The following is a 57,671-nucleotide window of genomic DNA, read 5'->3' as shown; positions in this document are numbered from 1 at the left end:
GGGGTCTATGTGAACTTCCTCGGCGAGGAGGGCGCCGACCGCGTCCGGGCGGCCTACGGCGACGCCAAGTACGCGCGGCTCGCGCAGCTCAAGCGCCGCTATGACCCGGAGAACGTCTTCCGGGTCAATCAGAACATCGTGCCCGCGTCAGGCGCGGGCCGGTTCGACCGGGCGCAGCTCGACCGTGGTGCGCTCGGTCGCGGGTGACGGCTGCGGGCGGCGCAGGGCCATGAACCAGCCGGCGACCCCGGTGGCGATGAGCAGCGGCATCAGCGGGACGTTGTAGCGGGCCTGGGAGACCACGATCGTGTGGATCACGGTGCTGAACGCGATGGTGATCAGCGCGGCGCCGAGCAGCGGGTCGCGGCGGCGGATCAGCCCCGCCAGCAGGCCGAGGCCGGCACCGAGGACGAGCACCACCTGCCAGATCCGCATCGCGGTCGAGATGTAGTGCACGCCGCCGCCGCGGTAGTAGAAGAACCACATCCGCTTGGCCTTCGCCCACTGCATCTTGGCGAACGCCACCGGCTGCGTCGTCGAGTAGTGGACCAGGTTCTTCTTGGCCTCCTTGTTGAGCGCGACGTCGCGCGGGAGGTCCGGGTGCTTGGCGGCGAACAGCTCGAGCGCGTCGGCCGCCGGGATCTTGTACGTCTTGATCCCGTCGTACTCCGGGTGCTTGGCCCGCAACTGCTTCTCCAGGTGCTCCTTCATGCCGATCGTCGTCCCGCCGCCGGGCAGGTAGGTGCCGACGAACAGCGCCGCCGCGCTGCCCTTCGTGACCGGGATGAAGCGGCCTTCCTCGGAGGACGCGTAGATGGTCCACGGCGCGAGGACGACCGCCGTGGCGGCGACGAGCAGCGCCGGCGCGATCAGCGACCGGAGGTCACGCGTGCGGATCAGCGCGATCAGTCCACCGACGCCGGCGATCAGGAACGGGACCGGCAACAGGTCGGTGCGGGTGAGGATCGTCAACCCGAACAGCGCCCCGGCGGCGACGTACCAGCGTCTTCGGCCGCGTTTGAGCGCCAACGCGAGCGCGGTGAAGGCCGCGAGCAGCAGGAACGCCCCGAGCGGCTCCGACAACTGGTCGCCGGTCGCGCCGATCAGCGGCGGGTAGGTGCCGACGATCGCGCCGCCGACCACGCCCGCCCACGGCCCGGCGAGCAGCCAGGCCAGCACGATCGCGAGCGCGGTCGTCCCGGTCGTGATCAGCGCCTGCTCCCAGTACGCGGACCGGATGTCGTACGTCTTGGCGTCCTGCTCGGTGCCGAACAGCTTGTACCCCACCGCGAACAGCACCGGCGCACCGGGCGGCCAGTGCAGCGGCTCCCGCATCTGCGTCCCCGGGCTGCCGTAGGCGTGATTGTCGGCGATATCGACCGCGAGCTTGCCGTAGGAACGCTCGTCCGCCGACTGGTAATCGTTACGCGGGTCCGCCGCGACCCGCGCGTTGAGGCCGAACGACAGCAGCACGACGAGTCCCGCGAGGATGAAGGGCAGACGCCGTTTCAAGCCTCCGAGGCTAGCCGACGTCACGCGCGCTGGTGCCGCGCACGAGGCCCCAGCTGACGATCCGCTCCGGGTGGACGCGGATCAGCGGCGTCGGGAGGGCGATCGCCTCGCCACGGCCGCGCACCTCGATCCCGCGGGGACGCCACTCGTCATCGCCGCCGACGTCGTCGATCACGAACGCCACCCGCCCGCTGCGCCGCACGTCGCGGAACTTCTTGGTCAGCTCGAGCTCGTAGCCGCCGACGTCGATCGTGTCCCGCGCGGCGTTGTAGATCCAGGCGACCGGCACGACGTGCGGCGTCCCGTCGCGCCCGACGGTCGCGATCCGCCCGAGCTGGCGCCCGCCGACCATGTAGGCCAGCTCGGCCTCCGTGAACACGCTCATGTGGCGCGGCGCCGCCCGCAGGTCGCTTCAATCGTCGGCATGCGCGGCCTGAGCCTACTCGCGGTCGCGGGAGCGGTCGTGCGCCACCGGCACCAGCACGGTCAGCGTCCACCACCCGAACGGCCCGCGCTGCCCGCCCGCTGCGTCGGGCTCGGCTTGACGCTGGCCCGCGCCCGGCTGCTCCCAGGGGGTGCGTGGCGAGAAGGTCCGCAGCAGCGGACGCTGTCGTTACGCACCCCGGGCGATCACGTTGCCGTAGCCCAGCGTCGCGGCCGCGGGGTCGTCGGCCGCGACTTCCACGACCGCGACCGAGTCGCGGAACGCGTCCGACCAGCGACGTCCCGGGCGCACGTGACGGCGCGGCGAGGCCGCCGTAGAGGGCGGTCGTCAACCCTGTGGCCATGGCTCACCCGATTCCCGCCCAACAGGTGTGACATGCGTCCGCTCCACCCCGCCGCACGGGGGGTTGGGATCTCCGCCGCGACCCGCGGTGCCGGGCCGGGCGGGTAGCGTCGAGGACATCGGCGCAAGCGCTTGCGCGGCCGATCCTCCCCACCGAAAGGCACTCATGATCACTCGCATCCTCGCCGCGATGGCGCGGCGACTCGACGTCTCAGGCGGCGAGCCTGGGCACTTCCATCCCGGCCCGCGCGGGCCGTATCCCTGCCACGACCCGGCCTGCACCGCCCGGCGCCGCTGACGGCGCCGGGCGGGCGACACGGCTATTCGGTGGTGACCGCGCGCAGCACGTCGACCTTCGAGGCGCGGCGGGCGGGTGGGATCGAGGCGACGACGCCCGCGATCGCGGCGAGGACGAAGAACGTGATCAGCGACCCGATCGGGAGCACGAACACGAAGCCCTCGTCGGCGAGTGGGCGGGACACGATCAGCGAGAACACGATCCCGAGGACGGTGCCGAGGATCGCGCCGATGCCCGCGGTGATCACGGACTCGATCGTGACCATGCGGCGGACCTGCCAGCGGGACATGCCGACGGCGCGGAGCATGCCGAGCTCGCGGGTGCGCTCGTGCACGGAGAGCGCGAGCGTGTTGACGATGCCCAGGAGGGCGACGATCACCGACAGGGCGAGCAGCGCGAAGACGAGCCCGAGCAGCTGGTTGACCGCCTGGGCCTGCTTGTCCTTGAACTGATCGATCGTCAGGGCGTCGGTCTGCGGGAACGCGCGCAACGCGGCGTCGGCGTTCTTGGCGAGCGTGTCGGGGTCGACGCCCTTGTCGGCCGCAGCCATCGCGAACGCCAGGTTCTTCGAGTCCCACTGGGACTCGAGGGTGCCGGAGCTGAGGATGATCGGCGCGGTCAGGCCGGCCTGGCTCTTGAACGTGCCCGCGACCTCGTACGACGGCGTCTTGCCGGCCGGGGTGGTGAACTGCACCTTGCCACCGACGTCGACGTTGTGGGACTTGGCCCAGTTCCAGTCGAGCAGGACCTGCGAGTCGGTCAGGCCGCTGAGCTTGCTCGCGTCGCCCTGATCCCACTTGAGCTTGAGCACCGAGCCCACCGTGGCGGGGTCGACGCCGGTGACGGCCTGGTTGGAGCCGTCGAAGATCCCGGTCGAGAAGCGCACCGAGGACACCTCGCTCACGCCGTCGACTTTGGCGAGCGTCTCGGCCGCCTGCTTCGGGATCGGTGAGAAGCCGTCCTGGTTCTGGACGATCAGCGCGGCGCTGACCTGCTCGTCGATCACCTTGGTCACCGACCCGCGGATGCCGGCGGCGAACACGGTCACGAGCACGACGAGCGCGAGGCCGACCATCAGCGCGGCCGCGGTCACGGCGGTGCGCTGCGGCTGGCGGATCGCGTTCTCGCGGGCGAGCTTGCCCGGCATGTTGCCCGCGAGCGGCGCGCCGAGCACCCGCGCGAGGGGACGGACGAGCAACGGCGCCAGGAACGCCACGCCGAACATCATCAGCAGCGCGCCGAGGCCGAGCAGCGAAGCCGCCGCCGAGGTCGCGTCGATGCCGCCGAAGAGCCCGACGAACAGCGCCAGCAGGCCGAGGCCCATCAGCGCGATCGAGCCGATCAGCCGGCGGCGGCGCAGATGGCCGACGCCGGGGGTGACGGCGTCGCGCATCGCGGTCACCGGCTCCACCCGCGTCGCGCGGCGGGCGGGCACGAAGCCCGAGACCATCGTCGCGACGATGCCGACGATCAGGCCGATGATCACGGTGGTGGGCGAGATCACGAGGCCCGTGGTCCCGAGGTCGATGCCGAACGCCTTGAGCATCGCCGCCAGGGCGGGCGCCAGCGCGATCCCCACCAACACGCCGAGGATGGACGCGACCACGCCGACCGCGAACGTCTCGATCAGCACCGAGCGCAGCACCTGGGCCCGCGACGCCCCGAGCACCCGCAGCAGCGCGAACTCCTTGGTCCGCTGCGCCACGGTCACCGTGAACGTGTTGAAGATCAGGAAGCCGCCCACGAGCAGCGCGACCGCCGCGAACACCAGCAGCGCGGTGCGGATGAACCCGAGCGCGTCGCTGAGGTCCTGCGCCTGCTGCTCGGCCGCCTCCTTGCCGGTGCGGACGTTGAAGTCCTTGCCGAGCGCCGAGGCGACGGCCTTCTTGACCGTCGCAGGGTCGTTGGAGCCCGTCGAGATCGAGATCGAGTCGTAGCCGTCGTGGCCGGTCATGCGCTGCGCCTCGGGCAGCGTCATCGCCACGAGCCGCGCGCCGGCGAGGTTGTCCTTGCCGCCCACGGTCGCGACCCCGGAGATCGTGTACTGCTTCGCCGGGGCGTCGGAGGTGACCGTGATCTTGTCGCCCGGCTTCCAGTCGTACTTCTTGGCCGTGCCGCGGTCGATCGCGACCTCGTCGGCGGTCGTGGGAGCGCCGCCCTCGACGTACTCGAGCACCTCGAAGGTCTTCTCGGTGGAGACCGAGACGATCAGCGTCGGCGGCCCGTTGGAGGTGATCGCCTTGCCGTTGCGGTCGACGAGCGTGCCGTCGGAGGAGACGCCGCCCTCGGCCTTCTCGACGCCCTGGACGGCCTTGACCTTCTCCAGCGTGTCGGCGGGCATCGTCGGCGGCTGCGAGAAGTCGGCCTTGACGGCCTGGTGGGCCTCGACGGACACGTCGACGCCCTTCTGCGTGCGCTCGAAGAGGTTCTTGAACGAGGCGTCGATCGTGTCGGTGAACACCAGCGTGCCGACCACGAAGGCGACGCCGATGACGACCGCGAACCCCGTCAGGACCGACCGCAGCTTGCGCGTCAGCAGGCCCTTGATCGCGAGCTTCGTCACTAGGCCACGGCCTTCATCAGGTCGAGCACGCCGTCGGCGTCCTTGCCGGCGCCGTCGTGGACGACCACGCCGTCGCTCAGCACCACCAGCCGGTCGGCGACCGCGGCGGCCGTGGCCTCGTGGGTGACCATGATCACCGTCTGGTCGAACTCGTCGACGGCCTGGCGGAGCAGCCCGAGGACCTCCTCGGAGGAGTGCGAGTCCAGGTTGCCGGTCGGCTCGTCGGCGAACAGCACGGCGGGCCGGTGGACGAGCGCGCGCGCCACCGCGACGCGCTGCTGCTGACCGCCGGAGAGCTCCGCCGGGCGGTGCGAGAGGCGGTCGCGCAGGCCGACGGTGTCGATCAGCTGGTCCAGCCACGCCTGGTCCGGCTCACGTCCCGCGAGCGTCAGCGGAAGCGTGATGTTCTCCGCGGCGGTCAGCACCGGGACGAGGTTGAACGCCTGGAAGACGAAGCCGAGGCGATCGCGCCGCAGCTTCGTCAGCCCTTTGTCGTCGAGCCCGGCCAGTTCTTGACCGTCGATCACCACGGAGCCCGACGTCGGCTTGTCGAGACCCGCGAGCAGATGCATCAGGGTCGACTTCCCGGAGCCCGACGGGCCCATGATCGCCGTGAACTGCCCCTTGGGAAAGTCCAGCGTCACACCGGCGAGCGCGTGCACCGCGGTCTCGCCTTCGCCGTAAGTACGGCGCAGGTCGGCCGTCGAAACGATGTTCATAGGCGAAGCATCGTCGCTGAAACGGCCGCGACGTGTGCGGCTGGCTCGTTAAGCCGCTTCGGGTTAGCCAGAGCGCAGGTACGCCAGAACGGCGAGCACGCGGCGATGGTCCTCGACCGTGGGCGCCAGATCGAGCTTGGAGAAGATCGACGTGACGTGCTTCTCCACGGCGCGCTCGGTCACGACCAGCGCCTCGGCGATGGCGGCGTTGGAGCGACCCTCGGCCATCAGCCCGAGCACCTCGCGCTCGCGCGCTGTGAGGCCCTCCAGCGGGTCCTCACGGCGTCGACGGCCGAGCAGCAGGGCGACGACCTCGGGGTCCAGCGCGGAGCCGCCACCGGCGACGCGGCGCACGGCGTCGGTGAACGTGTCCACGTCGGCGACGCGGTCCTTGAGCAGGTAGCCCGTGGACTCGGTCGACTCCGACAGCAGGTCGAGCGCGTACGCCTCCTCGACGTACTGCGACAGCACCAGCACGCCGGTGCCGGGATGGTCGGCGCGGATCTTGCGGGCGGCGCGCAGACCCTCGTCGGTGTGCGACGGGGGCATGCGGACGTCGATCACGGCGACGTCGGGCTTGTGGGCGCCGACCTTGCGCAGCAGGTCCTCGGCGTCGCCGGCCTGGCCCGCGACCTCGAAGCCGGAGTCCTCCAGCAGGCGGACAAGGCCCTCGCGCAGGAGCACGGAATCCTCGGCGACGACGACTTTCAATTGTGTATCTGCGGTGCTCATACGGGGATCTCCGCTCGGAGAGTAGTGCCCGACCCGGGTGGAGAGTCGAGTGCCAGGGAACCGTCCAACGCGCCGACACGATCGGCGAGGCCTCGCAGACCCGATCCGCGACCGGGATCCGCTCCGCCCACACCATCGTCTCGTACTTCGACCTCAGCATGACCGTTGAGGCGGCGGACCGCCACTGTGGCGGCGGTCGCGTTGGCGTACTTGGCGACGTTGGTGAGCGCCTCGGCGATCACGAAGTAGGCCGCGGCCTCGACCGGCTCGGGCAACCGTTCGCCGGGGACCTCGACGACCTGGACCGGCAACGGCGAGCGGACCGCGAGCGCCTCGACGGCTGGGCCGAGGCCGCGATCGGAGAGCACGGCGGGGTGGATGCCGCGGGCGAGCTCGCGCAGCTCTTCGAGCGCCAGCGTCAGCTCCTCCCCCGCGGCGCCGATCATCGCGGCCGCCTTCTCGGGCGACTTCGCGATCTGGTTCTGCGCGATCCGCAGGCTCAGGCTGAGCGCGACGAGCCGCTGCTGGGCGCCGTCGTGCAGGTTGCGCTCGAGGCGGCGGCGCTCCTGCAGGCCCGCCTCGACGATCCGGGCGCGCGAGCGGCGCAGCGCGGCCTCGAGGCGCTCCGAGCGCAGCGCGAGCCCGGCGGCCGCGGCCACCGTCTCGAGCACCTCGGGCTCCGAGCGCAGGCTGCGGTCGTGCACGATCGCGCCCACGCGCTGGCCTTCGAGCTCGACCGGCGTCCACGCGCGTCCGGGCGGGATCTCCGCCGCCTGGCCGTCGCGCTTGACCCAGCAGCCCTCGACCCAGTACAGGACCTTCAGGCTCGGGTCGCCGAGCGCCTCGGCGAGCAGGCCGCGCAGGCCGTCGATCCCCGGCGCCTCGCCGAGCCGGACCAGCAGCGCGCCGAGCGCGTCCGCGCGGGCGACGCGGTCGCGCAGCAGGCCGGCCAGGAACGTGAACGGCACGCTGGCGAAGACGATCTGGCCGAGCAGCATCAGCACGGCGCTGACGTCGCCCTGCTGGCCGGCGACCGACTGCGCGCCGATCGAGCCGACGAACAGGATCATCAGCACCACGCCGGACCACAGCAGCGGCGACAGCGACCGGCGGCGCGCCTCGCCCGCTGCGCGCCAGCGCGCCGTGAGGATGTAGACGAGGTAGCCGACGAGGCCGATCGCGATCCCGGTCGTGATGCCGTCGGCGATCGTGCCGAGCGTGGTCGAGTCCGTGACCTGGATGACCGAGGACGGGCAGTCGGTGCAGTGCGCGTCGAAGCCGAACATCAGGAACGGCGCCGGGCCGATGATCGACAGCACGTAGCCGGCGATCACGAGGCGGCGGTGCGCGGGACGCGTGATCCGGCCCTCCGGATACGCGACCAGCAGGTGCACGAACGCCGCCAGGTAGAGGTTCGCGCCGAGGACGGCGACGGTGAAGACCGCGGGCTCGTCGGCGGCGACGAACGCGTTCAGCAGCCACGCGAACCCGGTCCAGGTCATCAGCGCGCCGGTCCGGTTGGACGGGCGCCGCGCCCAGGCGTACAGGCCGGTGCCGACCCACGCCGCGCCGATCCCGACCAGGATCACCACCGTCAGCCCGCGGTGGTCGACGTGGTCGGACGCCAGGATCACGGCCGCGCCGAGCAGGCCGAGGACGAGGCCCGCCACCGCCAGCAGCGCCAGCGCCCGCGTGCGCGATGAATCAAGGTCGGATGATCGGGGTGGGGCGGCGGGGCTGCCCTGCCTTGATCTCAGACGGGGTGGGGCGGAGGGGCTGCCCTGCCTCAAACAAGCAGTTCCTGGACGCGTTCTCCCGACAGCTCGGCCTTGGGCACGAACCCGCGAGCGCCGGAGCGACTCACGAGCGGGCCGAAGTCCGAGGAATCGCGGCTGGAGACGAGGATCACGGCCGGGGAATCCGGGTTCCCGGTGATACGGGCCGCGACGTCGAAGCCGTCGATGTCGGGGAGCTGCACGTCCAGCAGCACGAGTTGGGGCTTGAGGCGGAGGGTCTCCTCCACGGCGCTGGCCCCGTCCACCGCCTCGCCGATGACGTCGAACCCCTCGCTCTCGAGGAGCACGCGGGCGCTCGCCCGAAAGGACGGGTGGTCGTCGACGATGAGGACGGTGCAGTCCACGGGTTCGATTCTCGTTACCGGGCGAACGCCTTCACATACGGCTGGCCGTACAACGCGTTGCGCGGCTTTCTACCGGGTGACGGCGGTTGAGATGGCCTTGACCGCTTGCGCGGGGTCCTGCGCGCCGAACACGGCGGTACCGGCGACGAACACGGTGGCGCCTGCGGCGGCGCATTTGGCGGCTGTTCCGGCGTCGATCCCGCCGTCGACCTGGAGGGCGGTGTCGGGGCCGATCAGGGTGCGCAGGCGTTCCAGCTTGCTCAGCGAATGTTCGAGGAACTTCTGGCCGCCCCAGCCGGGGTTGACCGTCATGCAGAGCACCATGTCGGGCTCGAGCTCGGCCACCGCCTCGGCGGGCGTGCCCGGGTTGATCGCCAGCCCGGTGAGGCAGCCGGCGGCCTCGATCGCCTGCAGCGTGTAGTGCAGGTGCGGGGTCGCCTCGGCGTGGATCGTGATCGAGTCCGCGCCCGCGGCGGCGAACGCGTCGATCTGCCGCTCGGGCCGCTCGATCATCAGGTGCACGTCGATCTTGGCGCCCGCGGAGTGCACCGCGTCCTTGATCGCGGTGACAGCCAGCGGCCCCATCGTGATCGGCGGGACGAAGTGACCGTCCATGACGTCGACGTGGATGACCGGCGCGCCGGCGTCGAGCACGAGCTGGACCTGCTCGGAGAGGCGGCCGAAGTCGGCGGCGAGGATCGAAGGCGCGACGCCTTTGAGCATGTCTAGATCGGAGTCAGCATCGAAGATTGACAGTGGCCGCACATATACAGGGCGGTGCTCGACATGCGCACGATCGTGGAGTGCTCCCCACAGTTCGGGCAGACCGAACGCAATTCGAAGCGATGGAGGCAATTCACACAGCGGTAGCGACCCGGCAGGTTGGTCGGCCGGAGCCACGGCTCATGGCAGGACGGGCAGACGTCGCCCAGGGTCTCGGCGGTCATGCGCGCCGGAGCCTTGCGACGAAGAATCCGTCGGTGCGGTCGCGGTGCGGGAACGTCTGCAGGTGCTGCGGCATGGTCGGATGCTTCCAGAGAGGCAGGTCGGCGCCCAGGTCAGTCGCTGAGAAATCCTCGTGAGCGGCCAGGAAGGCTGCCACGACGCGCTCGTTCTCGACGGGCGAGATCGTGCAGGTCGAATACACAAGGGTACCGCCGGGCTTCAGAACCGCCGCACCCGCCTCGAGGATCTCGCGCTGGAGCGCCGCCAGCGCCTCGGGGCGGCCCGCTTTGCGCCAGCGCGCGTCGGGGCGCGAGGCGAGCGTTCCGAGGTCGGAGCAGGGCGGGTCGACCAGGACGCGGTCGAACGTGCCCTCGACGCGCTGCGTGGCGTCCTGCGTGCGGACGTCGACGATCGTCGCGCCCATCCGCGCCGCGGTCTTGCGCAGCGCGTCCGCGCGGCCGGGGTGCTTCTCGACGGCGACGATCTCCCCCACGTCGCCCATCAGCGCCGCCAGGTGCGTGGTCTTGCCGCCGGGCGCCGCGCACAGGTCGAGCACGCGTTCCCCGCTCGCGGGCGCGAGCGCACGCGCGACGGCCATCGCCGCCCGCGACTGGGGCATCAGCAGGCCGCTCTCCCACTCCGGCGCCGAGAACGTGTCGAACGGGGCGTCCAGGAGCAGCGCCTCCGCGTCGACGACGTGGGCGGGGATGCGCTCGGCGAGCGCTTGGGCGGTGGTCTTGAGCGTGTTCGCCCGCAGCGACGGCTCGGCGGGCTCGTTGTCGGCGGCCATCAACGCCTTCGCGGTCTCGGCGCCGAACGTCTCCCACCACAGCCGGGCGATCCACTCCGGGTGCGAGTGCTTGAGCGCCGCCTGCTGCGGGGTCGCCTCCGGGAGGGCGGCGACGATCCGTCGCGCCTCGCGCGCCGCGCGCCTGAGCACGGCGTTGACCAGCCCGGCGCCTCTCGGGGCGTCGCGCTTGGCCAACTCGACCGACTCGCCGACCGCCGCATGCGCGGGGACGCGATCCAGAAAGGTCAGCTGAAAGACCCCGAGCCGCAACGCGGCCAGAACGGGCGGGTCGAGTTTTGCGGACGACCTGCGGGTAAGACGCTCGATCACGTGATCGAGCGTGGCCACGCGCTGGACGGTGCCGTAGCTGAGCTGCGTCGCGAGCGCGAGGTCCCGCGGATCGAGGCGCAACCGCTTGGCTTCGCCGTGCAGCGCGCGGTCGGCCCACGCCTCCTGCTCGAAGACGCGGCGCACGACCGCATAGGCGGCGCTGCGTGCCGGGGCAATGGAGCCTCGGCCTGATGGAAGGTCCAGGTTTTGCACGTCAGCCTTTACGAAGCCCTGGTCTTCTGATTGGCTCCAGCTGCCGCTGCGCGCCAGGGCTGGCGATTTGCGGCGCCCTCATACAGAGGTCCAAATTCCGGTTCTTTCCTCAAGATTGAAAACGGCTGCTATGCAGCCCTTTCTCCACATGCTCGAACGTTCGTCCAAAAACCACTCAACAGGATCAATTTGTCCCAAGAGGGCTAATGGAGCGCGTACAACTTGCCGACACCTCCCCATGGAAGGGGATGCCAGACATGTCGGACACTGACACCACGAACTCCATGAACACGCGCGCAGCGCGGCCCACGACCCTCGGCGACCTCCGTTTCGCCGGCACGGTCGCTGCCGGCCTCGTCGCGGGAACCCTCGGTCTCGGCGCGCTCGCCACGCCGCTCGTCGGCTGGAAGGACTGGCCGGCCGCGCTGACGACGCAGGCCACGAGCCAGCCCGTCGTGCTGGCCAAGGCCGAGCAGCCGAAGGCGCACAACGAGAACAAGGTCCGCAAGGGCCGTCCCGCGTCCGGTGGCGCCTCCGCCCTGGACAACCTCGGCGGCCTGCCCGGCACGGGCGCCGCCGCGGCCGCTCCCGGCGGGCTCTCGACTTTCCTCGCCAATCCGTCTCCGTCCGGTCCCTCCACCGGCCCCGCGCGTGACAACGCGGGCTCCGAGGGGCGCGCGACGACGACCACGTCCGGCCCCAAGAGCGGTGACCAGTCGTTCGCCTCGGGTCCCACGTTCGAGAAGACCGACGCCGACGACAACGGCGACGGCGTCCCGAACGCGGTCGTCCCGACGCTGGGCAAGACCAACGCTTCGACGCAGACGACCACGGGCGAGTCCTCGGGTCTGTCGGCCGCGACCGAGTTCAAGATCCGCAACACGCCGGACATGTGGCGCGACACGAACGGCGACGGCTTCATCGACGGCAACGACGACGCCGACGGCGACGGCGTGACCAACCAGCAGGAAGAGCTCAACGGCACCGATCCGACGCTGGCCGACTCGTTCGGCGACGGCACCTCGGACGGCATGCGCGACATGAACCACGACGGGTACCCGGACGGTCTGCCGGTCCCGGCCGCGCCGCCCGCGCCGACGCCGACTCCGGAGCCGCCCGCGCCGACCTCGCCCGAGACGGCTCCGGTCGACGACGGCACGCCCGCTCCGCCGGTCCCTGCCGCGCCGACCGATCCGACGACCCCGCCGATCGATCCGGCTCCCGAGACGCCCGCGCCCGCGACGCCGACCCCGGAGCCGACCGTCGACGCGCCGGCGCCGACGGACCCCACCACGCAGCCTGAGACGACCGCGCCGTCCAACGACGCTCCCGCGGCCGTCACCGAGACCCCGACCACCGACGCGCCGGCCGAGGAGGCTCCCAAGGAGGAGGCTCCCAAGGAGGACGCGCCGAAGGAAGAGGCCCCGGCTCCGAAGGAAGAGGCCCCGGCCCCGAAGGAGGAGGCGCCCGCTCCGAAGGAGGAGGCTTCGGCCCCCGCTCCGAAGGAAGAGGCTCCGGCGCCCGCCCCCGCGGCTCCGGCTCCTGCTCCTGAGGCGCCCGCCCCGGCTCCCGAGGCTCCGGCGCCCGCGCCCGCCCCGGCCGCGCCTCCGGCGGACCCGGCTCCGGCTCCCGCGCAGGAGGCCGCTCCGGCCCCCGCCCCGGCTGACCCCGCCGCCACGCCGGCCTGGTGAGCCACCCCCCAATCGTTTGACCCTCGGGCGCCGCTTCGGCGCCGGATGTCGTTATGCCTCGTCGATGTGGCTGGCCGTCTCGGCCAGCAGGTGCCGCGTCCAGACGCTCTCGACGTCCTCGTTGGCGGCGAGCAGGTCGCGGGCGGGCTCGTCCGCGCGGTGGTCGCCGCGGACGGCGAGACCGTGGACGGCCTCCAGGCGCGTCTCGGCGTCCGGGTCGTCGAGGCGGGCCGCGAGCGCGTCGCGAAGCTGCGGCGAGTTCTCGCGGGCGAGCGTGCCGAGCGCGAACGTGGCCCAGTCGCGCACGCCGCTCGACGCGTCCGAGGAGAGCTCGATCAGCGCGCCCGTGACGTCGTCGCCCTCGCGCCCGCCGAGGGCGAACGCGACCGCCTCGCGGACGTCGGGGTCCTCGTGGGCGCGCTGGGCGAGCAGCCAGGCCTCGCCGTGCGGCGCACCGAGGTGCCCGAACGCGCAGGCGATCGCCGAGAGCACCTCGGCGTCGTCCTCGCGCTCGGCCATCGCGCTCAGCGCGGCGTCCTGCGCGGCCGGCAGCGCGGGCGCGGCCGTCCCCAGCTGCCCGAGCACGTAGGCGGCGAGCTCGCGGTTGAGCGCGTCGGGGTCCCCGCCGAGCGCGACCATCGCGTCGAGCACGTCCTGGGTCCCGCGGGCGGCGAGCGCGCACACGTGCGGCTGCCATTCGTCGTCCCGGTCCGCCCACTCGGCCTTCGCCCGCTCGAGGACCTCGTCGAGGTCGCGGCCGGGCAGCGCCGGGTCCAGCCGGAAGTTCACGAGCGTCGCGTCGGGCCGGCCGCGCAGCCACTCCGCCGCGGCCATCGGGCGGCCGCCGGCGGGCCGGACCTCGGTGAGCTCCAGCGCGCCGCCGTGGCAGTCGAGCAGGAGGCGGTCCCCTTCGGCGCGGACGAGGCCGCCGGCGGGCGCGCGGGTCGCGCCGGCCACGCGGGCGGCGATGACGCCGAGGAACGTGCCGTCCGGCAGCTGCAGGCGCGAGCCGATGTGCGGCCGCAGCGCGCGGATCGTCCGCTCGACCTCCTCAGGCGTCTGCGTCGGGTCCAGCGCGCGCTCGCGCGGGCCGATCTTGTGCGCGTAGGTGACGAACGCCTCGTCCTGTTCGACGGGCGTGGGACGCTCATCGAGCACCTTGACGAGGAGGTCCGCGCCGATCGTCTCGAGGCGGGCCGACAGCGTGCCGTAGTCGTCGTCCGGCCCGATCGGCGTGCGCTCGATCGCGTACACCGCCCCGGAGTCCCACCCCGCGGTGACGCGCATGATCGCCACGCCGGTCTCGTCGTCCCCCGCCATGATCGCCCGCTCGATCGGCGCCGCGCCGCGCCAGCGCGGCAGCAGCGACGGGTGCACGTTGATCATCTCGTAGTCCGAGAGCAGCGGCTCCTTGATCAGCACGCCGTAGGCGCACGTGGTCAGGACCTCGGGCTCCACGGAGGCGATCCGCTCGAGGATCTCCGGCTCGTGCAGCTTCTCGGGCTGGATGACGTCGATCCCCAGCTCGCGGGCGAGAACGGCCACCGGCGGCGGCGCGAGCTTCTGGCCGCGACCCTGCTTGGCGTCCGGGCGGGTGATGACGAGCTGCGGGCGGTGTGCGGAGTCGGCGAGGCGCCGCAGCACGACCGCCGCGAACGCCGTCGTCCCGAGGAAGACGTTCCTCAAGCGACGGCCGGGTCGAGCTGTTCGCGCAGCGTGCGCATGGCCTGCTTGCGCTGGTCGCGCGACGTCTTGTCGATGATCAGCACGCCGTCGAGGTGGTCCATCTCGTGCTGGATGACCCGCGCCTCGAGGCCCGAGGCCTCGACGAGCACCGGCTCGCCGCGCTCGTCCTGGGCGCGCACGCGGACGTGCACCGGCCGCTCGACCTCGACGCCCACCCCCGGCAACGACAGGCAGCCCTCCTCGGAGGTCTCCTTCTCCTTGCTCGACCACTCGAGCACCGGGTTCACCAGCGCCGCCACCGAGCCCTCGAGCTCGGTCCGGTAGACGAGCAGGCGATGCATCACACCCACCTGGGTCGCCGCCAGGCCGATCCCGTACGCGTCGTGCATGAGCGCCCCCATGCGGCGGACCTCGTCCACGAGCGCGTCGTCGAAGCGATCGATCTCCAGCGCCCGTGACCGCAGCACGGGATCGCCGTACTTGCGGACGAGCCGCAGCGCCGCCTCGCGCCGCGCCCGGGTCTCGGGATCGAGCTTGTCCTGGGGCTCCGCGACCTGCCCGTGTACTTCTTCCGCCATCGCAAGGAATATAAAGGGGTCAGACCCCTTTATCTTGCGGGCGGGTCGGCGCTCGTGGCCGAGCGCGGGCAGCGCTTGCTGCTGTGGGACGCCGCCACCGGCGGCGTTCCCGTTGCGCAACGGCGCACGTGCTCGAGGCGTCGACCTTGGCGCCGCTGCGCACCATCCCGCGGCGGCGGATCAGCAAGGGCACCGACCAGGTGTTCGGCCCGGGCACGCAGTTCCTGCAGGCCTCTTGGGACGGCCTGCCGCTCGTCCGCGACGCCGAGACCGGTGACGAGGTGCTGCGCGAGACCGAGCCGGAGCGGATGATCGGCGAGGTCGCGGGCACGCAGGACGGCCGGCGCGTCGCCTACGCGAGCCTGACGCGGGACGAGCTGGTGCTGCGCGCCCGCGCCTGGCCCTTCGAGACCAACGCGCCGGTCGACGTCCTGCGCCGCGCGCCGCCTACAGCGCCGACCGCGTCGCGTTCGGCTCGTGGAACCAGGGCGTCATGTTGGATCGACGTCGACTGAGAAGTTGACGTCGCGGAAGGTCTTGTCGCGGGCGGCGGCCTCGACGGCCTCGCCCACGGCGTGGATGGCGTCTGCCCGGGCGGTCGTCTTGAGCACGAGCTGGTAGCGCTCGCGGTTGCGCAGGCGGAACAACGGAGCGGGGCCGAGGAGCTCGGTGTCGCGCAGGTCCGCCAACTCGCCCGCCAGGCGCGCGGACGCCGCGCGGGCACCCGCGGCGTCCTCCAGCGTCGAGGTGACGATCCGGATCAGGTCCGAGAACGGCGGGTAGCCCCAGCCGCGGCGGCGCTCCAGCTCATCGCGCACGAAGCCGTCGGCGTCGTGGCGGGCGGCGGCGACGATCGCGGGGGCGTCCGGCGTGGTCGTCTGGACGAGCACCCGCCCGCCCTTCGGCCCTCGCCCGGCCCGCCCGGCGAGCTGGGCGATCAGCGCGAACGTGCGCTCCTCCGCCCGGAAGTCGGGGAAGCGCAGGGTCGAGTCGGCGTCCAACACGACACCCAGCGTCACGTCGGGGAAGTCGTGGCCCTTGGCGACCATCTGCGTGCCCAGCAGCAACCCCTCGGGCGCGGCGAGGAAGCGCCCCAGCAGCTCCGGGACCGCGTCCTTGTTGACGGTCGTGTCGGCGTCGAGGCGGAAGACCGGCACGCGCAGCGCGTGGCGCAGCTCGGCCTCGACGCGCTCTGTGCCGGCGCCGTGGCGGGCGACCGCGAGCGAGCCGCAGGCGTCGCAGCGGTCCGGGACCCGCTCGCGATGGCCGCAGTGGTGGCAGGTGAGCGCGTGCTCGGCGCGGTGCAGGACGAGCGCGACGTCGCAGTTCGGGCACTCCCACGCCTTCCCGCAGGCCTTGCAGGTGAGGAAGTTCGACCACCCGCGCCGGTTGAGCAGCACGATCGACTTGCGGGCGGCGCCGAGAGCCCGCCGCGTCTCGGGGTGCAGGGCGTAGTGGGCGCCGCGCATGTCGAGCACGCGGACGGGCGGCAGGTCGTTGCCGCCCGCGACCCGCGTGGGGAGCCGCAGCCGCGACATCCGGTGCACGGTCTCCGGGCGCGGGGTCGCCGAGCCGACGAGCAGCCGCGCTCCGCTCTGCCAGGCGCGGTACGCGGCGACGTGGCGGGCGTCGTAGCGCGGGTCGCCCTCGTGCTTGTAGGAGCTGTCGTGTTCCTCGTCGACGACGATCAGCCCGAGGTTCTCGACGGGGGCGAAGACGGCGCTGCGCGGGCCGACCGCGATCCGCGCCTCGCCGGTGCGCAACCGGCGCCACTCGTCGTAGCGCTCCCCCTCGGAGAGCGCGGAGTGCAGCAGCGCGACGGTGTCGCCGAACCGCGCGGCGAAGCGCGCGACGGTCTGCGGCGTCAACGCGATCTCCGGGACGAGCGCGATCACCCCCTCCCCGCGTTCCAGCGCCGCGGCGGCGGCACGCAGGTAGACCTCGGTCTTGCCCGAGCCGGTCACGCCGTGCAGCAGGTGCGACGCGCCCGGCGCGGCCTCGATCGCCGCCAAGGCGTCCGCCTGCGCGCCGGTCAGCTCGACCGGCCGGTCCGGCGCCGGGTTCGTGCGCGGCGCGCGCCGGGCGACCCGCTCGGTGATCTCCACCAGCCCGCGCTTCTCGAGCCGGCGCAGCGCGGCCAGGTCACCGCCCGCGGGCCCCGGGAGCCGTGAGAGGAGCGCTTCCTGGTTCTCGTTCACGCGACCGCCGGCCCCGGTCGCCTCGGCCCAGAAGATCGTCTTCGCCTTGCCCGGCGGCGGCGAGACCAGCCCGAGCGCCCGCGCGGGCGTCGAGCAGTACTCCTCGGCCATCCACAGCGCCAGGTCGACCAGGTCGCGCGGGATCGAGTCCCCGCGCACCGCTGAGACGTCGACCAGCTTCTCGTCCGGCACCTCGGTGCTGTCGGCCACGCCGACCACGACCCCGTCGAGCTTCTGGTGACCGAACGGCATCCGCACCAGCGCACCCACCTCCACAGGCCCCTCGACGCGGTAGTCGAAGGGCCCGGAGAGGCGGCGCGTCGTCGTCAGCGGCTCGACCCGGGCGATCACGCGCCCAAGCCTGGCAGGGCTAGCCGACGGCGTTGAACGCGTTGATGTACTTCGGGCTCGGCGCGCCGATGCCGGTCACGTCGTCCCAGCCCGGCGTGACGACCAGGCTCGAGTCCTGGTTGAACGTGCGGACGCTGTAGAGGATCCCGCCTGACGGATCGATGCTGTTGACGTAGTCGGCGCGGACGTTCCCGGCGTCCGGGCCGGGCCCGGTGACGTCGAGGAACTGGCCGGGCTTCTTCTTGGCGGCCTGGTAGAGCGCCGGGTTGATGAAGCCCATCCGCGCGCCCGCCCGCTGCTGGGTCAGCGCCTGCACGCCCGCCATCAGCGGCGAGGCGAGGCTCGTCCCGCCGATCCGGTACTCGCCGTACGCGGCGCCGGACGGGAACTGCTGGGTCTCGCCCACGAGCATGCCGGTGGTCGGGTCGGCGTCCATCGCGACGTCCGGGTAGGCACGGCCCGCGGGCGTGGAGGCCGGCACGACCTTGCTCTGGTAGTCCGGCCGGTTGAACAGCGACGAGAACCCGCCGCCGGCGCCGTAGAGGAAGCCCTGCGGCGTCCAGGCCGTCCCGTCGGGCGTGAGCGCGTACTTCTGCGTGCCCCAGCCGGTCTGGAAGACCAGCGAGCCGTCCGCGCCGATCCCGGTCGACGTCCCGCCGACCGAGGTGATGTACGGGTCCGAGGCCGGATAGTCGGCCTGCAGCGTGCCGGTCGCGGCGACCTCGTCGCCGTCGTCGCCGGAGGAGAAGAAGAACGTGATCCCCTCGAGCGCGCCCTGCTGGAACGCCTGCTCGTTGGCGACGATGTCGTCGAGCGACTCGTTGGACTCGGTGTCGCCGTAGGAGTTGGAGACGATCGAGACCGCGTCCTCGTCGACCACCTGGTCGAGCGTGTCGGCGATGTCGGTGTTCTCGCAGCTCTGTGCGCCGTAGTAGTGCACCGTGGCGCCGGGCGCCATCGCGTGCACGGCCTCGACGTCGAGCGTCTCCTCGCCGAACCAACCGGACGGGTCGCACTCCTTGGCGTGGGTGAACTTCTTCGGCGCGCTCTGGGCGAGCTGGCCGGGCGCGAAGCCGGCGTCGCCGTGGCGGGAGGCGTATGTGTCCGCGTCGGCCTCGATCGTGGGTGCGGCGTACGCGTCGACGATGCCGACGGTCACCCCCGCCCCGGTGTACGGCGAGCCGCCCTCATAGGCGCCGCGCAGCTGCGCCGGCTGGTAGCCGCACGGCGAGTACGGCAGCGTCGCGCCGTCCAACGCCGGCAGCGGCGTCTTGAAGTCGGCCTGGTACTTGGCCGGGGTCGAGCCGTAGCCGGTCGAGCACGGGCGGGCGTTCACGAACGCGGGCGGGGGTGGAAACGACTGCTTCGGCCGCATCACCCCCTCCTTGGTCTCGAGCCCCGAGACCGCGAGGATCGCCGACGCCACCGAGTCCGGGACGCTGGGCGTCGCGGTCGGCGCCTGGAAGGTCTGACTGGCCTGCGTGAAGTCGTGCAGGGTCGTGGCGAAGGCGGCCTCGGCCGCGGCGGCGTCGCCGGTCACGGCGATGTATCGCCCTGAGGCCTCGACCGCTCCGGGCTTGAGCCCCTCGGTCTTCAGCCACTGCTTGACGCTCTTGATCGTCGCCTGGTCGGGCTGGTAGCGGGCGCGGAACTCCCCGGGCGAGACGAACTGCCCGTAGGTCGCGCTGCCGGGGGTGGACACCGCGTCGACCGCGGCCTTGAGCGCGTCCTCGCCGCCCTTCGGCGCCAGGTAGACCCGCAACGCCTGCGGCGCGGTCTTGGCCGCCGCTCCCTGATCGACGGCCCCCGCCGTGACCTTCGGCCCCGAGGCCGCTATCGGCTTGCGCCCCGCCGGCGCCGCCGAGGCGGTCGGGACGACGACGAGCCCGGCCGCGACGAGCGCGGCCACCGCCAACGAATCCTTCATCTACTACCTCCCTGCTGAATGGATCGCCAGCGAACGTAGACACGGCAGATGAGGGGACGCCGTGGGTGGCGGTAGGCTCCGGACGTGCCCGCGCCGTCGACGCTCGCTCTCTTCGCCCTCGCGGCGCTGACGCTGATCGCCATCCCCGGGCCGAACATGGTCTACGTCGCGACCCGCTCGACGAGCGAGGGCCGCCGGTCCGGTCTGGCGTCCGCGCTCGGCCTGGAGACCGGCACGATCCTGCACGTGTGCGCGGCCGCGGCCGGGCTCTCCGCGCTGATCGCCTCCAGCGCGACCGCCTTCGACGCGCTGCGCTATCTGGGCGCCGCCTACCTCGTCTTCCTCGGCGCGCTGGGCTTCGCGATGGACTGCCTGTACGCGATCGTCTCGGCGGCCGCGGTGGGCCGGCTGCCCTCCCGTGGCGGCGGGGGGAAGGTGACCGGCGGCGTCTACCTCGTGCTGGGCGCCGCCGCCGCGTTGACCGGTGGCCGCCACTGATCCTCGAGGGCGACAACCTGCCGCACCTGCGCGAGCTCGGCGACGGCGTCGCGCAGATGGTCTACGCCGACCCGCCGTTCAATACCGGCCGCACCCAGGTGCGGCGCAGCCTGGCGACGGTGGCCGCGGGCGCCGACGGCGACCGGACGGGGTTCGGCGGACGCCGCTACACGACCAAGCTGCTGGCCGAGTCGTCGTACAAGGACGACTTCGACGACTACCTCGGGTTCCTCACGCCGCGCCTGGAGGAGCTGCGCCGGGTCCTCCACCCCACCGGCACGCTGTACCTGCATCTCGACTACCGCGAGGCCCATTACGTAAAGCTCTTGCTTGACGAGCTCTTCGGGCGGGAGTGCTTCCTGAACGAGCTGATCTGGGCCTACGACTACGGCGCCAAGCCGAAGGGCCGCTGGCCGCAGAAGCACGACACGATCCTCGTCTACGTCAAGGACCCGCGCGCCTACTACTTCGATTCCGAGGGCGTCGATCGCGAGCCGTACATGGCGCCCGGACTGGTCACGCCGGAGAAGGCGAGGCGCGGAAAGCGCCCGGTGAGCGTGATGTGGCACACGATCGTCTCCCCCACGGGCCGTGAGAAGACCGGCTACCCGACGCAGAAGCCGGAAGGGTTGCTGCGGCGGTTCGTGCAGGCGTCGTCGCGCGAAGGCGATCTCTGCCTCGATCCGTTCGCCGGCTCCGGCACGCTCGGCGCCGTCGCCCGCAAGCTCGGCCGCCGCTACCTGCTGATCGACGAGAGCCCCGAAGCCGTGCGGGTGATGCGTGAACGCCTCGCGTGACAAGGTCGTCGCGTTCGGCCCGGGCCGGGTCAACCTGATCGGCGAGCACACCGACTACAACGGCGGCCTGGCGATGCCGTTCGCGATCGAGCGCGGCGTGACCGTCACCGCGACGCCGTCCGAGCGCTGGGTCGTCGACGCCATGGACTTCCACGAGCACGACGAGTTCTCCAAGGCCAAGCGGGTGCGCGGGTGGAAGAACTTCCACCGCGGGATGATCGCCGAGCTGCAGGCCGCCGGCTACGAGCTGCGGCCCGCCCACCTGGTGATGACCGGGAACGTGCCGCGGGGCAGCGGGCTCTCCTCGAGCGCCGCGCTCGAGGCCGCGCTGGCGCTCGCGCTGCTCGCGTTCTCCGGCCACACGCCGCCGGAGGACCTGCGCGACCTGGCGAAGCTCTGCTCGCGGGTGGAGAACGACTGGGTGGGCGCGGAGACCGGGCTGCTGGACCAGTTCGCGTCGCTGCTGAGCGCCGAGGCCCACGTCCTGCGGATCGACTTCACGAGCCTCGAGGTCGAGCGCTTCCCGCTCGACCTCGGTGACTGGCAGCTGGTGACCAAGGACTCCGGCGCGACCCACAATCTCGCCGCCTCCGGCTACAACCAGCGCCGCGCCGAGTGCCGCGCGGCCTGCGAGGCGCTCGGCATCGACTCGCTGCGCGACGCGGGCGACCTGGGCGCGCTCGACGGCGTCCTGCTCAAGCGCGCGCGCCACGTGGTCTCCGAGAACGCCCGCGTGGACGCGACCGCGGCGGCGCTTCAGGCGCACGACCTCGAACGCGTGGGCGAGCTGCTGGACGCCTCGCACGCCTCGCTGCGCGACGACTATGCGGCGTCCGTCCCGGAGGTCGAGCGCACGGTGGCGCAGCTCAAGGCCGCCGGAGCCGCCGGAGCCCGGATGGTCGGCGGCGGCTTCGGCGGCTCGGTCCTGGCGCTCCTACCCCCCGGAGTCGCCCGGCCCGCCGGTTCCCTCGCGGTCGCCCCGAACCCGCCGGCGCGACTGCTCTGAGGCGAGCGCGGCGGCGTCGACGCCGCGTGGAGCGGCGTGGGCCGGCGACCCGGCGCGCTCGTCCTCCTCGGCCTCGCGCAGGTCCTCGCCCAGCGGGCGGCTGAACGCCCACGCGAGGAAGATCAGCCCGACGACGAGCATCCCGATCCCCGCGAGCAGGTTGATGTTGATCCCCGCGGCCTTGTTGGCCTCGGCCTCGGAGTCCGTCAGCCCGAGGATCGTCAGCAGCACGCCCCAGGCGACGAAGACGCCGCCGATGATCCGGCGCAGGTCGAACAGGTTCGCCGCGCGCTCGGCCCTGGAAGTCGTTTCAGACACGGTCGTCTCCTCCTACCAGAACACTACGGTCAGGATCGCGGCACCGACAAGGACGAACCCGCCGAGCAGTGCCGGCGCGTGCGACTTCGCGACGCTGTCGTCGGTGTTGGCCATGCCATAGACAAGGCCTTGCAGCTCCTCCACGGGCTTGGGCTGCGTGCGCATCGTCACCGCCACCGAGACCACCGCGTCGACGATGAACGCCAGCGACGCGCCGACCATCGACTCCGCCAGGTCCGAGCCGAAGTGGATCACCTTGGCCTTGTAGAGGACGAAGGTCAAGGCCGCCGTCGCGGTGCCCGCGATCAGCCCCCACAAGCCCGCGGCGGGCGTCATCCGTTTCCAGAACATGCCGATGATGAACGTCGCGAACAGGGGCGCGTTGAAGATCGAGAACAGCGCCTGCAGGTAGTTCATGAGGTTGTCGTAGGTCGACGCGATCAGCGCGGTGAAGATGCTGATCCCGATGCCGCCGACGGTCGCGATGCGGCCGAAGCGCACGTACCACTCGTCGGGCATGTTCGGCTTGAAGTACGGCTCGACGAGGTCTGTGGTGACGACCGTGTTGAACGCCGAGACGTTCGCGGCCACGCCGGCCATGAACGAGGCCATCAGGCCCGTGAGCGCGATCCCGAGCATGCCGTTGGGCAGGTACTTGTTCATCAACAGCGGGATCGCGTTGTTGTACTGCAGCTGATCGGTCGTCCCCAGCTTGGGGATCACGACCAGGGCGATCATGCCCGGCAGGATCATGATGAACGGCAGGAAGAGTTTCGGGATCGCGCCGATCAGCGGGGTGCGCTGGGCGGCCGAGAGGTCCTTGGCCGAGAGCGCGCGCTGCACCTCGGCGAAGTTCGTCGTCCAGTAGCCGAACGCGAGCACGAAGCCCAGGCCGAACACGATCCCGACCCAGGACACCCCGATCGGGTTGACCACGTCGCCGATCCCGGTCCCCTGCAGGGCGTGCAGGCCCTTCTCGCCCACGTCGGTCTGCTTGAACTTGTCCTGCAGGCCGCTCCAGCCGCCGACGTCGTGCAGGCCGACGATCGCGATCGGGATCAGCGCCGCGAGGATCACGAAGAACTGCAGCACCTCGTTGTAGATCGCCGAGGAAAGGCCGCCCAGGGTGATGTAGGCGGCGACGATGACCGCCGCCACGATGATGCCGACGATGATCGGCCAGCCGAGCAGGAAGTTCAGGACCAGCGCGAGCGCGTACAGGTTCACGCCGGCGATCAGGATGGTCGCGAGCGCGAACGTCCACGAGTTGAACTTGTGCGAGGCCGTGTTGAAGCGCTGGAGCAGGTACTCCGGGACCGAGCGGACCTTGGAGCCGTAGTAGAACGGCATCATCACCAGGCCGAGGAAGACCATGGCCGGGATCGCGCCGATCCAGTAGTAGTTGACCGTCGCGACGCCGTACTGGGCGCCGTTGGCGGCCATGCCGAGCACCTCGGTCGCGCCCAGGTTGGCGGAGATGAACGCCAGGCCGGTGATCCAGGCGGGCAGCGAGCGTCCGCTCAGGAAGTAGTCGAGGCTCGACCGGATGTAGCGCTTGGCGGCGAAACCGACACCGAGGACGACCGCGAAGTACGTCAGGACGATCGTGTAGTCGACCCAGTTGGTGTCGAGGCGAACTTGATTCAAGGTAAGACCCCCTGTCGGACAGGGGGTCCTTACCCCGAACAGCGCGGCGTCAGCCGCGGCTCATGAAACGACTAGGCGACCGGATCGGCGGCGCCGAGGCCGGCGGCCTCACGCAGCGCCTCGGCCTTGTCCGTCTTCTCCCACGTGAAGTCCTCGTCGTCGCGGCCGAAGTGGCCGTACGCCGCCGTCTTCTGGTAGATCGGACGGTGGAGCTTCAGGTACTCGCGGAAGGCGCCCGGGCGCAGGTCGAAGAACTCGTCGACGAGGGCGGCGATGCGGCCGCGGCCGATCTTCTCCGTGCCGAACGTCTCGACCATCACCGAGACCGGGTGCGCGACGCCGATGGCGTAGGCGACCTGGACCTCGACGCGGTCGGCGAGGCCGGCGGCGACCAGGTTCTTGGCCACGTAGCGGGCGGCGTAGGCGGCCGAGCGGTCGACCTTCGACGGGTCCTTGCCGGAGAACGCGCCGCCGCCGTGGCGGGCCATGCCGCCGTAGGTGTCGACGATGATCTTGCGGCCGGTCAGGCCCGCGTCGCCCACCGGGCCGCCGATGACGAAGCGGCCGGTCGGGTTGACGAGGAAGTTCTTGCGCAGCTTCTCCGCGTCGTAGAGCTCCGTCGGCAGGATCGGCAGGACGACGTGCTCCCACAGGTCGTTCGGGATGAGCTCCTCGGCGCCCTCGCGGTGCTGGGTGGAGATCAGCAGCTTCTCGATCTCGACCGGCTTGCCGTCGCGGTAGCGGACGGAGACCTGGGTCTTGCCGTCGGGACGCAGGTAGTCCAGCGTGCCGTCCTTGCGGACCGCGGCCAGCCGCTCGGCGAGCTTGTGCGCGAGCGAGATCGGGAGCGGCATGAGCTCCTCGGTCTCGTTGGACGCGTAGCCGAACATCATGCCCTGGTCGCCGGCGCCGGCGATGTCGAGTTCATCGTCGTCGGAGGCGTCCGTGCGCTTCTCCAGCGCCTGGTCGACACCCTGGGCGATGTCCGGGGACTGCTTGTCGATCGCGTTGATGACCGCGCAGGAGTCGGCCGAGAAGCCGAGGTCGGCGTCGACGTAGCCGATCTTGCGGATCGTCTCGCGGGCGATCTCCTGGATGTCGACGTACGTCGACGTGGAGATCTCGCCCGAGACGACCACGAGGCCGGTGTTCACGAGGGTCTCGCACGCCACACGACCGGTCGGGTCCTCACGCAGGACGGCGTCCAGGACGCCGTCGGAAATCTGGTCGGCGACCTTGTCCGGGTGGCCCTCGGTGACGGACTCGGACGTGAACAGGTACTCGTTGTCGCTCAGCTGGGTCATAGGATCTCGAGGATCGCTCCGCGTCGTTGCTTGTCTTCGCGCGTGCGTGAACGCGAGGCGCAAAGCCGAAGGGTGAAAGCCTAGCGGCTTTCCGTGGTTCGCTTGTTAGGACGTTCGTTCAGTCCGCGAGCGGTTCTTGCGCTCGACGAAATCGATGATCACGGGCACGCCTTCCAGCCCGTACCGCTCGCGCAGGCGGTTCTCCACGAAATAGGCGTAATCGCGGGTCACCCGCTGGCGCGAGTTGACCTGGATCGCGAACCGCGGCGGGTTCTCGCCGATCTGGGTGATGTAGAGCATCTTCAGCCGGTGGCCCTGCTTGGCCGGGGGCTGGCGCTGCTGGATGACCTCGGCGAGGAACTTGTTCAGCTCCGGCGTCGGGATCCGGTGGCGGGCGCGCTCGGCGATGCTCAGCGCCTCGGTCAACAGCCGCGCGATGTGACGGCCGGTCTTGGCGCTCGCGGTCAGGACCTTCGGGCGCAGGCGCAGCTTGCCGTTGACGCGGGCGCGCTCGGCGTCGAGCTCCGCCGCGCCGACGCCGCCGCCCGGGCCGAGCGGGTCGCCGTCGCCGCCGGTCACGTCCCACTTGTTGAGCACGATCGCGGTCGCGCAGCCCGACTTCATCGCGAGCTCGGCGATCCGCAGGTCCTGCGCCGTGACGCCGTCCTGCGCGTCGCAGACGACGAGCGCGACGTCGGCGCGCTCGGCCGCCCGTTGCGAGCGCAGCGTCGTGTAGTACTCGACGGACTCGGTGACCTTCGCCTGGCGGCGGATGCCGGCCGTGTCGACCAGCACGAGCTTGCGGCCCTCGACCTCGATCTTGGTGTCGATCGCGTCGCGGGTCGTGCCGGCGACGTCTGAGACGATCACCCGCTCGTAACCCAGGAAAGCGTTGACGAGGCTGGACTTGCCGACGTTCGGACGCCCGATCACCGCGAGACGGACGACCTCGTCCTCGTCGTCGGGGATCTCGTCGTCCTCGGGCAGCAGCTCGACGAGGCGGTCGAGCAGGTCGCCCGTGCCCAGGCCCTGGGCGGCGGAGACCGCGATCGGCTCCCCCAGCCCGAGCTGGTGGAAGTCGTGGACGAGCATCAGGTCGTTGGGCGAGTCGATCTTGTTGGCCGCGACCACGATCGGCACGTCGCCGCGGCGCAGGATCTCGGCGATCTCCGCGTCGCCGGGGCGCATCCCGGCCCGCGCGTCGACCACGAACAGCGCGACCTGCGCGTCGGCCAGTGCGGCCCGCGCCTGGTCCTGGATCGAGACCGCCAGCGGATCCTCGTCCTCTAGGTCCACGCCGCCCGTGTCGATCAGCGTGAAGCTGCGCCCGTTCCAGTCGGTCGCGAGCTCCTTGCGGTCGCGCGTGATGCCCGGCCGCTCGTGTACGACCGCCTCGCGCGACTGCGTGAGGCGGTTGACGAGGCTCGACTTGCCGACGTTGGGATAGCCGACGACCGCGACCTTCATGCCTCGATCTCCTTGGCCTCGACGGCGAGCGTCACGACCTGGTCGATGACCTGCTCCAGCGTCAGGCCGGTGGTGTCGACGGGGGTCGAGTCCTTGGGCGCCTCGAGCGTCGAGCGATCCGCGGTCTGGTCGCGCTCGTCGCGCTCGCGCTGCGCCTTGAGCACCTCTTCGACCGCCTGGCCGAGGTCCTTCGCGCGGCGCCGCGCGCGTTCCTCGGGATCGGCGGTGAGGAAGACCTTGACCGCGGCGTCGGGCGCGACGACCGTGCCGATGTCGCGGCCCTCGGCGACCCAGTCGCCGGTGGCGACGATCTCCTGCTGCTTGCGCACGAGCGCCTTGCGCACGGCGAGGTCGGCGGCGACGCGCGACGCGGCCTCCGAGGCCTCGGCGGTGCGGATCGCGTCGGTGACGTCGCGCCCGTCGAGCAGCACTTGGTGGTCGTGCAGCTCGATCTTCACGCGCGCGGCGACGTCGCCGGGCGCGGTGGCGGTGTCGGACGCGGCGGCGAGCCCCACGCAGCGATACATCGCCCCCGTGTCCAGGTACGTGTAGCCGAGCCGCTCGGCGACGGCGCGCGCGACAGTGGACTTTCCGGCCCCGGCGGGACCGTCGATGGCGATGACCATGAGCGATCACGATAGATGAGGGCGCGTAACCTTCCGGACGGGGTAGGCGTCTAGTGGATATGAGCCGTACGTCCGCGGTGCTCCTGCGCAGCCAGTCCGACGAGCGCTTGGTCGCGCTCATCCGCGCGGGCCATGAGCGTGCCTTCGAGACGCTCGTGCGCCGCTATCGCCGCCCGCTGCTGTCCGCGTGTCGCCGCATGGTCGACGACGGCCGCGCCGAGGACGTGCTGCAGCAGGCGCTGCTCGCCGCGTGGCGTGCGCTGCGACGCGGCGACGACGTGCACGACGCGCGGGCGTGGCTGTTCCGGATCGTGCGCAACGCGGCGATCAGCCACCGCCGCCGCGCCGGCCACGCGGGGGCGGAGCTGGTCGACACGCTGAGCGTGGCCGCGAGCCCGGAGGAGGAGGCCGAGCGGCGCGAGGTCGTCCAGGAGACGCTCGAGACGATTGCCGGGCTGCCGCCACGCCAGCGCGAGGCGCTCCTGCGGATCGCGGTTCAAGGCATGAGTCAGGACGAGGTGGCCGAGGAGCTCGGCGTGTCGCGGGTGGCCGTGCGTCAGCTCGTGCACCGCGCCCGTTCCTCGCTGCGCTCTGCGGCGACCGCACTCGCGCCGCTGCCGCTGGTCACGTGGGCCGCGGGCGCGGGCGGCGGCGAGTCGATGAGCGTGCGGATCGCGGGGCTCGTCACGGGCGCGGGCGGGGCGGGCGCCGCGGCGACGTTCGCCAAGGCCGGCGCGGTCGCGGGCGTGGCGGCGACGGTGGTCAGCGCGCCGGCGCTCGTCTCGCGCGATCCGCGGCCGGCACATGCGACCGCGCCGGTGGTCCAACATCAGCAGCCGGAGCCGACGACCACGGCGATGACGCGCAGGCCGCGCCCGGCGAAGGCCACGGCCACGCCCACGTCGACCGCGCCCCCGGTGCTCGCCGCTCGCACGACGAAACCGCAGGCGCCGGCCGCCCCGCGCCGCCGGGCCGCGCCGACGCCGACACCGACACCCACCGTGACACCGCGGCCGCGCCGGACCGCTGAACCCACGCGGGCCGAGCGCGAACACGACGACGACTCCGAACGCCGGGAAGCGTCGCCGACGGCGACCGCCGACCAGGACGAGACGCTGGTGCAGATCGGCGAGGCCGAACCCGAGGACGCCCGCCAATCGGGGTCGGATGGTGGCAACGACGGCGACAAGCCCGAGGCCGAGCGTGAGAACGACGGCGAGGCGGACTGAGATCCGATCGTCACGCAGCGCGCCCTGGGGCGTCTGCATAGGTATGAGACGTATCAGGACCATTGCAGGATTGGCAGCGACGGCACTCGTGCTCGCCGGATCGCTGTTGCTCGCCGGCGCGGCTTCCGCTTCCGGTGACCGCAATCGCGACCGGATCCCCGACCGGTGGGAGCGCCAGCACCATCTGTCGCTCAAGGTCAACCAGGCCAGGCGCGATCAGGACGGCGACGGGCTGAACAACCGCGGCGAGTGGAAGGCCAAGCTCGATCCGCGCGACGACGACACCGATGACGACGGCATCGAGGACGGCGACGAGAATGCCGGGACGGTCACGTCCTTGACGGGCGATGTCCTGACGATCGCGCTCGCAAAAGGCGGAACGCTCGTGGCCAAGGTGACGGCCGACACCGAGATCGAGTGCGACGACGCGACGGCAAAGCCGTCGAGCGACGGTCCCGGAGATGACGACGAGGGCGACGACGACGGCGAGCACGGTGACGGAGACCACGAGGACCACGGCGACGACAGCTGCGGCCCTGAGGCCCTCACCGCCGGCCGCGCGGTCGAGGAGGCCGAGCTGAAGACGCGCGGCGGCGAGGCCGTGTGGGAGAAGATCGAGCTGGGCGCTCGATGACAATTGATGACCGCGCGTTGTCGGATCTGAACCCGCGTGGGACGGTGTCCACACGCGCCGCACGCCGGTCATCTTCGTCGTTCTGATGTTCCTGACGCTCGCGTCGCCCGCCCCGGGCGACGCGGCGGCTCAGCCGTGCGCGCGCTCGGCCGCAACGCCGCAGCGCGTGGCGCACGGCGACGACTTCGAATTCGTCCACGCCGCCGCGTCCGCGATGTACTGCCCCAACGACGTCTTCGTCCAGATCACGGCGTGCGTGCAGCGCCAGGACGCGACGGGCTGGACCGACGTCGGCTGCCTCACGAGCGAGAGGACGTACGTGAGCATCCACACGCCGGGAGGGCGCGGCGTGGGCTTCAGCTTCGACGTCCCGTGCGTCTCAGGAGACATGCGCACCCACGTCACCGGGGGCGAGGGGTTGGACCCCGCCGAGTGGGACTCGCCGACGGCGAGGATCGCTTGCCTCGGCACGGGGCCTCTGCCGACCCCGACCCCGTCGCCTGCGCCGACGCCCAGCCCGTCGCCTGCGCCGACACCCGTCCCCTCGCCCGACCCGACCCCCAGCCCGTCGCCTGCGCCGACACCCGTCCCCTCGCCCGACCCGACGCCTGCGCCGACCGCCGTCCCCTCGCCCGAACCGACCGCGAGCGTGACCCCCAGCGCCACGCCGGTTCCCCTCGCGCACGTGGAGGAGCCCAACGGCGGGCTGGACGCGCCGGCGAACGTCGCGCCCGGTCATCCGGCGGGCGGCCTGGCTCCGGCTCCCGCGCCCGATCGCCGTTCCCCGCGGCTCGCGGTCGCGCGCCGGTACATCGCGGCCGGCGGCGTGGTCCGCCTCCGGCTCGGCCCGGCGGACGAGGACCTCACGGGCGCGCTGCGTCTCGTCGCCGCCGGCCATACCGCGCGTGCCTCCTTCCGGATCGCCGCCGGCGCCACGACGCTGGTGCGCGTCGTGCTCCCGCGCGCGGCTCGCTCGGCGCTGCGGCGCCACGGCCGCCTGCACGCGTGGGTCACGCTCCGGCTCGCCGACGCCGCCGGGCGCCGCTACGTGCAGGCCACGCGGATCACGCTCACGACCGCACGGTGAGGGTGACGGTGGCGCGATGGACCAGGCTGCCGCTCGTGCCGGTGATGGTCAGCGTGGACGTCCCGCGCGTCGCCGTCCGCGTCGTGCGGACCGTGAGCGTCGACGATCCCGGTGCCTGGAGGGGCGTGGGGACGAAGCTCGCCGTCACCCCGGAGGGCAGGCCGGTGACGGAGAGCGCGACGGACCCCGCGAAGCCGCCGGCCGACGACACTGCGATCGTGATGGACGTGTTCTGGCCGGCGACGACGCTTGCCGAGGCCGGCGTCGCGGTCACGCCGAAGTCCATCACGATCAGCGTCGCCCCCACCGTGTGAGTGAGCGCGCCGCTCGTGCCGGTGACGATCAGCGGATAGGTCCCAGGCGCCAGCGTCGCCGCCGTCGTGACCTTCAGTTGCGAGGTGCCGGAGCCCGAGAGGCTCGCGGGCGTGAACGTCCACGTCGCCTGGGTGGCGCCGAGCCCGGACAGCGAGAGCGCGACATTCGAGGAGAAGCCGTTCTTGGCCCCCACCGAGACGGTGTACGTGACCGCCGTCCCCGGCGTTGTCGAGCGCGAGGACGGTGTCGCCGTCAGGGAGAAGTCCGGCACGACGAGCGACACGGCTGCCGTGTGCGTCACCGCGCCACCGGTCGCGGTGATCGTGAGCGGGTACACGCCCGGGGCCAGCGTCGCGGACGTCGTCACGGTCAACTGCGCCGCCCCGGAGCCGCCGGCGATCGTGGCGCTCGGGGCGAAGCTCCAGCTGCCCTGGGCCGCTGTCAGACCTGAGAGTGACAGGGCCACGTCCGCCTGGAAGCCGCCGACCGCCGCGGTGGAAACGGTGTACGTGACGCTCCCGCCCGCCGCGGTCCGCTGTGAGGACGGGCTCGCCGCCAATGAGAAGCCCGGCGGCTCCGGCACGACCAGCGACGTGCGCGTCGAGCGAGTGCTCGTCCCGCTCGTGCCGGTGATCGTGAGCGGGTAGGTGCCCGGCGCGAGCGACGCGGCGGTGGTGATCGTCAGCTGCGACGACCCTTCGCCGCCCGGCACCGCACTCGGCGTGAACGCCCAGGTCGCCTGGCCCGGGGACAGCCCGGCGAGCGAGAGCGCGACGTCCCCCGAGAAGCCGTTGCGCGCGTGGACATCGAGCCCGAAGGAGACCGAGCCCCCGGCCGGCGTCGTGACCGACGGCGGCGTCGCTTCCACGGTGAAGTCCGGCGCGGCGAGCAGCCACCCGTACGACCCGGAGGCGTCCAGGCGCCCGGCCCCATAGTCGTTGTCCGGGCCGGTGGCGCCGAGGTCCACCGCCCCGCTGCGCAGCGCGATCGACTGCCGCTCGGCGTCGAGGCCTCCGAAGGCGCTCAGCAGGAGGGCGAGCGCGCCCGCCGCGTGCGGCGCCGCGATCGACGTGCCGCTCACCGTCGTGTACAGACCGTACAGGTCCGTCGTGCGCACACCCACGCCCGGCGCGGTCAGGCTCGGGTAGGTGGCCTGCCCGCAGGCGGACGGGCCGCGGCTCGAGCCTGGGTCGATCCCGTCCGCCGCGTCCGTGCCGCCGACGGCGAACGCCTCGGGATTGTCGGCGGGGCTCAGCCCGCTTGCGGGCGCCGGGCCGCCGTTGCCCGCCGCGAAGACCGGCAGGATGCCCGCGGCCTGGAGGCTGCGCAGGTCGAGCTGGAACGCAAGGTTGCACGCGGTGCCTGACATCGTCCACGAGTCGTTGACGACGTCCGGCGCGTCGTCGGTCGCCGGGTTGCCGTCCGGGTCCAGCAGCCACTGGAAGCCCGCGTGGATCCCGGCGGTGGTCGCGGCCCCGTGGTCGTTGAAGATCTTCACCGCGATCCAGCGCGCGTCCGGCGCGACGCCGACCGCGGTCCCGCCGCTGTCGCCGCCGACGATCGTCCCCATCGTCCATGTCCCGTGCCCGCTGACGTCGGTCGGCGTCGTCGGATGCTCGCCGTTGGGGTCGTACCAGCTGTTCGTGCCCCCACGCCAGCGTGCGGCGAGGTCCGGATGGGTCGCGTCGACGCCGGTGTCCATCGTCGCGACGACGACCCCCTGTCCGCGATAGCCGAGGTTCCACAGCGCCGGGGCACCGACCCGCGCGACGTTCCATTCGGGTGGTCCGGCCGCGAGCGGCGCCGCAGGCGCCTGGACCGTCGCGTTGGGCCGGATCTCGGCCACTTCAGGCAGCGCGGCGAGCTCGGTGATCACGTCAGGGTCGGCGATCACGTGGATGCCGTTGAAGATCCAGAACGGGCGGATGCGCGCGACCCGTCCCTGAAGCCGGCGGATCACCAACAGCGCCAGCAGCCGCCGCTGGTCGGTGTCGGCGAGGCTGCGGAGCGCGCTCAGGATCCCCGCGCGGCGGATGCTGGGCGTGGCACCGGCCTGCACGGGTAGGGCGGCCTGTCTGCGGAGCACGACGATGGCATCGATCCGGTCATCCGCCGACGCGCGCTGCAGCTGCGTCTGGACGGCGGCGTCGATGCGCGCCGCGGCCTGCGCCCGTGGCGCGGCGACGGCGCCGATCAGTGACACCGCGGCGAGCACGGCCGTGGCGAGGCGGAAGGTGCGGGTCATGAGGCCTCCTTGCCGAGTGGCTCGATCAGCGGGGAACGCGCACGGCCGCCGCGCGCACGGCGCAGCCCGACGGCCGCCGCCCCGGCGCCGGCGACCAGGAGCGCCAGCAGAGCGGCGGCACGATCGAACAGCGGCGCGAGCGGGCGCGCCGAGTAGGTCACCGGGCGGGCCGGGTCCGGCGCCGCCACGGTCCAGCCGAACGGCACCGTGACGCGGCGTGTTCCGCGGGCGATGACCGCCGTCATCCGCCAGCGGCCGTCCGTGTCCAGCTCGGCGCCGCCGGCGAAGCGCCCTTGCCCGAGCGCGGCGAGCGCGACGTCGCGCGCACGGCCGCCTGGCGGCGTGAGCCGGAGCTCCACACCTGTGACCGGCGCCGGCGGCGGTCGCCGCGAGCTGACGGCGAGGACGCTGAAGACGTTCGGCCCGGCGCGGTTGGGCCGCGCGGTCGCCGTGACGAGCAGATCGCCGGCCTGACGGGCGAGCGTCGGCGCGACCACCGGACGCGGGGCGGCGAATTCCGGGCCCTTCGCGGGCGGCGAGGCCGTCAGGACGGCGGCCGCGAGCAGCGCGCCCGCTCCGGCACCCGCCTCGACGCGCAGCACCCGCGGCAGCGCACCCCGCCGCAGGGCGCGCGCGTTCGCGAGCCCCAGACCGGCCGCCGTGACGACCAGCAGGCTCTTGGCGATCAACGTGTGTCCGTAATCGGTCGTGAGCAACGCGTCGACGGAGGCGACCTGGGCACCCGCCGCCAGTAGACCGGTGACCGCGAGTACGACGATGCTCAGGCCGGCGGCGCGCGAGAACGGCCCGCGGCAGGCGCGCGCCAGCGCCCCCGCCTCGCCGCGCGCGGCGGCGAGCGCCATGCCGAACGCGACGACGCCTCCCATCCACGCGCCGGCGGCGAGGATGTGCGCACTCGCCACGGCGACCTGGAGCCCAGGTCGGGACGCCGCCGCGGCATGCCCGGACAGCGCCCGGATCGCCGCCAGCGTGACGACGAGCACGGTGGTGAGCAGGGCGACGGCGCGCGACCCGCGCGGCGCACGCAGCCACAGCGCCGCTCCCGCGAGTGCGAAAAGCACCGCTTCGCGCCCGAGCCAGAGCGCGCCCCAGCGCGTGGCCAGCACGTCCGCCACGGTCGCGCCGCGCCCGGCGATGGTGCCGACGCGCCCCATCTGCCGCGCGAGCAGGAGCAGGCCGATCAGCGCGCCGGCGCCGGCGGCGATGCCGGCGCCCGCGAGCAGGCGCCGCTGCGCTCGCTCCGCCGCCGCCGGCGCCCGCGACCGAACGCGCGCCAGCAGGGCCGACATCGCGAGCGTCCCGATCAGGCCGACCAACAGCGCCAGGTCCAGCGACCGCAGTGCCGCCTCGAGGGCGGCCGGCGCCGTTCCCGCGCTGGCGGCGCGGGCGGCGAGCGGCCGCGCTCGGACCCCGAACGCCAGCGCGCCGCCGGTCACGTGTCCGTCGTCGTCGGCCAGCACCTCCCAGACGACCTGGTAGGACCCCCGGGGCAGAGCCGGGACGTGCACGGTCAACCCGCGTGCGGCATCGGTCGTCACGCGGGTTCTGGCGACCGGCCGCCCGCGGTCATCGATCACCCGCACGACGCGGAAGCGAGGCGAGATCGCTTCGCTGAAACGCAGGCGAATCTCGCGCGGCGCCCGCGCCAGGCTGGAGCCGTCCGCCGGGGTCGAGCGCACGAGCGCGGCATGAGCGCCCGCGTCAGGCGCGAGCGCGGCGAAGGCGAAGGCGAAGGCGAGGACGGCGAGGAACGGACCGCGGCGCGGCATCGACGTCACCGCACCCGAACGTGGGCGACGCGCGCCGCCCCGAGCTGGACGGTGACCCGGCTTCCGCGCCGCACGAGACCGCCGGGGTTGTCGAACACGAGGTAGTAGGACTGGGCGGGGTGCAACGGGCCCTTGTGGCTGTGGCCCATCAGCAGCCCGTTGACCAGCACCCCCGTCCGTTCGTCGACGAGTTGGGGCGGCGTGGCCGCGTCATGGAGCGCTGCCGCGGCGTTCGCGTCGAGCACCTGGTAGCGCAGGTCGACCAGCCCGCCCGCGCCCGAGACCGCGACGCGCACGATCCGGACGCCGCTGCGCTGCTCGAAGGCCGCCGGCGAGAGCAGCGGCGCGGCGACGACGGCCGATCGCGGCTCCGGTGCCGATGCCACTCCGGAACCACGCGTCAGCTCGTACACGGCGAGCGCGGCCAGCATCGCCAGCGCGCCCGCCGCCGCCCCCAGCACCTGAGCGCGCGTCGCGCGCGATCGAGTGGCCGAGGTACGTCCTGACATGCCGCCGGCTCACGGGGACTGGATGAAGGTCATCATGCCGCCCGGCGCGGCGCCCGGGGGCGATCCGTTTCCGAGGTGCAGCTGGCGGTTGTACAGCGGGAACCCGTGCGTCAACCCCGACGACGCCGCCGGCACCGTCGCGACCACGTCCTCGGTCGCCCCCGCAGGGATCGTCTCGGCATGGGCGTCGAATGGGTTGGCGAGGACGTTCGCGTCCCTGGCGATCACGCGCTCGTCCATGCCCAGCAGCACCATCGTGGTGTTGTCGTGCCCGGCGTTGAGGTAGCGGAGCAGCACCTTCTGACCGGCGGTCGCGTGGATCGGGTCGGTGTCCGGATACGCCTTGCCGTTGATGAGCCAGTACGTGGGGAGGAAGCTGCGCATGTCGAACCCGTCCGGGTCGTCGTTGAACGCCGGATCGATGGCGCTCAACACGAGCCGGGCCTCGACGTCGTACGCGCTGGAGGCCGTGTCGTAGGCCCGCCCGGCGGTGGCGGAGCGGACGGTGAGCGCGCCGTAGAGCCCCATCGCCGTCTGGCGCTCGCCGCCGCCGGCGCTCTCGTAGAGGTACGTGCCGGGCGCGCCGGCCGTGAAGGTGCGCGTGACCGTGCTCCCGACCGGAGCGTCCGTCGGGCCGGGATCGAAGGTCAGGCCCGGAGCCTCGATCGAGATCGTGTGGCCTGGCGGCAGCGCGTTGGTGACGTTCAGCGTCACCACGTCGTTCTCGTCCACGCTGAGGGCCGGCCCCGGGATCGTCGCGGTGCCGGCCACGTCGCTGCAGTCGGCGGCAGCGCCCTTGTGGACGAAGCCCCAGACTCCGACGGCGAGGTTGCCGGGCAGCGTCACGGTGCCGGTCGTCGCGCAGAGGTCGATCGTCTGGTTCGCCGGCGTCGCGACGCTCACCCCGCCGGCGAGCAACGCCACGGTGCACACGAAGAGGACCTGCGGGACCCGCCTGTACGCTCGCTTGCGCATCGGTGCCTCTCCTCCTTACGGCGCGTCGTAGACGAGCTGCATGACATTGCCCCAGGTCGAGAACGGCGTGGGGTTGGACGCCGTCCATCTCTGCGCATGCAGGAGCACGCGCACCTGGCCCTTGTAGGACCCGGTGCCGATGTAGGCGCTGGTCGAGCCGGACAAGGTCCACGTCGTCGGCGCCGGGTCCTCCACGGAACCGACGCTCCGGGGCTGCGCCGGCGGCGGTGGCAGCGTGACCCAGCCGCTCGAGGTCGCGGTCGAGCAGCCGGTCGCGCCGGCGATCGTCCAGTTGCAGATCTTCAGCGTCTGCTGCGGGAGGTTGCTCGTCAGGGCCGTGCAGGCCGTCCCCGTCGTGGTGGCGCAGTTCTTGCCCCTGAAGCTCAGCTTCAGGTTCTGCGCTCCCGCCGGGAGACCGGAGAACCCCGCGTACCAATCGTCGGCCAGGGCGGTGATGACCGCCCCGGCGGCGTGGGTGGCAGCGGCGGTGCCGAGCTGGCCGCGCAGGACGGTCCACGTCGTCGTCCCCTGGCCGCCCGTCACCTGCAGGACCTCGTTGTCGATGCGCACGTAGTAGGTGCCCGCCGCCGGGAAGCCCGAAGCCGAGGCCACGGTGACCTGCGTCTGCGCCGCGGTCGTCGCCGTCGGGCGCGTCGTCGTCTTCGGGTTGACCTGGTAGTAGTTCGTGTCATCGACAGCCATGTCGGTCACCGTGCCGCTCTTGAGCACGCCGCCGACCAGTGACGTCGAGCTCGGGAAGGCCGAGCACCCGCCACGCGGGTCGACGCGCAGGAGCGTCGCCATGCCGCCGAACCCCTCGTCGAAGTTGGCGAACTCGTTCAGCGCGTGGCTATGCCACGGGAAGTACCACTCGCCGCAGATGTTCTGCGACACGAAGCCCGTGGGAAGGGTGCCCTTGTGCCCGAGGTACGCGCTGCCGCTGAAGAACGTGTTGCCGTCCTTGAAGGTGAGGTTGCGATAGTCGATGGCGGCGACCCCGTTCGGGAACTGTCGGGTCGTGGCGTCCCAGAAATCCTGGTCGGCCCAGGTCAGCAGATAGTCCTCGGTCTGCCCGGAGCCGATCGTCTCGCCGAAGTGCTCCGAGGAGGCGCCGGCGGCGAACGGCCGGCCGTCCTGCGCGATCTGGCGCAGGTGGTTGCCGTGCGGGTGATACGGATGGTTCAGCTCACCCACGTTGATCATCCGGATCAGCGCCGGCAGCCGGTTCGCGGGTGACGTCGACGTGCACCCGGGCGGATTCAGCGGATCGCTCGCGCTCGCCGGGTTGCAGTACGGTTGGACGCGGACGAGCGCGCCGTACGGCTGGTTCGGCAGCCACGAGACGCCGTTGTCCTGGACGGTGTCCGGGAACTCCCGCCCGTTCACATTGAAATAGCGGTTGTGCAGCGCGTTGAAGTCATACGTGCCGCCGGTCTCGACCGCATGGTGCAGATCGGGGTCGAGCTCGTTGAGCATGATCAGGAACTCGTGGCCCGGGTCGAACTGCGTCGAGGAATCGCCGTAGGCCTGATCCGCGTGGCCGGCCGGGCGCACCACGAGCGCGCCGTAGAGGCCCATCTCGAGCTGCTTGGAGGGGTCCGTGCCGCTCTCGTACAGATACGTGCCGGGCCGCCCGGCGGTGAACGCGTAGGTGACATCGCCTCCGGGTGCTGCCTCGCGCGTGAACAGGCCGGCGCTGCCGCCGATCGCCGTCACCCCGTCCTGGCCCGGGAATACGATCGAGGCGCTCTCGGGCAGGGCGTTGTGCAGGTGGATCGTGACCGTATCGCCCTGATTGACGCACAGCACCGGACCGGGGGTCTGAAAGTCTCCGGCGGCGGGCGCGTATCCCCACATGAAGACGCTGTTGCCGTCCGGGGTCGCGATGTCACCCGCGTCCGCCACGAGGTCGAACGTGGGGCCGCCGGCGCTGCAGACCATGCCGATGCTCGGCGCCGCGTGCGCCACCGACGCGCCCGCGAGCAGCGCCGCGAGCCCGAGGAGAAGGCCGAATCGTCCAGTTCGCTTGCTCATCGTCATCACCGGACGTAGGTCAGGTTGGGTGAGATCCGTCCCGCTGAGTCCGGCGCGGGCGCCGGGAGCGCGCTGGCGGGCGCGTACACGCGCACCTCGGTCGCCATCCCGCCGACGCCGGCCGCGGCCCCGTTGGCGCCGCCCGCCCCGGGAGCGCCGTCGTTGGCGAGCCTGCGGTAGTCCCGGTTGCGGAAGAAGTAGCGGTTGTAGGTGCCCCAGGTGTCGGTGAACGCCGGCGCCGAGGCGCTATAGGCCGGTGCCGTGAACAAGACGTCGCGCGCCTCGCCCGGCCCGAGATAGAGCGTGTTGGTGCTGACCCGCCGGTCGCCGTAGGTGACACCGAGGCTCGTGCCCGCACCGAGGAACGTGGCGTCCTGGCCGATCACCCGCAGCGGGATGCCCGGCAGCTCCATCGCGTGCTGGAGGTATCCCAGGTTGGCCAGCCGCAGCAGCACGCGCTCGCCCGGGTTGACCTGGATCAGGGCCGAGGTCGGCTGGCTCGCCTCGTCGTCGCCGTTGTTGGCGTTGAGGGTCAGGATCCGCAGGTTCGCCGGCAGCGACGGGTCGTCGTTGGGCAGCACGGTCTGCGGGTAGCAGCGGCCGTTGAGCGTGAACCACTGTGGGTCGTAGTCGGTGGCGATGCTCTCCTGGATGTCCCGATCGCCGTCGTGGTAGTGGTTCCAGAGTTCGTTGAGCAGGATCGCGAAGTGGCGGTCGTACGCCGTCGAGGCGTCGCCGTAGGCCCAGTTCGGGTGTCCCGCCGGGCGCACGAAGACGATCGAGGTCATGCCCATCTGGACGTGCTCGACGTCCTCGAAATGGCAGTGGTACATGTACGTGCCCGCGTTGTGGGGCCGGTAGAAGTAGGTGAACTGGCGGCTGATCGGGACCGCGACGGAGACCTCCGGGACGCCGTCGAACAGGGCGGTCGGCGTGCGGAAGCCGTGCCAATGCAGCGTGTGCGAGTCGGTGAGGTCCGGCCGCTGGACCAGGCCGAGGTTGGTCACCTTCGTGTACACGTCCGTGCCCTCGGTCGTGTCCAGGATCGGCGCGATGTGCTGCGCGCGGCCCTTGAAGTCGCGCTCGAGGTCCCCGACCGACTCGTCGGTCACCGGGATGAAGCCGAAGATGTAGAGCGGATCGTCCTCGCGGCCCGGCACCGTCATGTACCCGTCGGTCGCCGCGAGCAGGATGTTGCCGCCGGTGAGGACGATGTGATCGCGAGCGCTCACGGCCGCGACCTGCGCCGCAGCCTCCCCGGCTCCGCGGGTGGCGGCGAGCACGCCGCCGCCCACGGCCACTGTGGCGGCTCCGAGGCCCGCCGCCTTGAAGAACTGGCGGCGGGTCGACCCGTGCGTGAATCCGTCCATGGTCTGCTCCTCCATGTCGCTCACCCCAGCGTCGGCCGCTCGTCGGCGCCGAGGTCCCAGGGGGTTCGCGTGCGCAGGGTCCGCAGCTGCGGACGCAGCTGACCGTCGATGTCGGTGCCGAGGTTCGGCGCCTCGATCGCGCCCGCGGAGCACGCGCCCAGCGGGTTGGCCGGCGGCGGAACCGCGGTGTCCGAGCAATGCACGCCCCGGTCCACCGCACCCGAGGTCTGGTTGGAGGCCAGCGCCGGTTGCAGGTGGTAGTCACCGGGCAGCCCGACCGGTGGGTCGGCGCCGGTGAGCGTCACCGCCGCCACCTGCGGATCCAGGCGCGACCCGGTCACGGTGAGCTCGAGCAACACCGGCGCGACGAACGCCGGATCGACGCCCGTGACGTTCCCGTTCTGCGCGACGTTGGTCGGGAACCCGACCACCGGTGCGCCGCCGCCCGGGATCGTGACCAGCGAGCCGTCGCCGGCGAGCTGATCGCCGTTGGTCATCAGCGAGTAGCGCGGTGCGAACCGGTCACTCGCGTTCAGCGTGCCGTGCACCTCGAAGTCCAGGAACCCCTGGTCGACGAGCGCGGCACCCGGCCCCGGCTGGGACAGCGTGAACGCCTGGTTGTTCCAGAAGATGTTGTTGAACAGGGCGACCGGGCGGGAGAACCGCGGTCCGCCCGGAATCGTGGCCTGGAACAGTGGGTCGTTGGCCTCGGAGGCCAGGCCCGCGGAGTGGCGGTTGCCGTCGGAGTTCTCCGAGGACGCCGTCGAGACATTGTTCGCGACCGTGTTGTTGACGATCGCGACGTTCGTGCTGTCATCGAGCATCACCGCGCCGCCGATATCGGCCGCCCCGTTGGCGACGATCATGTTCGTGCGGATGTTGATCCGGGCGGTCTGGGCGTTCATCACGAACATGCCGCCGCCGTCGTCTCCGGAGTAGTTGCTCTGGATCCGGTTGCGGTCGACGTCGACGGATCCCGAGCCGGTGCCCAGCGTGGGCGGCTGCCCGTTGACGCCGATCGGCGTCTCCTCGGAGATCGCGATGCCCGCGCCGGAGTCGACCGCCTCGTTGTAGTAGATCTGGTTGTCGTGGATCGACCCGCCGGGGCTCCTGCCCCAGTGGGAGATGCCCGCGCCGTACTCGACGCCGAAGTTGGAGCAGATGGTGCTGTTGGCGACCTCGTAGTTGTTCGAGCTTCGGAAGATCCCGAGCCCGCCGGAGCGTGTCAGCCCTCCGTTGCCCATCACGCGGTCGTAGAGGACCTTCACGTTCGTGTTGTTCGTGTCGTAGTAGGGCTGGCCGATGCCGATGCCACCGCCGAAGACGCCGCCGTTGTGCTCGAGCACGTCGTTGGTCACCTGGAGGTTGCTCGCCGCGGCCTGCAGCTGGATCCCGCCCGCGCCCTCGCCGTGTCCGTTGAAGAGGCCGATGCCGTCGATCCGGGCCGCTCCGAGGCCGCTGGGATAGGCCGGGGCCGCCGCGCTGGCGGCGACGGTGAGGGCGGCGCCCTGGAGCACCGGGTGCGCCGTGTTGACCCCGGTCATCGTCCCGGCCGCGGTCAGCGCGCTGCTCCAGCTGGCCTGGTTGTCCTGGAAGAAGGCACCGTTGATCGACGAGCCGTTGACCAGGAAGCGCGGATCCTCGGCCGGCGGCCCGCCGGGCTCGACGGTGCCGACCGTCCCCCCGACGCCAAGGCCCTGCAGTTTCAGCGGCTTCCACATCAGCACGTTCTCGCGGTACGTGCCCTCTCCGAGCACGACCAGGCTGTTCGCCGGCGCGGCGTTGATCGCGGTCTGCAGCTGCGTGCCGTTGGCCGTCGGCGGTGCGACCTTGACGACCGGCGGGTCGTAGCCGGATCCGAGCACGTGGACCGTGATGCCGTTGGGCGTCGTGAGCGCGCTGTCACCGCCCTGCTTGCGGATCAGCAGTTGCCGTGGACCAGCCTGGAACAACAGCGCCTGCACCGCCGGCACCTGCAGCACGATCGTCGTGTCGTTCCAGCTGACGATCCCACCCTGGTTGAGGTTGGCCAGCTGGGCGGCGCTCGCGAGCCCGGTGAACGTCCGCGACTGGAGCACGCCGCGCGAGTCGGTGAGCGTGATCTGTCCGGCGTTGCCACCGGTTCCGATCGTCCCGAAGTTGACCCCGTGAAGCGTGATCCGCCGGTTGGCCGCCGTCGCGTCACTCGAGCGCACGAACGGGCCCTGCTCGCCGAGCGCGCGGCCCGGCTTGTCGACCTGCAGCAACTCGGGCGTACCCGTCGCCAGTTCGCAGCCCGTGCCCGAGATCGGGTCCAGCGGCGTGTCGAGCTGATCGGTCTGCCCGGGCCACACGTCCCAGGCCGACGACGCCGTCAGGTAGTTCGGGTCGTAGTTGGGGTTCGGATGATCCTTGTCGCCGGGGTCGTTGACGACGACGACGTACATGCCGGGACACGGGCCCTGCGGGATCGGGCAGTTGAACGTCTCCGTCGAGGGCAGCAGCGCCTCGTAGGAGCCGTTCTCGCTCGTGTCGACGGTCGTGAGCAGCCGCCAGTTGTAGTCGCGGATACCGATCGGGAGGTTGGCCAGCGGGCGCGGCTCGCCATACCAGATGGAGTGCTTGTCGGTGTCGAAGTAGATGTCGTCGCTGACCAGGCCCACGATCCGCCCGGGCTCGGCCACGTCCTTGCCGTTGGGGAAGTTCGTCTGCATGAAGAAGTCGGCGTTGACGTTCTGGTTGTTCTGCAGCACGATCAGGCGCTTGTCGCACAGCGGCCGGTCCTGCCCGTCGTAGGGGCTTCCGCGCGGCATGACGTCAGGGTCGATGTGCACCGTGTGCAGATCCCCGGCACACGGCGGCGGCGGGATCGCGGGCACGTACTGCGCGCCGAGGTCGACGTTGACGTCCTCCTCGCGCACGATGTGGTAGAGCGGACGGCCGTTCGCGTCCGCCGGCATCACGACGTGCGTGACGTACGTCCCGGCCACGAGCTCCTGCGGCCCTTGGCCGTCGTGGCAGACGGTGTCGCCGTTTTCATCGAAGTGGTCGAACCCGCCGCGGGCCACCGGGCAGTAGTCGGCGAAGGCGTAGCCGCCGTCGAAGGCGCCGTCCTTGGTCTCGTTGCCCGTCAGTGGAACCTCGAGGCAGTGCGGCCCGACCAGCGGGTTCAGCTCGCCGCCGAGGTCGGCGCCGAGCGAGTCCAGCACGTCGCAGGACTGCCCGTCGCCGTCCGACGGGTGATGCCAGTGATCGGTGACGTACTCGTTGAGCACGGTGCCGTCCTCGGCCTCCAGGCGCACGGTGACGTCCGGAATCCCAGGCTCGTAGTTCTCGTGCGCCTGGAAGCGCGCGTCGAACTCGTTGCGGGTCGTCGCGAAGTAGGTGATGCCGACGATCTGGCCCGGTTTGCCGGCGTCGTAGGGCTGCTTGCCCCAGTCGACCGTGGCGCGATGGCCCTCGGTGATCAGCTGGTTGGTCAGCAGTGCGCCCCCGAGGTCGGTCGGCACGTGGTGGACGATGTTCGGGTCGTACTCGTCGTGGACGAACGCGCCCGGGAGCGCCGAGAAGCGCGCGAAGCCCTGCTCGCCGATGAACCACTTGCCGAGCGGGCCGCCCTCCGCCGTCGGGTACTCGTAGTGTCCGGTGCTGTCGGTGAACGTCTCCTCCTTGATCGAGCCGTCACGCCAGCGCTGGTCGAGGTCGGTGTTGCCGATGCCTCGCTCACCGGGGTCGCGCTGCCCGTTCTTGTTCGTGTCCAGGAACACGTCGCCGTCCAGCCAGCCGAACCAGCGCGAGACGCCGAGCTCGCCGACGTCGACCTGCTCCCCGGCGGCGACGGTCACCGGGAGGAAGCGGATGATGTAGCTGAGCTGCTCGTCCCAGACCGCCATGTTGTAGGTGCCGGGCGGCACGCCGGACACGGTGAAGTTGCCGTCCCCGTCGCCCCGGCCGACGTACACCGTGCGATCGGTCGCGCTGTCGCTCAGCGCGATGTAGGGATCGCGGACGGGCTCGGACGGGTCCGGGACCAGGACGTCGAACGGCGGCCAGCCGACCCAGTTGAGCGCCCGACCGGAGATCGCGCCGGTGCCCGAGCTCTCGAAGCCCATCGAGGAGCAGACGAAGCCGAACCAGTACGCGGTGCGGCGGTTGGGCGGCTCCCACAGCTGTTCGCCGGGGGCGCCGGTGCCGTCGCTGCCCTCCTCCACGCCGGCCTGCAGGCCCAGTCCGCCGTCGATGGTCGTCGTCTGCGTCCAGCGGCTGTTCGGGTTGTGGCTGTCACACGGCGTGTCGGGCGGGGTCACGTAGATGAAGTACGTGGCGGGCCCGAGGTTGTCGATCTGCACGAACCCGTCGTCCTCGGTGAGGCAGGTGCCACCGCACAGCGGGTGATTGAAGTAGTCGACGCTGACCTGTGAGTTGGTCTGCTCCTCGAGCGTGACATGGAAGCCTCGGAGGCCGCCTTCCTCGGTGTCCGGGGCGCCGTTGGTCCAGGCGTTGTCGGCGAACACGAAGACGCGGATCTTGCCGAGCGGCAGCGGCGTCTTGCGCAGCGCCACCGTGACGTCCGTCGTCGCCGGGTTGCTCGCCGGGATCGTCACATGCCTGCCCCACAGCTTGTGGTCCGGCGAGCGGACGCTGATCAGGTAGCGGCCGGGTGCGAGGTCAGGTGTCGTGGCACTGGCCTGGTCCCCTTCGGCGACGATCGGGCTGTTGCTCTCGGTCGGGGCGACGCCGGTGCGATCGAGCACGGCTGCGGCGTGCGGGTCGGTCGCGTTGTCGACGTTGACCAGATACGTGAACTGGCCCAGCCCCGCGCCGCCGGGGTATTCCTGCGCATGCAACGTGATCCGCGACCCGAGCGCGGTCGCCGGCGCGAGCAGCGCCACCATCAGCACCAACACCGGGATGCACAGGGCACCGCGGACCATCGACCGGCCGTGTTGCATGGTCGCCCTCCGTGGGATGAGCGGGACCGGCCATTCATCTCAGATCGGTGGCTGAGGAATCCACCTTCCTTGCAACGGCGTCATGGACTGTCATCCGGTGTCATCTCACGCTCGTCTCCCTCGCGCTGCCCGCGACGCAGTCCGAGCTTGGTGACAAAGGCGTCGCGCGAGCCGTTGTGGCTCGTGTCCTGCGCGCCGGGCGACGCCGGAAAGTCGCCGGAAAGAGTCTGGCCGGTCACGAGGACATCGCCGGCGCAGGGATCCACCGCGATGCCGGCGCCGGCATCGAAGTCCGACCCGCCGAGGAACGTCGCGTAGGTGAGCGTCGCACCGTCCGGCGCGAGCTCGGCTACGAATCCGTCGGCGGCGCCGCGCAACGACTCCTGGCGCGCGCCCGAGGTGCTCGGGAGGTCCGCGGACCAGCTCTGCCCGGTCAGATAGACGCTGCCTGATCGGTCGACGGCGAGCCCGGCGCCTTCGTCGCGGCCGCTCCCGCCGAAGAATGTCGAATAGACCAACTGTGAGCCGTCCGCGCTCAGCGCGGTGACGAACGCGTCCGTGACCCCGTGGAAGATCGGCTCGACGGCACCGGCCGTGGTCGGGTAGTCCGGCGAGGCGGTGAGGCCGGTGACGAACGCGACGCCGCCGCGGCCGACGGCGATGTCACTCCCGCTGTCGAGGCCTGTGCCCCCGAGCCGAACCGAATACTCGAGCGCCGATCCGTCCGCACTGAGCCGCGTGACCATGGCGTCCGGACCTCCGCCGGGGGGCGGAGCCGCCGCACCGGGCGTCGTCGGGTAGTCGGGCGACGAGGTTCGCCCCGTGAGGTACGCGCGGCCCGCGACGTCGAGCGCGATGGCGAAGCCGGCGTCGCCGTCCGAACCGCCCACGTACGTGGAGGCGGTGACCGTGCCGCTGGGTCCGAGCGTGGTGACGAACGCGTCCGTGGAACCGTTGAAGCTCGGGTCCGCGCTGTGCGCGGTGACCGGGAAGTCGTCGGAGGCGGTATACCCGGTGATCGACGCCGACCGGCGGTGGACCGCGATGCCGAGCCCCGTGTCGCGCAGGCTTCCGCCGAGCCGCGTCGAGTACTCCAGCGCCGAGCCGTCGGGGCTGAGCTTGGTCGCGAACGCGTCGCCGAGCCCGCCCGTGCCCGCGCCGGTCGCCGGGAAGTCCGCCGACCAGGTCTGCCCGGTGACGTAGGCGCTGCCCTCGCCGTCGACCGCGATGCCCAGCGCCTCGTCGGTGTCGCTCCCGCCGAGCAGCGTGGAGTACACGACCCTGGAGCCCGTGGGATCGAGCTTGGTCACGAACGCATCGGTTCCGTAGGGCCCGTCGCGGGTCGTGTCGAAGGCGCCGAAGGTGACGGGATAGTCGGACGACAATGTGCGCCCGGCGACGTAGGCGGCTCCGCGGGAGTCGACCGCGATCGCCAGACCCTCGTCCGCATCGGTTCCACCGAGGAACGTCGAGTAGCCGATGCCCGGGTCGATGACCAGCGCTCGTGTCGGGTCGTAGCCTGCGCCGAGCGCGAACCCGTAGCTCACGCCGCGCGGCGCATAGTCGGTCTCGACTGGAATCCGCGCACCCGCGTGCGTCTGATAGCTCACGGGCGGCGCGTCGGTCAGGACGCCGAGCCCCGTGTGGATCTCAAGGCTTCCGTCGCGCCCTCGCGTCAGCCTCCGCGCTCCGTCATAGGCGAGGGCGATGGCGCGCACGTCGGCGCCGGCAGCGACGTGGAACTCGTACTTGAGCGTCCCCCCGCGGCCGCGGAACACGAGGTCGATCCCCGGCCACAAGCCGCGGTAGACCAGCTCACGACTGGTCGGCAGGCTGCGCTTGGAGCGGCTCCGATCGCCGAGCAGGGCGTTCAGCGTGCCCCCGTCGCGTCGGGCCGCCTCGAGCGCAGCGCGGGGGTCGGCGCCGGCGAAGCGCAGCCGCAGCGCGAGGCCGCGGTCGCTCCCGGGCCGGCCGAAGACCATCGCCACGCCGCGGTCGGTGAAGAACAGCGCGGTGCCGCCCGCACGTGCGAAGTAGCGAACGCGGCGGTCGAGCTGGCCGGCGTTCGGGGCGAACGACAGCGGTGGCGGCGACGCGCGATGCGTCGCCGGGGCCGCCGGCCGGCCGGGATGGCTCGCGCCGCACCCCGCGACGGCGATCACGCCGCCCAGTATCGCCGTCACTCGCGAGAACCGCGTCCGGGCGCGCATCGCCATCCCCCCTTGCTCGATCGACGGGCGTACTTGCGGACGAGCGTAAGCCCGGCGGCGGGCGCCGCGGATGACAGACGATGACGGCGGATGACCGCCGATGACGGACGGCGGGGCCTACGGTTCGGCGACGAGCAGGCGGTCGCTCGCGGGCCGTTCGATCGCCGCGGGGATCGCGAGTCCGTGCAGGCGGATCGTGACCCTCGTGCCGGCGCCGGGCGCGCTGGCGGCGGTGATCTCGCCGCCGTGGGCCTCCACGATCGCCTTCGCGATCGGCAACCCCAGGCCCGTGCCGGTCTTGCCGGGCGTCGACGGCCCGCGTGAGAAGCGATCGAAGACGCGCGGGAGGAGCTCGGCCGGGATCCCCACCCCGCTGTCGGTGACCTCGACGATGGCATCGGTTCCGGCCGCGAAGGCCCGGACGGCGACGACGTCCGGGACCGCCGTGGCCTGCACGGCGTTCTCCAGGATCGCGTCAAGTGCCGCGTCCAGGCGCTCGCGATCGCCGGCGAGCGTGCCCTCGAGCTCGACGTCGACGCGCCAGTTGCGGCGCGACCCGCGGCTCCAGCGCCGGACCGCCGAGACCACGAGGTCTTCCACCTCGACCGGTGCGAGCACCAGGCTGTCCGGTTGCTCGGTGACCTCGAGGATCAGGAGGCGTTCGGCGATCCCGCCGAGCCGGTCCAGCTCCTGCCGGAGGTCGCCGATGTCGCGGCGACGCTCGTGCGAGGACTCGGAGGCGTGCAGCAGGTCGGCCAGCCCACGCGCCACCGCGATCGGCGTCTTGAGCTGATGCGATGCGTCCCGGATGAACTCGCGCTCACGGCTCGCGGCCTGCCGCGCCTGTGCGAGGGCGGTCTCGCGCCGGCGCGCGTACCAGACCATCACCAGGAACATCGCGCTCATGAGTGGGATCTCGGTCAGCTCGTCGATGCTCACCGCGTTGCGTGACACCGCGTAGCCGAGCGTCACGGCACTCGCCGCGCAGACGGCGCTGAGGACGAGCAGCGTGATGCCCATTCCCCACACGCGGGCGCCGTAGAGCAGCGTCAAGCTCACCCAGACGAAGTGAAACGGCACGGTCTGGTAGTCCAGCAGCGTGAAGAGCACGACGAAGTTGGCGGCCGCGAAGGCCGCCCAGGCGACCTCGAGCTTGTGCTCACGCGTCCACGAAGCTATAGCCGACATTTCGCACCGTCAGGAGACAGTCGTGATCGAGCTTGTGGCGCAGGCGGCCGACACACACGTCCACGACGTTGGTCCCCGGATCGAACGTATAGCCCCACACGTGCTCGAGCAGCTCTTCGCGGCTGCAGGTCTCACCTGCGCGCGCCATCAGGTACTCGAGCAAGACGAACTCACGGGTGGTCAGGTGGATGTCACCGCCGCCGTTGCGAAGCACACGGCGCTGCCGGTCGAGCACGTAGCCGCCACAAGCGATCTGCCTTCGAACCGCGCCGTCCGGAGGGCGGGTGCGCACACGGACGCGGGCGATGAGCTCGGCGAGGTCGCACGGCTTGGCGACGTAGTCGCAGGCCCCGAGCTCGAGGCATACGACCTTCGACCGTACGTCACTGACCGCCGAGAGGACCAGGATCGGGATGTTCGGCGCGACCGCCTTCGCCCGAGCGAGGACGGCCACGCCGTCCAGATCCGGCAGCAGCAGATCGAGGATCGCGAGCGCGTACGGGCCGTCGGCCATCTCCGCGAGACCGTGCTGTCCGGTCTCGACCGCGGTGACGCTGAAGCCCGCAGATCCCAGTGCCCGGTCGAGGACCGTCGCCATCTTGGATTCGTCCTCGATGACGAGGACGCGTTGAGTTCCTTCGGTGGCCGGGCTTGGCTCGTCCAAAGGGGACTCGCCTCCTCTCGCCGGTTGCGACTCAGCGGTCGGTCATCTATCAAACCCCGCAGTGGTGAGTCAACCGGTTGAACCCAGCCCGTTGAGGAGTTGCTTCGCGATCAGGGTCTTGTTTGGCGAAGCAGCGGGCGGCGTGCTCCCCCCCAGCCCACCACCATATCGACAATGGTCATGGTTCTGACACTTCCCAATCGCGGTCGCCTCATCCGGCATCCTGCCCCGGATGACCGGGCTCCGAGATCTGTGGCACCCCGAGACCGTGTACCTGAACACCGCCAGCTTCGGGCTGCCGCCCGATCCCGCCTGGGAGGCGCTGACCCGCGCGCAGGAGGACTGGCGCCACGGGCGCGTGAGCTGGGAGCACTGGACCATGGTGACCGGGCGGGCGCGCGAGCGGTACGCGCGGCTGGTGGGAGCCGAGGTCGACCGGGTCGCGGTCGGCGCGACGGTGTCGGGGCTGATCGGCCAGGTCGCTGCGGCGATCCCCGATGGCGCGCGCGTGCTCTCCACCGAGCCGGAGTTCGTCTCGCTGCTGTTCCCGTTCCTCGCGCAGGCCGAGCGCGGGGTGACGGTCGAGCTCGTCCCCGTCGACCGGGTGGCGGAGTCGATCTCGTCCGCGACGGACGTGGTCGCGGTCTCGGCCGTGCAGTCCTCGACCGGCGAGGTGGCCGACCTCGACGCGATCGCCTCCGCCGCGCGACATCACGGGGCGATGACGGTGATCGACGCCACCCACGCGATCGGCTGGCTGCCGGTCGACGCCTCGCGCTTCGACGCGGTCGCGTGCGCGTGTTACAAGTGGCTGATGTGCCCCCGCGGCACGGCGTTCCTCGTTCTGAGCGAGCGGATGGCCGAGCGGATGACGCCGCACCAGGCGGGCTGGTTCGCGGCCAACGACCCGTTGACGGACCAGTTCGGCCCGCCGCTGCGGCTGCCGGACACCGCGCGGCGCTTCGACACCTCGCCCGCATGGTTCTCGTGGGTGGGCACCGAGCCCTCGTTGGCGCTGCTGAACGAGATCGGCGTCGAGACCGTTTATGAGCACGACCTTCGGCTCGCCAACCGGTTCCGCGCGGGTCTCGGCCTCGAGCCCAGCGATTCCGCGATCGTCTCGACCGCGTTCCCGGACGCGACGGAGAAGCTGGCGCGGGCGGGGATCATGGCCGCCGCCCGCGCCGGGAAGCTCCGCGTGTCGTTCCACCTCTACAACACCGAGGCGGACGTCGACGCGGCATTGGAAGCGCTACTGCACGAACCCCGTCAGTGAGAGGGTGAACGCGCGGACGCTTCCGGTGTCGGACGCGGCGCCGTCGGTCACCTTGAACGTCCAGGTGCCGTCGACCGCGTCCTCGGTCAGCGACGCGAGCGGGTCCTGCGGGCGCCACGTGCCGGTGAACGGGTCGTCGGCGGCGAGGACGGACGCGAAGGGCCGCTCGGCGTCGTCGTCGAAGACGACCTGGCAGAGGTTCTCGCCGGTGCCGCCGCGCCGCTGGAAGAGCACCGCGGTCTTGCCCACCGGCGAGGTCAGCGTGCCCGTGAGGTCACCCACGTAGGAGTGGTTGATCCCGACGGTGGTCGAGGCCGGGTCCTCGCTGCACTGCGTGCCGTCGATCGAGAACGCGATGTCGGAGGCGAAGCCGACGCCGGTGACGGCGATCGGGATCGAGACGCCGAGCGTGCTCGCGTCCGGGATCGGGACCGCCGGGCCGGTGTAGGCGAACTTCACCGGTGTCGTGGCGGGCTGGCCGACGCCGACCTTGAACGTCGCCTGGGTGGGTGACAGGACGCCGGCGAAGGTCAGGCGCACGGAGACCGTGATCGGCTTGCCGAGCTGGTGGCTCGCGGCGAGCGTCACGGTGAAGTCGCGCGAGACCGTCGCCCCGGCCGGCAGGTCGCCGTAGGCGCGGGTGCGCGGGGTGATCGTGACATCGGCGTCCGGGCTCGTGACCACGGCGCTGATGCCGGTGGCGGTGCCATCGCCGACGTTGGTCGCCGGGATCCGCAGCGTGGCCGTCTCCCCCGGCTCGAGGAAGCGGTCACCGTCGGTCGATGTCGTGACCGTCGGCTGCTCCGGCTGGACCAGCGGCTGCGGGGTCGCGCCCGTGTACTCGAGCGCGCTGTCGGCGCGCAGGAGCCCGTTCCCCGAGCGGGTGTCGGGGCCGGCGGGCGCGAGGTCGAGGGCGGTCGCCGTGAAGGCCTCGCGCACGTCGGCGATCGTCGCCGTCGGGTTGCCGGAGCGCACGAGCGCGGCGATGCCGGCCGCGCTCGGCGCGGCCGCCGAGGTGCCGAAGAACTGCTCGAAGTCCGGCACCGAGGTGGAGACGCCGTCGGCGGCCGTGAAGTCCGGCTTGCTCCGCGTCTGAGGCGTGGGGAAGAACATCTTGCGCGGGCCGTCGGAGGTGAAGCGCTCCGGCAGTTGCGCGGCGGTGAACACGCCCGGGTACGGGCCGCTCGGGTTCGGCGGGTCGCCGGGCTCGAGGTCGAAGGGCAGCGGGTCGGCCGCGGGCGCGGCGGCCATGCTGAACGCCTGCGCGGCCGCGTTGTGCCCGCGGGTGACGCCGGGGGTCACCCAGGCGGGGAGGCCGGGCGCGTCGGAGTAGCGGCCGCCGAACGTGCTCAGCTGGAAGTAGCGCGGTTGGCCGGAGAAGCGGACGACCGCGAGGCGCAGGCCCGTGCCGCCGAAGAGCGGCGTGCCGAGGACCTCGTACGGGTCGTCGTCGCCGTCCTGGACGTCCTGGGAGAAGTTGACGATCGCGCCGGTGGCGTCGAACAGGTACAGGTCGTAGTCGTCGGCGGCGGTGCCGAGCGGATCGGCCCAGTGCAGCGTGACCACGTCGCTCGCGCTCGAGTCGTCGGAGATCGGCTCGAACACCTGGATCGCGGGACCGGGGTCGAAGTCGTGCGCCTCGCCCGCGAACTTGCCGACCGAGCGGCCGGAGCCGCGGAAGTCGTTCTCGTAGTTGGCCGAGGTGCCGTCGAGCGTGTTGCCCTGGTTGCCGGCCGAGCTGAAGTACAGCGCCCCGTCGGCGGTCACGGCGTTGACCGACTCGGCGATCGGGCCGTCCTGGAAGGGGCTCTCGTTGTAGTAGACGACGTCGTCGGCGATCACGTCGCAGCCGGCGTCGAACCGCAGCGCGCGGATGTTGTCGGCGAAGCTGGCATCGCTCGTGAAGGCGGTCGCGAAACCGAGCTTCGCGCCGGGTGCCATGTCGTGGACGATCTCGAGCATCGCGGTGCCCTCGTCGCCTTCGCCCTCCTCGCCGGGGAGCACGTCGACGTCGGCGGGCAGCTCGCCGCTCGCCTGAGAGGCGCCGAGGGAGTCGACGCCGTCGGAGAGCACGCACACCTTCACGCCGGTGCCGGTGACCTTGTCGCGTCCGAAGACCGTGTTGACGCCGTGGGCGGCGACGCCCTCGGACACGACCGCGGCGGCCGCCCGCCGGACGGCCTCGGCGTTCGCGCCGCGCTCCTCCTTGGTGGTCGGCTTGCCGCCGATGCGCATGGTCGTCGCCTGCGCGGCGGGGTCGACGCGCTCGACGTCACCCCAGGTCGCGATGGTGCGGACGGCGGCGCCCGGGACGGTCGCGCGGACCTGCCCGCTCTGCGACACGTCGTGCACGTTCGCGCCGAGCTTGCGCAGCCGCGGGACGAGGTCGGCGTCCGATTTGCGGACGCGGATGTCGACCTCGACCGTGCTCACCTTCCTGGTCCTGAGGTCGACGGCCAGCTTGGAGTCGAGCTTTCGCTCGGCCGGTGTGAGCGAACGCTTGAGCTTCTGCAGGGCCGCGATCTGCTCACCCGGATCGGCCGCGCGGACCTCCTGCGCTGTGGACATGCCGAATGCGACGATCGCCCCTGCGATCGCCCCCGCCGTGCGTACGCCCATGGCGCACCCCTTCCCGTCTCACGGGGCCCTCCCGAGGCCCCAATGAGACGGACGCTACTACTCAGGTCAACCCTTGATGCCGGGCACCTTGACGATGATGAAGTCGCTGTAGTCCGGCAGGTTGGGGTTGCGACCGGTCGACCCGAAATTGGTGTCGTTGACGAAGGCCAGTTCGTTTCCGGACAGCGGCAGCACGGCCTCGACCGTCTGGTACGGGAACTTGAACGGGTTGCCGAGACCGAAGTCGCCGGGGCGGATCGGGTTGTTGGAGATGCCGTCCTTGTCGTTGATGTTCAGCAGGTCGACGATCTCGCGCTTGGCGATGTTCGGGCGGTTGTTGGGGACATCGATCACGAACGCCTTCTTCCAGGCCGCGGCCGGGCCCTGGCCGTTGTCGCGCTCGGTGACGATCAGCTGATCCTTGCTGTAGGCGACGGCGTCGGAGACGAGCGTGCCCGGGATGCTCATGCGGTAGATCCAGTTGCGGCCGGTGTAGCGGCGGGTCTTGACGTCGAACTCGTACACGTGGCGGACGAGCGGGTCGTCACCGACGAGCGGGCCCTCCAGGAACGGGTAGAGCGTGTCGCCGTCCTTGGACAGCGCCATGCCCTCGAACCCGTTGGAGGAGGCCAGATTCGGCGTGCGGCCGAGCAGGAACGGGTTGTCCGGGCTGAAGACGCGCGGCAGCGGGACCGGGGCGTCGAGGACGCGGCCGCGGGCGTCGACGTGGACGATGAACGGGCCGAACTCCTCGCCGAACCAGAACGTCCCGTCCGGGGCCTGGCGGACCGACTCGATGTCGAAGTCGCCGCCGGTGAGGACGCGGTCCTCGGTGTTCTCGTTGACGATCGGGAACGGGACCTTGGCGTCGGGATCTGACAGCGTGATCGCGTCGAGGATCTTCACGTCGCCCTTGCCGCTCCACTCGGTCTTCCACTTCGGGCGGACCTTGTAGAGGCGCAGGATGAAGCTGCGGCTGTTGGCCTTGGAGCCGAAGCCGTTGTCGGGCATCGCGTAGAAGTCGCCGTTGCCGGCGTCCAGCAGCGCGGAGAAGCCGCCGACGGGCTGGACGCTGCCCGGGGCGGGCGCCGGCTCGGCGTTCGGGGCGCCGGGGAACGGGGCCGGGAAGGTCGCGTCGGCGGGCAGGATCGCCCGCGCCTCGAGCTTGGGCTCGCCCGCGGCGCTCGCGGTGCCGCTCGCGAGCAGGGTCATGGCCGCCGTGGCGGCGAGGAGTCGCTTCATGGCGGGCACATGACCACTTCACGGTGCGCTTGAAGTCAACGCGCTGTGAAGTCGTTGTGGCATCGCGAGGTTGGCGGTCGCGTAGAGCACGACGGCGGCCAGGCTCGTCGCGGCGAGGATCAGCCCGGCCGCCAGCGCTCCGCCGCCGGTTCCCGCGGCGGTGAGGGTCGCCGCGGCGGGTGCGCCCGGCCCGACCGGCAGCAGGCCGTAGGCGCCGGACGCGGTGAATGCGATGCCGATGCGCTCGAGCGTCAAGTGGGCGCCGCAGACGTGCAGCGCGAGCGCGATGCGGATGACGGCGATCGCGGTGATCGCGCCGACCCAGCCGGTGAGCGCGGGAAGCCGCCGGCGGTCGCGCAGGACGCCGAGGCCCTTCAGGCGGGTGAAGCGCCCGCCGGCGGTCAGCGCCAGCGCCGCGCCCACGAGCAGCAGCAGCGCGTACGGCGTGGCGAGGCACAGCACCAGCGCGGTCGCGCAGACCTCGAGCAGGAAGATCGGCGCGTCGGAGACGAGGATCTGGTCGGCGCGGGGCGCATCCGCGCCGGCGAGGCGCCTGAGCAGCAGCACCCGCACCGGCAGCGCGCTGTGGGACTCGAACGCGCCGGCGACGAACGCGCCGGCGTTCGCTCCGTGCACCGCCCGCCGCGGCAGGACCCGGTCCTCGACCGCGGCGAGCGTCAACCGCCACGCCTCCGACCGGATCGCCAACGTGACCAGGTGCAGCCCGGTCAACACGGCCAGCGAACCGGCGGGAACGAGCGCGAGCGCGCGCCGCAGCTCGTCCCCCCTGGCCTGGCACAACGCTCCCAGGAGAACGAGCCCCAGCACGACGCCCACTACAGAAGCGAGGCGACGCATCTCGCAGGCAATTTCGCCTGCAAATCGCCGCCTCGCGTTACGCCTCCGTGAACCTAAAGCCCACATAAGGGGTCAGACCCCTTATGTGGCGTTTAGGTTCAGCGGGCCAGTTGGAAGTGGCCGATGAGCTGCTCGAGGCGCTGGGCGGTGGTGGCGAGCTCGGCGGCGCTGGAGGCGATCTCCTGCGTCGAGGCGCTCGTCTGCTGGGTGGAGGCGGAGACCTGCTCGGCGGAGGCCGAGGACTGCTCGGCCACGGCGGCGACCTCGGCGATCTCGCCCTGCATCCGCTCGGTGTCGGCGGTGATCTGCTCGGAGGACGCGGCGATCTCGGCCACGCGGGAGCTCATCGCCTCGACCGCGGCGTCGATGCGCTCGAACGAGTCGCGGGTCTGGCGGACCGTGACGACGCCCTCCTCGGTGCGGCGCGCGCCGTCCTCGACGACGAGCACGACCGAGTTGGTCTCGTTCTGCATCTCGCCGATCAGGGCGGAGATCTGCGACGCGGCGGCCTGGGACTCCTCGGCCAGCTTGCGGACCTCCTCGGCGACGACGGCGAAGCCCTTGCCCTGCTCGCCGGCGCGGGCGGCCTCGATCGCGGCGTTCAGGGCGAGCAGGTTGGTCTGCTCGGAGATGCCGGTGATCGTGTCGACGATGCCACCGATCTGGTCGGAGCGGCGGGCCAGGCCCTCGATCGCGCCCGTGATCTGGCGGGAGGCGTCGGCGACCTCCTGGATCGCCTCGGTCGCCTGCTCGGCGGCGGTGACGCCTTCGCGGGTGACGGCGCGGGCCTCGTCGGCCACTGTGGCGGCCTCGCCGGCGGCACGCGCGGAGGAGCGCGCGGCGCGGGTGGTCTCGAGCGCCGTGTCGCGCGCGGTCTCGACCATGCGGACCTGACGCTCGGCGCCCTGCGCGACGTCACCCACGGCGGAGGCGATCTCGCCGACGGCGCGGCCGGCCTCCTCGGACGTGCTCGCCATCTCGCGCGACGCGCCCGACACCGAGCCGGCGCTGGCGCTGACATCGCTCACGACCCGCTCGAGGTCGCCGACGAGCGTGGACATCGCGGTGCCGAGCAGGTCGCGCTCGGAGCGCGGGTTCGGCTTGACCGTCAGGTCGCCGCCGGCGACGCGGGACGCGACCTCGGCCTGCTCGCGCAGGTAGTCGATCATCCGCTCGAACGCCTCGGCGGTGCGGCCGAGCTCGTCACGGTTGGAGACGTCCACCTTCTGATCGACGTCGCCCTCGGCGATGCCGTCGGCGGCGCGCATCATCTGGCCGACCGGGCCGACGATCGCGCGGGTGATCAGCAGCGCGACGCCGACCGCCACCAGGACGCCGAAGAGGCCGAGGACGATCAGCTGCGTGCGGGCGGCGGACGCGACCGAGTCCTGCTCGGCGATCGCGTCCTTGACGAACTTGACGGTGTCGGCGTCGATCGCCGCCGCGGACTTGCGGAAGGCGTCGAACTCCTCCTTGCCGGCGCCGATGCGCTTCTGCGCCTCCGCCTGACCCGCCGGGCCGGACTTCACGAGCGCGATCTGCGACTCGAAGTACTTGTTCAGCGCGTCGATCTGCGGGACGGCCTTCTCCACGAGGCCGGCCATGATCGGGTGCTTGGCCAGCAGCGGCTGCATCTTCTCGAGGTCGGCCTTGACCGCCTCACGCCCCGCGTTGTACGGGTCAAGGCTCGACTCGTCGGCGGTGATCAGGTAGCCGCGGACGCCGGTCTCCTCGTTGACCATCTGGGTCAGGAGGTCAGACGCGAGCGCCTTCAGCGGGATCGCGTCAGCCGCGAATGCCTCTTGGGCATCGGAGTTGACCTTGCCGGCCGACCTCGCTCCCACCCCGATGGCCGCGACCAGGACGAGGAGGACCAGGCCGAATCCGGCGAACAGCTTGGAACGGATCGAGAGGTTCATGGCCGCTGTAATCGGTTACACGAGCGGCTGGCGACATACCCCGTTCCGGGGAATCGCGGGTCACCCAACCAATTCCGCGAGGTCGCGCTCGAAGCGCGGGTAGGACACGCCGGCCGCGTCCATCCCGACGACTTCGACGCCCTCGCGGCTGGCGAGGCCCGCGACCGCGCCGAGCATCGCCAGGCGGTGGTCGCCGTGCGCCTCGATCGCGCCGCCGCGCAGCCCGCCGGTGCCGTTGACGACGAAGCCGTCGTCGGTGGCCTCGATGTCGGCGCCGAGGCCGCGCAGCCCGTCGACGACGGTCGCGATCCGGTCGGACTCCTTGACCTTGAGCTCCTGCGCGCCGGTGACGACGGTCTGCCCTTCGGCGAAGCAGCCGAGCAGCGCCACGAGCGGCAGCTCGTCGATCGCGAGCGGGACCTCGTGCGGCTCGACCGTCGTCCCCACCAGCGGCCCGGCGGCGACGTCGAGCTCGGTCACCGGCTCCCCGGTGGCGATCGTCTCGGTCTGCGGCGTCTCGAGGTCGCCGATCACGACCGCGCCCATCCGCTCCGCGATCCTCACGAAGCCGGTGCGGGTCCAGTTCGCGCTCATGTCGGTGATCACGATCCGCGAGCCCTTGACGAGGATCGCCGCGGCGATGTGGAACGCCGCCGACGACGGGTCACCCGGCACGTGCAGATCGCCGAGCTCGAGCTCGTCGTGTTGGGTGAGCGTGATGCGCTCGCCGTCGCGGGCGATCCGCACGCCCGCGCGGGCGAGCAGGCGCTCGGTGTGGTCGCGGCTCGGCACCGGCTCGATCACGGTCGTCGTTCCCTCGGCCAGCAGGCCCGCCATCAACACGCAGGACTTCACCTGGCCGGAGGCGACGGGAAGCGTGTACTCGATCCCCCGCAGCGGCATGCCGTGCACGGTGAACGGGGCGAAGCGATGATCGGTGGCCTCGATCCATGCGCCCATCTCGCGCAGCGGGTTCGCGATCCGGTCGACCGGACGGCGGCGGATCGATGCATCGCCGTCGAACGTCCACTCTCCCCCGGGCTGGCCCGCGAGCCAGCCGGGCGCGAGCCGCATCAGCGTGCCCGCGTTGCCGACGTCGATGTGCGCCTCGGCCGCCGCGCGCAGCCCCGCGCCGCGGATGGTCAGCGTGCCCGGGTCGGCGCCCTCCTCGACCAGCGCCCCGCACGCGCGGACGGCGTTGAGCGTCGAGTAGGTGTCCGCGGCCTCGAGGTAGCCCGTCACGCGGATCGGCTCGTCGCACATCGCCCCGAACAGCGCGGCACGGTGTGACATCGACTTGTCGCCGGGCGCGCGCAGCGACCCGCGAAGCGGTCCGGAAGGATCGAAACGGGTGTTCACGCGGCACCTCTCGGTGGGTCGTCGTCGGGCGGAAAGGGCGGGCGGCGGAGCGGGATCGGCGGCGGGGCGACCGCGCGCAGCGTCGCGGGCGGGG

Annotated in this window: 46 protein-coding genes (1 of these 46 running past the window's edge); 11 read left to right on the top strand and 35 right to left on the bottom strand. The window is 71.8% G+C overall.

The features are described from left to right. Positions 1-207 carry the final stretch of an FAD-binding oxidoreductase gene (locus tag G569_RS55985; protein ID WP_053227765.1) on the top strand. It extends 1,212 nt beyond the left edge of the window, so the window shows 207 of its 1,419 coding nt (coding positions 1,213-1,419); its start codon lies beyond the left edge, outside the window; the stop codon is at positions 205-207. On the opposite strand, the gene G569_RS0141115 is transcribed toward G569_RS55985, so the two are convergent. From G569_RS0141115 to G569_RS66230, 3 genes are all read right to left on the bottom strand, one after another. Continuing rightward, entirely contained in the window at positions 148-1,512 is a 1,365-nt protein-coding gene (locus G569_RS0141115; protein WP_028067719.1) for an ArnT family glycosyltransferase, read from the bottom strand. The two genes, G569_RS55985 and G569_RS0141115, sit on opposite strands and share 60 nt — an antisense overlap. A gap of 10 nt (positions 1,513-1,522) precedes the next feature. Next, positions 1,523-1,897 (bottom strand): PPOX class F420-dependent oxidoreductase, encoded by a 375-nt coding sequence (locus G569_RS0141110; protein ID WP_028067718.1) that lies wholly within the window; start codon positions 1,895-1,897, stop codon positions 1,523-1,525. Between the two features lie 228 nt (positions 1,898-2,125). Then, a complete protein-coding gene (locus G569_RS66230; RefSeq protein ID WP_306765398.1) occupies positions 2,126-2,248 on the bottom strand; it encodes a hypothetical protein in 123 nt (40 codons plus the stop codon). Positions 2,249-2,465: 217 nt separating this feature from the next. On the opposite strand from G569_RS66230, the gene G569_RS66225 reads away from it, so the two are divergent. Beyond that, a complete protein-coding gene (locus G569_RS66225; RefSeq protein ID WP_306765397.1) occupies positions 2,466-2,597 on the top strand; it encodes a hypothetical protein in 132 nt (43 codons plus the stop codon). A 22-nt stretch (positions 2,598-2,619) separates the two neighbouring features. On the opposite strand, the gene G569_RS0141100 is transcribed toward G569_RS66225, so the two are convergent. The 8 genes from G569_RS0141100 to rsmB all read right to left on the bottom strand — a co-directional run bounded on the left by G569_RS0141100 (position 2,620) and on the right by rsmB (position 11,029). Next, entirely contained in the window at positions 2,620-5,160 is a 2,541-nt protein-coding gene (locus tag G569_RS0141100) for an ABC transporter permease (protein WP_028067717.1), read from the bottom strand. Beyond that, positions 5,160-5,879, bottom strand: coding sequence for an ABC transporter ATP-binding protein (locus G569_RS0141095; protein ID WP_028067716.1), 720 nt, complete (start codon positions 5,877-5,879; stop codon positions 5,160-5,162). The genes G569_RS0141100 and G569_RS0141095 overlap by 1 nt, the downstream gene beginning before the upstream one ends. 63 nt (positions 5,880-5,942) lie before the next feature. Beyond that, entirely contained in the window at positions 5,943-6,590 is a 648-nt protein-coding gene (locus G569_RS0141090) for a response regulator transcription factor (RefSeq protein ID WP_028067715.1), read from the bottom strand. A 17-nt stretch (positions 6,591-6,607) separates the two neighbouring features. Further along, positions 6,608-8,281, bottom strand: a complete 1,674-nt coding sequence (locus G569_RS0141085) for a sensor histidine kinase (RefSeq protein WP_037502980.1) — start codon at positions 8,279-8,281, stop codon at positions 6,608-6,610. A 116-nt stretch (positions 8,282-8,397) separates the two neighbouring features. Then, the gene (locus tag G569_RS0141080; protein ID WP_037502979.1) at positions 8,398-8,751 is read right to left on the bottom strand and encodes a response regulator; all 354 of its coding nucleotides are present in this window, start codon (positions 8,749-8,751) and stop codon (positions 8,398-8,400) included. A gap of 69 nt (positions 8,752-8,820) precedes the next feature. Then, entirely contained in the window at positions 8,821-9,474 is a 654-nt protein-coding gene (gene rpe / locus G569_RS0141075) for a ribulose-phosphate 3-epimerase (protein ID WP_028067712.1), read from the bottom strand. Between the two features lie 2 nt (positions 9,475-9,476). Beyond that, positions 9,477-9,698, bottom strand: a complete 222-nt coding sequence (locus tag G569_RS62055; RefSeq protein WP_084286286.1) for a YfgJ family double zinc ribbon protein — start codon at positions 9,696-9,698, stop codon at positions 9,477-9,479. Continuing rightward, on the bottom strand, positions 9,695-11,029 hold the full coding sequence (gene rsmB, locus G569_RS0141070) for a 16S rRNA (cytosine(967)-C(5))-methyltransferase RsmB (RefSeq protein ID WP_306765396.1): 1,335 nt from the start codon (positions 11,027-11,029) through the stop codon (positions 9,695-9,697). Before rsmB ends, G569_RS62055 begins: the two co-directional genes overlap by 4 nt. Before the next feature lie 284 nt (positions 11,030-11,313). Between rsmB and G569_RS0141065 the strand changes: the two genes are divergently transcribed. Continuing rightward, positions 11,314-12,720 carry a hypothetical protein gene (locus tag G569_RS0141065; protein ID WP_028067710.1) on the top strand — a complete coding sequence of 469 codons (1,407 nt, stop codon included), beginning with the start codon at positions 11,314-11,316 and terminating at the stop codon, positions 12,718-12,720. A 51-nt stretch (positions 12,721-12,771) separates the two neighbouring features. Here G569_RS0141065 and G569_RS64335 read toward each other — a convergent pair whose 3' ends face one another. Continuing rightward, positions 12,772-14,406: a formyltransferase family protein gene (locus G569_RS64335; RefSeq protein WP_064750575.1), complete on the bottom strand. Its 1,635-nt coding sequence runs from the start codon at positions 14,404-14,406 to the stop codon at positions 12,772-12,774. Continuing rightward, a complete protein-coding gene (gene def, locus G569_RS0141055; protein ID WP_028067709.1) occupies positions 14,403-14,984 on the bottom strand; it encodes a peptide deformylase in 582 nt (193 codons plus the stop codon). Before def ends, G569_RS64335 begins: the two co-directional genes overlap by 4 nt. Before the next feature lie 146 nt (positions 14,985-15,130). On the opposite strand from def, the gene G569_RS0141050 reads away from it, so the two are divergent. Further along, positions 15,131-15,499 (top strand): hypothetical protein, encoded by a 369-nt coding sequence (locus tag G569_RS0141050; RefSeq protein WP_157592659.1) that lies wholly within the window; start codon positions 15,131-15,133, stop codon positions 15,497-15,499. On the opposite strand, the gene priA is transcribed toward G569_RS0141050, so the two are convergent. Both priA and G569_RS0141040 read right to left on the bottom strand, forming a co-directional pair. Beyond that, the gene (gene priA / locus G569_RS0141045) at positions 15,476-17,533 is read right to left on the bottom strand and encodes a replication restart helicase PriA (protein WP_028067707.1); all 2,058 of its coding nucleotides are present in this window, start codon (positions 17,531-17,533) and stop codon (positions 15,476-15,478) included. The two genes, G569_RS0141050 and priA, sit on opposite strands and share 24 nt — an antisense overlap. 19 nt (positions 17,534-17,552) lie before the next feature. Next, positions 17,553-19,460, bottom strand: coding sequence for a S53 family peptidase (locus tag G569_RS0141040; RefSeq protein ID WP_028067706.1), 1,908 nt, complete (start codon positions 19,458-19,460; stop codon positions 17,553-17,555). Between the two features lie 84 nt (positions 19,461-19,544). Here G569_RS0141040 and G569_RS62050 point away from each other — a divergent pair, with 84 nt between their 5' ends. Genes G569_RS62050 through galK form a run of 3 tightly spaced genes read left to right on the top strand, consistent with a single transcriptional unit; the run spans position 19,545 to position 21,761 of the window. After that, complete coding sequence (locus tag G569_RS62050) at positions 19,545-19,958, top strand: LysE family translocator (RefSeq protein WP_211233228.1); 414 nt, start codon at positions 19,545-19,547, stop codon at positions 19,956-19,958. 56 nt (positions 19,959-20,014) lie between these two features. Next, positions 20,015-20,755, top strand: coding sequence for a DNA-methyltransferase (locus G569_RS55970; RefSeq protein WP_084286284.1), 741 nt, complete (start codon positions 20,015-20,017; stop codon positions 20,753-20,755). Then, complete coding sequence (gene galK / locus G569_RS55965; RefSeq protein ID WP_053227764.1) at positions 20,739-21,761, top strand: galactokinase; 1,023 nt, start codon at positions 20,739-20,741, stop codon at positions 21,759-21,761. The genes G569_RS55970 and galK overlap by 17 nt, the downstream gene beginning before the upstream one ends. On the opposite strand, the gene G569_RS65020 is transcribed toward galK, so the two are convergent. From G569_RS65020 to cmk, 5 genes are all read right to left on the bottom strand, one after another. Beyond that, complete coding sequence (locus G569_RS65020) at positions 21,690-22,079, bottom strand: hypothetical protein (protein WP_064750574.1); 390 nt, start codon at positions 22,077-22,079, stop codon at positions 21,690-21,692. The genes galK and G569_RS65020 overlap by 72 nt on opposite strands. Before the next feature lie 12 nt (positions 22,080-22,091). After that, entirely contained in the window at positions 22,092-23,726 is a 1,635-nt protein-coding gene (locus tag G569_RS0141015) for a sodium:solute symporter family protein (protein ID WP_028067705.1), read from the bottom strand. Between the two features lie 71 nt (positions 23,727-23,797). Next, positions 23,798-25,030: a methionine adenosyltransferase gene (gene metK, locus G569_RS0141010; RefSeq protein ID WP_028067704.1), complete on the bottom strand. Its 1,233-nt coding sequence runs from the start codon at positions 25,028-25,030 to the stop codon at positions 23,798-23,800. Positions 25,031-25,135: 105 nt separating this feature from the next. Continuing rightward, a complete protein-coding gene (gene der, locus G569_RS55955) occupies positions 25,136-26,497 on the bottom strand; it encodes a ribosome biogenesis GTPase Der (RefSeq protein WP_037502975.1) in 1,362 nt (453 codons plus the stop codon). Next, entirely contained in the window at positions 26,494-27,123 is a 630-nt protein-coding gene (cmk, locus tag G569_RS0141000; RefSeq protein ID WP_028067703.1) for a (d)CMP kinase, read from the bottom strand. The genes der and cmk overlap by 4 nt, the downstream gene beginning before the upstream one ends. A 59-nt stretch (positions 27,124-27,182) precedes the next feature. On the opposite strand from cmk, the gene G569_RS60145 reads away from it, so the two are divergent. The 3 genes from G569_RS60145 (at position 27,183) to G569_RS63480 (ending at position 30,073) form a co-directional block, all read left to right on the top strand. After that, positions 27,183-28,352, top strand: a complete 1,170-nt coding sequence (locus tag G569_RS60145; protein WP_084286283.1) for a sigma-70 family RNA polymerase sigma factor — start codon at positions 27,183-27,185, stop codon at positions 28,350-28,352. 70 nt (positions 28,353-28,422) lie between these two features. Continuing rightward, positions 28,423-28,986 (top strand): hypothetical protein, encoded by a 564-nt coding sequence (locus G569_RS60140; protein WP_157592658.1) that lies wholly within the window; start codon positions 28,423-28,425, stop codon positions 28,984-28,986. Positions 28,987-29,071: 85 nt separating this feature from the next. After that, on the top strand, positions 29,072-30,073 hold the full coding sequence (locus G569_RS63480; RefSeq protein WP_028067701.1) for a hypothetical protein: 1,002 nt from the start codon (positions 29,072-29,074) through the stop codon (positions 30,071-30,073). On the opposite strand, the gene G569_RS0140980 is transcribed toward G569_RS63480, so the two are convergent. The 10 genes from G569_RS0140980 to G569_RS0140935 form a co-directional block, all read right to left on the bottom strand. After that, positions 30,057-32,633: a S8 family serine peptidase gene (locus G569_RS0140980; protein ID WP_028067700.1), complete on the bottom strand. Its 2,577-nt coding sequence runs from the start codon at positions 32,631-32,633 to the stop codon at positions 30,057-30,059. The two genes, G569_RS63480 and G569_RS0140980, sit on opposite strands and share 17 nt — an antisense overlap. Continuing rightward, a complete protein-coding gene (locus tag G569_RS0140975) occupies positions 32,630-34,423 on the bottom strand; it encodes a copper resistance CopC/CopD family protein (RefSeq protein WP_157592657.1) in 1,794 nt (597 codons plus the stop codon). The genes G569_RS0140980 and G569_RS0140975 overlap by 4 nt, the downstream gene beginning before the upstream one ends. Before the next feature lie 5 nt (positions 34,424-34,428). Next, the gene (locus G569_RS0140970) at positions 34,429-34,932 is read right to left on the bottom strand and encodes a hypothetical protein (protein ID WP_157592656.1); all 504 of its coding nucleotides are present in this window, start codon (positions 34,930-34,932) and stop codon (positions 34,429-34,431) included. A 9-nt stretch (positions 34,933-34,941) separates the two neighbouring features. After that, entirely contained in the window at positions 34,942-35,907 is a 966-nt protein-coding gene (locus G569_RS0140965; protein ID WP_028067697.1) for a multicopper oxidase domain-containing protein, read from the bottom strand. 15 nt (positions 35,908-35,922) lie between these two features. Further along, positions 35,923-37,941 (bottom strand): multicopper oxidase domain-containing protein, encoded by a 2,019-nt coding sequence (locus G569_RS60135; RefSeq protein ID WP_169542366.1) that lies wholly within the window; start codon positions 37,939-37,941, stop codon positions 35,923-35,925. Between the two features lie 5 nt (positions 37,942-37,946). Continuing rightward, entirely contained in the window at positions 37,947-39,311 is a 1,365-nt protein-coding gene (locus G569_RS55935) for a multicopper oxidase domain-containing protein (RefSeq protein WP_169542365.1), read from the bottom strand. A gap of 20 nt (positions 39,312-39,331) precedes the next feature. Beyond that, on the bottom strand, positions 39,332-44,224 hold the full coding sequence (locus tag G569_RS0140950) for a hypothetical protein (RefSeq protein ID WP_028067696.1): 4,893 nt from the start codon (positions 44,222-44,224) through the stop codon (positions 39,332-39,334). 98 nt (positions 44,225-44,322) lie between these two features. Continuing rightward, a complete protein-coding gene (locus G569_RS60130) occupies positions 44,323-46,404 on the bottom strand; it encodes a DUF7948 domain-containing protein (RefSeq protein WP_169542364.1) in 2,082 nt (693 codons plus the stop codon). A gap of 165 nt (positions 46,405-46,569) precedes the next feature. Next, the gene (locus G569_RS0140940; RefSeq protein ID WP_084286281.1) at positions 46,570-47,640 is read right to left on the bottom strand and encodes a sensor histidine kinase; all 1,071 of its coding nucleotides are present in this window, start codon (positions 47,638-47,640) and stop codon (positions 46,570-46,572) included. Then, entirely contained in the window at positions 47,612-48,304 is a 693-nt protein-coding gene (locus tag G569_RS0140935) for a response regulator transcription factor (RefSeq protein WP_306765395.1), read from the bottom strand. The genes G569_RS0140940 and G569_RS0140935 overlap by 29 nt, the downstream gene beginning before the upstream one ends. Before the next feature lie 232 nt (positions 48,305-48,536). On the opposite strand from G569_RS0140935, the gene G569_RS0140930 reads away from it, so the two are divergent. After that, the gene (locus G569_RS0140930; protein ID WP_037502970.1) at positions 48,537-49,580 is read left to right on the top strand and encodes an aminotransferase class V-fold PLP-dependent enzyme; all 1,044 of its coding nucleotides are present in this window, start codon (positions 48,537-48,539) and stop codon (positions 49,578-49,580) included. Here the strand turns inward: G569_RS0140930 and G569_RS0140925 are convergent. From G569_RS0140925 to aroA, 5 genes are all read right to left on the bottom strand, one after another. After that, positions 49,557-52,199: a S8 family serine peptidase gene (locus G569_RS0140925; RefSeq protein WP_084286280.1), complete on the bottom strand. Its 2,643-nt coding sequence runs from the start codon at positions 52,197-52,199 to the stop codon at positions 49,557-49,559. The two genes, G569_RS0140930 and G569_RS0140925, sit on opposite strands and share 24 nt — an antisense overlap. Before the next feature lie 66 nt (positions 52,200-52,265). Continuing rightward, positions 52,266-53,441, bottom strand: a complete 1,176-nt coding sequence (locus G569_RS0140920) for an esterase-like activity of phytase family protein (protein WP_028067690.1) — start codon at positions 53,439-53,441, stop codon at positions 52,266-52,268. An 18-nt stretch (positions 53,442-53,459) separates the two neighbouring features. After that, positions 53,460-54,269 (bottom strand): hypothetical protein, encoded by an 810-nt coding sequence (locus G569_RS0140915; RefSeq protein WP_157592655.1) that lies wholly within the window; start codon positions 54,267-54,269, stop codon positions 53,460-53,462. 128 nt (positions 54,270-54,397) lie between these two features. Next, positions 54,398-56,218: a methyl-accepting chemotaxis protein gene (locus G569_RS0140910; RefSeq protein ID WP_028067688.1), complete on the bottom strand. Its 1,821-nt coding sequence runs from the start codon at positions 56,216-56,218 to the stop codon at positions 54,398-54,400. A 60-nt stretch (positions 56,219-56,278) separates the two neighbouring features. After that, positions 56,279-57,577, bottom strand: coding sequence for a 3-phosphoshikimate 1-carboxyvinyltransferase (gene aroA, locus G569_RS0140905; RefSeq protein WP_028067687.1), 1,299 nt, complete (start codon positions 57,575-57,577; stop codon positions 56,279-56,281). Positions 57,578-57,671: the final 94 nt, after the last annotated feature.

The sequence above is a fragment of the Solirubrobacter soli DSM 22325 genome, from assembly GCF_000423665.1.
Classification (GTDB): Bacteria; Actinomycetota; Thermoleophilia; order Solirubrobacterales; family Solirubrobacteraceae; genus Solirubrobacter; species Solirubrobacter soli.
The sequence above is the reverse complement of the archived record's forward strand: the minus strand, read 5'-3'. Positions and strand labels throughout refer to the sequence as shown.

Coding starts and splice junctions, on each gene's coding strand:
- G569_RS0140950 (WP_028067696.1), bottom strand. CDS start 44,224: ATGGTCCGCGGTGCCCTGTGCATCCCGGTGTTGGTGCTGATGGTGGCG.
- metK (WP_028067704.1), bottom strand. CDS start 25,030: ATGACCCAGCTGAGCGACAACGAGTACCTGTTCACGTCCGAGTCCGTC.
- G569_RS0140980 (WP_028067700.1), bottom strand. CDS start 32,633: ATGACCCGCACCTTCCGCCTCGCCACGGCCGTGCTCGCCGCGGTGTCA.
- G569_RS0140925 (WP_084286280.1), bottom strand. CDS start 52,199: ATGGGCGTACGCACGGCGGGGGCGATCGCAGGGGCGATCGTCGCATTC.
- G569_RS0140970 (WP_157592656.1), bottom strand. CDS start 34,932: ATGTCAGGACGTACCTCGGCCACTCGATCGCGCGCGACGCGCGCTCAG.
- G569_RS0141095 (WP_028067716.1), bottom strand. CDS start 5,879: ATGAACATCGTTTCGACGGCCGACCTGCGCCGTACTTACGGCGAAGGC.
- G569_RS55970 (WP_084286284.1), top strand. CDS start 20,015: ATGGTCTACGCCGACCCGCCGTTCAATACCGGCCGCACCCAGGTGCGG.
- G569_RS62055 (WP_084286286.1), bottom strand. CDS start 9,698: ATGACCGCCGAGACCCTGGGCGACGTCTGCCCGTCCTGCCATGAGCCG.
- rpe (WP_028067712.1), bottom strand. CDS start 9,474: ATGCTCAAAGGCGTCGCGCCTTCGATCCTCGCCGCCGACTTCGGCCGC.
- def (WP_028067709.1), bottom strand. CDS start 14,984: ATGGCGGAAGAAGTACACGGGCAGGTCGCGGAGCCCCAGGACAAGCTC.
- G569_RS60135 (WP_169542366.1), bottom strand. CDS start 37,941: ATGAGCAAGCGAACTGGACGATTCGGCCTTCTCCTCGGGCTCGCGGCG.
- G569_RS63480 (WP_028067701.1), top strand. CDS start 29,072: ATGTTCCTGACGCTCGCGTCGCCCGCCCCGGGCGACGCGGCGGCTCAG.
- G569_RS0140930 (WP_037502970.1), top strand. CDS start 48,537: ATGACCGGGCTCCGAGATCTGTGGCACCCCGAGACCGTGTACCTGAAC.
- G569_RS0141040 (WP_028067706.1), bottom strand. CDS start 19,460: ATGAAGGATTCGTTGGCGGTGGCCGCGCTCGTCGCGGCCGGGCTCGTC.
- G569_RS55935 (WP_169542365.1), bottom strand. CDS start 39,311: ATGGACGGATTCACGCACGGGTCGACCCGCCGCCAGTTCTTCAAGGCG.
- G569_RS0140940 (WP_084286281.1), bottom strand. CDS start 47,640: ATGTCGGCTATAGCTTCGTGGACGCGTGAGCACAAGCTCGAGGTCGCC.
- cmk (WP_028067703.1), bottom strand. CDS start 27,123: ATGGTCATCGCCATCGACGGTCCCGCCGGGGCCGGAAAGTCCACTGTC.
- G569_RS0140910 (WP_028067688.1), bottom strand. CDS start 56,218: ATGAACCTCTCGATCCGTTCCAAGCTGTTCGCCGGATTCGGCCTGGTC.
- G569_RS0141110 (WP_028067718.1), bottom strand. CDS start 1,897: ATGAGCGTGTTCACGGAGGCCGAGCTGGCCTACATGGTCGGCGGGCGC.
- der (WP_037502975.1), bottom strand. CDS start 26,497: ATGAAGGTCGCGGTCGTCGGCTATCCCAACGTCGGCAAGTCGAGCCTC.
- G569_RS0141065 (WP_028067710.1), top strand. CDS start 11,314: ATGAACACGCGCGCAGCGCGGCCCACGACCCTCGGCGACCTCCGTTTC.
- G569_RS0140975 (WP_157592657.1), bottom strand. CDS start 34,423: ATGCCGCGCCGCGGTCCGTTCCTCGCCGTCCTCGCCTTCGCCTTCGCC.
- G569_RS60145 (WP_084286283.1), top strand. CDS start 27,183: ATGAGCCGTACGTCCGCGGTGCTCCTGCGCAGCCAGTCCGACGAGCGC.
- G569_RS0140965 (WP_028067697.1), bottom strand. CDS start 35,907: ATGCGCAAGCGAGCGTACAGGCGGGTCCCGCAGGTCCTCTTCGTGTGC.
- G569_RS66225 (WP_306765397.1), top strand. CDS start 2,466: ATGATCACTCGCATCCTCGCCGCGATGGCGCGGCGACTCGACGTCTCA.
- G569_RS0140920 (WP_028067690.1), bottom strand. CDS start 53,441: ATGAAGCGACTCCTCGCCGCCACGGCGGCCATGACCCTGCTCGCGAGC.